This window comes from Nonomuraea sp. NPDC003709 (genome assembly GCF_040610775.1).
Classification (GTDB): Bacteria; Actinomycetota; Actinomycetes; order Streptosporangiales; family Streptosporangiaceae; genus Nonomuraea; species Nonomuraea angiospora_A.
Genome location: NZ_JBEXMW010000005.1, coordinates 1 through 55,923, shown reverse-complemented (window position 1 = coordinate 55,923; position 55,923 = coordinate 1). Strand labels below are relative to the sequence as shown.

Here is a 55,923-nt window from a genome sequence, read left to right as displayed (position 1 = left end):
AGGGCCTCGACCGGGAACGAGCCCGGCTGGATCATGCGGGTGAAGTCCGCGTACCTCGACGCGATGGCGGCCGCCGGCGAGCCGCCCACCGTCATCACCGTGGAGGGCACGTCGGCCGGAGGGCGGAAGGCGGCGCGCCGGCTCAGCGAGGACTTCCCGGAGGTGACGGGCGTCGTCGTGGTGAACGAGGGCGCCTCGGCGGGGCTGGTCAAGGAGACGCGGGCGCTCGGCCGCAGCGTGCCGGACGACCTGTCGATCATCTCCGCGGCCACCACCGCCGAGCTCGGCGAGATGATCGAGCCGTCCCTGACCGTCATGACGGCGCCGGCCACCGAGCTGGGCCGCCTCGGCGTGAATGCGCTCATCGACCAGCTCGAAGGGGTGCCGGACGCCCCTCCGAACATCCTCATCCCCTGCACGCTGGTGCCGGGCCAATCGGTCGGCCCCGCCCCGGCTCAATGATGATTTCGCCGACCACGTGTGCGTCATGTTCGGGCCGGGCGGGCTGAACCGGGTGTGCGGGCACGCCGGGATCGAGGTCGCGCTCGTGGAGCTGTTCCGCACCACCGGGGAGCGTCGCTACCTCGACCAGGCGGCGCTGTTCGTCGAGCGGCGCGGCACGGGCACATTGCCGCTGATCGAGTTCGGGCGGGCCTTCGCGCAGGACGACCTCCCCGTCCGCAAGGCCGACGTGCTGCGCGGGCACGCCGTACGCGCGCTCTACCTGGCCGCCGGGGCGGTCGACGTCGCGGTGGAGACCGGCGACCTGGAGCTGCTGGACGCGCTGAGGACCCAGTGGGACAACACCGTCGAGCGCAGGACGTACATCACCGGCGGGATGGGCTCGCACCACATGGACGAGGCCTTCGGCGAGGACTTCGTGCTGCCGCCGGACCGCTCGTACTGCGAGACCTGCGCGGGCGTCGCGTCGATCATGTTCAGCTGGCGGCTGCTGCTGGCCACCGGCGACCCGCGCCACGCCGACCTGATCGAGCGCACCCTCTACAACATCGTCGCGACCTCGCTCGGCGAGGACGGCCGCTCGTTCTTCTACGCCAACACCCTGCACCAGCGCCACCCGAGCGGCGACGTCCCGCTCAACGACGACGGCGTGTGCATCCGCGGCGGGGCCGGCCGTCGCCAGGCCTGGTACGAGGTCTCCTGCTGCCCGCCCAACCTCGCCCGCACCCTCGCGAGCCTGGGCGGCTGTCTCGCCACGACCACGTCCGACGGCATCCAGATCCACCAGTACGCCTCGTCCACCCTCGACGCCGTCGTGGCCGGCGAGCCGTTCGAGCTGGACGTCACGACGGACTACCCGCACGGCGGCGTGGTGACGATCACCGTACGGCAGGCGCCGGCCCGGCCGGCGTCGATCACCCTGCGCGACCCGGAGTGGTCCCAGGACACCCGCCTCAGCCTCAACGGCGCACCCGCCGAGCCCGCCGGCATGACGCTGACCAGGACCTGGCAGCCGGGCGACCGGCTGGAGCTGACCCTCGACCTGCGGCCCCGGGTCGTCCGCCCGGACCACCGCGTCGACGCGATCCGCGGCTGCGTGGCCGTCCGGCGCGGGCCGGAGGTGCTCGCCATGGAGTCGATCGACCTGCCGCCGTCGTGGGCGCTGGAGGACGCGACGCTGCTGCCGGACACCGTCACCGCGGAGCACGGATCCGTCGTGGCCACCGCCCGGCACCACCGGTCCGGCGAGGACCGCACCGTGCCCCTGATCCCCTACCGCTCGTGGGCCCGCCGCGGCTCGTCGGCCATGCGCGTCTGGATCCCGGAGGCTCGCGACTGATCGGACCGCGTCCGGCGCGCAAATATCTTCAAGACCGCCCGGACGCGCGCGGCCGATACTCGGCCGCATGACCGCCCTCGTTCCTCCCGCCGTGACCGTCGCCCGCCGTGGCCCGATGCTGGCCGTGCTGCTCGCCGGCCAGGCCATGGCGTCCATGGACGGATCGATCGTGTCGGTGGCGGCGCAGACCATCCGTGACGGGCTGCACGCCGGCAGCACCGCGATCCAGCTGGTCGTGTCGGGCTACCTGCTGACCACCGGCGTGCTCCTGGTCACCTGCGCGCGGATCGGCGACATCGTCGGGCACCGGCGCGCGTTCCTCGTCGGGCTGGGCTGGTTCACGGTGGCGTCGCTGCTGTGCGGGCTGGCCCCGAACGCGCCCCTGCTGGTGGTGACCCGCGTCGCCCAGGCCGCTGGGGCGGCGCTGCTGATGCCGCAGGTCTTCTCGCTCATCCAGCGGCACTGGGACGGGCCGGCCCGCCGCCGGGCGATCGGCCTGTACAGTCTGGTGCTCGCCCTGGGAGTCGCGCTGGGGCAGGTGATCGGCGGGCTGGTCGCGGGCGCCGACCTGTTCGGCCTCTCCTGGCGCCCGGTGTTCCTGATCAACGTCCCGATCGGCGCGGTGCTGCTGGCGGTCGGACCGCGCGTCCTGCTGGGCTCCGGCCCGGACGAGCGGGTACGCCTCGACCCGGCCGGAACCGCTCTCCTGACCGTCGCCATGGCCGCGTTCACGATGCCGCTCATCTTCGGCCGGGACCAGGGCTGGCCCGCCTGGGCATGGGTCTCGCTCGCCTGCGGAGCCGCCCTGCTGGTGGCGTTCGTCCGCTACGAGACCCGGGCGCGGCACCCGCTGCTGGACCTGGCGGCGCTGCGGCCGCGCGGGGTGAAGCCGGGGCTGGTGGCCTGCTGGATCGTCATGGGCTGCTACACCGTCTTCCTGCTGACCCTGACCCTGCATCTGCAGTCCACGCTGCGCTTCTCCCCGCTCCAGGCGGGGCTCGCGTTCGTCCCGTACGCCGTCGGCTTCGGCGCGCTCAGCCTGACCTGGAACCGCTATCCCCGGTGGCTGCGGAACGCGCTGCCGGTGGCCGGGCCGATCGCGTTCGCGGCCGGGGCCGGCCTGCTGGTGCTCCTCCATCGCGACCAGTGGCATCCGTACGGCGCCGTACCGCTGCTGCTGCTCGCGGGGGCCGGGCACGCCGCCGGCTACAGCCCGCTCATCGCGCGGATCACGTACCTGGTGGAGCCGCGGCTCTCCTCGGCGATCTCGGCGCTCAACTCCACCGGCCCGACGCTGACCGGGGTGACGGCCGTCGCCGGGCTCGGCACCGTCTACTTCGCGGCCCCCTCCTCCGCCGAAGGTCTCCTGCGGGTCGTCGCCGCCGTCGCCGCCCTCCTCGTGGTCGGGGCGGCCTGCGCGCTGCGGGTCACGCGGGCCCGCCGGGGGTCGTGATGCCGGAGGCCGCCTTGGCCCGGACGGCGTCGAGCGAGTCGGCCACCGCCGTGACCTGCTCCGAAGCCGCCGCGATCACCGGGTCCGTGGCGGCGTGGGACGCGCAGCGCTCGGCGATCTGGCGCAGCCGTTCGATCAGCACCGTCCAGGCGGCCTCGCGCCAGGGGACCACGTTGTCCATCAGGTAGTACATCTCGAAGGCCGCCCCGGCCGTGCGTCCCGGATGGGCGGGGCCGGCGGGCCGCCGGCTCAGCTCGGTGCCGAGCGGCCGCAGCACAGCGGCCATCGTCGTGATCGCCGCGCCGATCAGGACCTCGAGCTCTTCCTCGCTCTCGTCGGTGTGCGTGAAGTAGCGGGTGAGCAGCCACAGGATCGCCTCGTAGGCGAGGTTGCACAGCTCGGCCAGCGCCAGGGTCCGCGCGTCGCCGATGAGCGGCTGCGGCTCCCGCACGTCGAAGGGCTGGCGGGTGAAGGCGCCGAGCGCGGGGTGGGCGGGTTCGAAGGCCGGGTCGGCGGCGCGCAGCGCGTGGTACTCCTCCCAGATCTTCAGGAAGCGGCCGTAATGGGCGTCCTGCCAGGCGCCCTGCGCTCCCTCGCCCTGCTCGATGATCTCCTCGATGGCGGCGCACGCCGACGCGAGGTCGGTCACCGCCACCATCTCGGGCCAGCGGAACAGCTCCGGGGTGGCCTGGGCCCGGGGCGAACCGCAGAACACCTGCTCCTCGCCGTACTTGGCGACCAGCGTGGTCAGGCCGTCCTTGATGCCGCGGTAGAGATGGCCGACCGTGGCGAACTCCTGCGCGCGGGGGAAGATCTCGCCGGACGCGATGGGCTCGGGCGGCGGATCGCAGGAGATGAACTCGGCGGCGTCGCGCCGCTCCATGCCCTCGGGCCGTTCGAGGTAGAGGAAGTGGGCCAGGGCGGCCTCGCCGAAGGGCAGCAGCCGCATCTGGATCGAGGGCGGGAACGCGCCGCAGGACTGCGGGAAGTTCGGCCTGCCGAAGGTGGGCGCGGCGCCGATGGACGACATGAGGTTGGCCACCAGGGCGAGATGGAGCATCTCCTGTACGGCGATGCCGTGGAGCTCCTGGCGCCAGCGATCGACCGCGGCCTGCTGCTCGCCGGTGAGCCCATCGGTCTTGAGGCTGAACTCGGCGAAGAGGTACTGGCACATGATCATGTGCTCGAGCTGCGAGGCCTGGACGAGCAGGTACCACACGTGCTCGCGGTGCTCGATGACGATGGGGGGCTCGGTCATGCTTACAGACTTACACAGCGGCCGCGCCTGCGGCAGGGCTTCGCCGCAAGGCCCGCGCCCGCTGACGGGCGGCGAGTACGAGCTCGCGCAGGCCGGTCAGGCACTGGCGGACCTGGCCGCCCGCCGTACCGTCGGAAAGATCATCCTGCGAAACTAGATAACGATGCGATAACGACGCGCCGGCGTGCGCACTAGGTTCGAGCGTGTGAGAGACCGTCTCGTCGTCAAGGGCGCCCGCCAGCACAACCTCCGCGACATCTCCGTGGACCTGCCCAGGGATGCGCTGATCGTTTTCACCGGGGTGTCCGGCTCCGGAAAGTCGAGCCTGGCGTTCGACACCATCTTCGCCGAAGGGCAGCGGCGTTACGTCGAGTCGTTGTCGGCGTACGCCCGCCAGTTCCTTGGCCGGTTGGACAAGCCGGACGTGGACGTCATCGAGGGCCTGTTACCGGCCATCGCCATCGACCAGAGGACGACGAGCCACAACCCGCGTTCCACGGTCGGCACGGTCAGCGAGGTCTACGACTACCTGCGCCTGCTGTACGCCCGCGTCGGCCGCCCCCACTGCCCGGAGTGCGGCGAGCCGGTCCACCGCCGCACTCCCCAGCAGATCGTGGACCGGCTGCTCACCATGGGGAACGGCACCCGCTTCCAGGTGCTGGCGCCCGTCGTACGCGACCGTGCGGGCACGCACGCCGAGGTCCTGCGGCAACTGGCGGGCGACGGCTTCAGCCGCGTCCGGGTGGACGGCGCGATCCACCCGGTGACCAGGCCGCCGGTGCTGGACGGGCGCAAGAAGCACTCCATCGACGTCGTCGTGGACCGGCTCGCGGTGAAGCCGGGCATCAGGCAGCGGCTGACCGACTCCGTCGAGACGGCGCTGGGGCTCGCGGGCGGTGTCGTCGGCGTGGAGTTCGTCGACCTGGAGGCCACCGACCCGGGGCGCGAGCTGAGGTTCTCGGAGCGGATGGCGTGCCCGCGCGGGCACGACCTCGACCTGGAGGAGCTGGAGCCGCGGCTGTTCTCCTTCAACGCGCCGTGGGGCGCCTGCCCCGAGTGCGCCGGGCTCGGCTCGCGGACGGAGGTCGATCCCGGCCTCGTCATCCCCGACGAGGACAAGACGCTGGCCGGAGGCGCCATCGCCCCGTGGACGAACACCAGCGGCGCGGACTACTTCGCCCGGCTGGTCGACGCCCTGGCCGCCGAGATCGGCTTCAGCACCACCACACCCTGGCGTAGCCTGCCCGAAGCCGTCCGGACGATCGTCCTGCACGGGACTCCGCGACGGATCCACCTCGACTACCAGAACCGCTACGGCCGCGAGCGCTCCTACGTCACCCGGTACGAAGGCGTCATCCCGCACATCGAGCGCCGTCACGCCGAGGCCGGCGGCTCCGACGACCGGTTCGGCGGCTACCTGCGCGAGGCGCCCTGCCCGGCCTGCGGCGGCGCCCGGCTCAAGCCGGGCGTGCTGGCGGTCACCGTGGGCGGGCGCGGCATCGCCGAGGTGAGCGCGCTGCCGATCGGCGAGACGGCACGGTTCCTCGCCGGGCTGGAGCTGACCGGCTGGGAGCGCCGGGTCGCCCAGGCGGTGCTCACCGAGATCGACGAGCGGCTGCGGTTCCTGCTCGACGTGGGCCTGGACTACCTCTCGCTGGGCCGCCCGGCCGCGAGCCTGTCCGGCGGCGAGGCGCAGCGGATCCGGCTGGCCACCCAGATCGGCTCGGGGCTGGCGGGGGTGCTCTACGTGCTGGACGAGCCGAGCATCGGCCTGCACCAGCGCGACAACCGGCGGCTCATCGAGACCCTGCTGCGGCTGCGCGACCGGGGCAACACCGTCATCGTGGTCGAGCACGACGAGGACACCATGAAGGCGGCCGACTGGGTCGTGGACATCGGGCCGGGAGCCGGCGCCGACGGCGGGCACGTGGTGCATTCGGGCACCGTGCGGGAGCTCGCCGAGCACCCGACGTCCCGCACCGGGGCGTACCTGTCCGGGCGCCAACAGATCCCGCTCCCTGACCGGCGTCGCCCCAGGACGGCCGGTCACGAGATCACGGTGCACGGCGCGACCGAGCACAATCTGCGCGACGTCACGGTGTCGTTCCCGCTGGGCCTGCTCGTGGCGGTCACGGGTGTCTCCGGGTCGGGCAAGTCGACGCTGGTCAACGACATCCTGTACGCCGCCCTGGCCAGGCGCGTGCACCGTGCGCACAGAGTGCTCGGCCGGCACCGCGACATCACCGGGGCCGAGGCCGTCGAGAAGGTCGTGCAGATCGACCAGGCGCCGATCGGCCGCAGCCCCCGCTCCAACCCCGCCACGTACACCGGCCTCTTCGACCACCTGCGCCGCCTCTTCGCCCAGACGCCCGAGGCCAAGGTACGCGGCTACCAGCCGGGCCGGTTCTCCTTCAACCTCAAGGGCGGCCGCTGCGAGCCCTGCTACGGCGAGGGCACCATCAGGGTCGAGATGAACTTCCTCCCGGACGTCTACGTGCCGTGCGAGGTCTGCCACGGCGCCCAGTACAACCGGGAGACCCTGGAGGTCCGCTACAAGGGCAGGTCCATCGCCGACGTCCTCGCCATGACCATCGACGAGGCCGCGGCCTTCTTCGCCGAGCACGCGATCATCACGCGGCACCTGCGGGTCCTGGCCGACGTCGGGCTCGGCTACGTCAAGCTGGGGCAGCCCGCCACCACGCTGTCCGGCGGCGAGGCCCAGCGCGTCAAGCTCGCCGCCGAACTGCAGCGCCGCTCCCGGGGCCGCACCCTGTACGTGCTCGACGAGCCGACCACCGGGCTGCACGCCGACGACGTCCGCAAGCTGCTGGCCGTGCTCCACCGGCTCGTCGACTCCGGCAACACCGTCGTGGTGATCGAGCACGACCTCGACGTGATCAAGACGGCCGACTGGCTGATCGACCTGGGCCCCGAGGGCGGCTCAGGCGGCGGCCAGGTGGTCGGCCACGGCCCCCCGGAAGCCGTGGCCGCCGATCCGCACTCCCACACGGGCCGTTTCCTGCGCCCGCTCCTGGACGGCCGTCGGGAGCTCGCCGGCTGACCCGTCCCCCGTCAGCCCGCGGCGAGGTCGCGGCGGCGCAGCCCGTACAGGCCGAGGATCGCCAGCGCCGCGGCGAGCACGGTCAGCACGACCGTGGCCACCGGGGCGAAGGACCCCAGCGGGTGCCAGGGCAGGTGGGACAGCACCGACGTGTTCACCAGCCACCCCGGCAGGTTCATGTAGGACCCCAGTACCTGCATGAACCCGCTGTAGACGAGCACCGCCCAGGCCGCGTTCACGGCCCGCGGGGCGATCCCGAGCAGCGCCGCCGGGACGGCGAGCAGCACCAGCACCTCGGGGGCGCGGATCAGGCTCGCCCAGGTGACCTCTCCCACGAGGCCGGGCTCGCCGGTCGACAGGGCTGCCCCTACGCCGAGCGCGGCGCCGTACACCACCGGCAGGACGACCACGGCGAGCGCGGTGACCAGCAGGGACGACCAGTACCACGTCGATCTGCCGGTCGGCCCGGCCAGCACGGGAGCGATCCGGCCGCGCACCTCCTCCGCCCGCAGCCGGATGACCGACAGGACCGCGAAGACGCCGGTGTAGAGGGACCCGGTGAACACCATGAGGCTGATCCAGGCCCGCCCGAAGTCCGCGCCGGAGAAGATGGGGAGGTCGGTTTCGGCCATGCCCCCGGTCATGGCTCCCAGGACGAGGCCGACCGCGAGGAACGCGGCTCCCCACGCGAGGACGGCCGCCTGCTGGAGCCGCAGCGCGAGCGTGAACGGCGAGCGCAGCCAGGAGGGCGCCGACGCCCGGCCGGGACGCGGGGCCACCAAGGAGGCGCCGAGATCCCTGTGACTCGCCAGCGCGTAGGCGCCCGCGACCAGCAGCCCGGCGAGAACGACCGAGAGGCCGAGCGGCCACCAGCGCTCGTCGCCCAGCACCCGGGTCTGCTGCGACCAGCCGATCGGTGACAGCCAGAACAGCGGGCCGCCCTCCTCGCTCTGCAGCGCCCCCGCGCCGCGCAGCAACCACGCTGTGAAGAGCACGAGGCCCGCGAGCCCGTTCGCGCCCCGGGGGTGCTCGGTGACCTGGGCGGTGACCGCGGTGACCCCGGCGAACAGCAGCCCGGTCGCGGCGAGGGAGGCGCCGAACAGCAGGGCGCTGCCGGCGGGGAAGCCGATGCTGACCGTCGCGGCGGTGGTGAGTACCGCGAGCGCGGCGTTGCTGATCACGGCGACGATCAGCGCCGCGGTCAGCTGGGCGTGCCGGCCCACGACGGCCGCCCGGATGAGCTCGGCCCGGCCCGTCTGCTCCTCGGCCCGGGTGTGCCGGGTCATGAGCATCATGTTCATGATCGCGGCGGCCAGCAGGAACTCGACCCAGTAGGCGGCCAGGAAGTAGCTCTGCGTGCTGACCTCGCCGAACAGCGGCCCGCCGAGCACCCTCATGAAGGAGACGCGGATCATCTGCGAGGCCGAGGCCAGGGCCTCGGGCGTCGGGACGACCGCGTTGACGGCCGCGTAGTAGAAGCGCGGGACGAGCGCCGTGATCGCGACCAGCCAGAGGGTGAGCTTGATCCGGTCGCGGCGCAGCGCCAGCCGCACCATCGCGCCGGTGCCGGTCAGGTGGCTGCTCCCCACTCTCGATCCGGTACGGCCGCGCGCCCCCGCGACCGTCGTGGTCATGCCGCCTCCTTGTGCGCGTAGTGCCGGAGCATAAGCTCCTCGAGCGTCGGCGGATGGCTGACCAGCGCGTCGATGCCGAACGTGGTGAGGTGCCGGATGGCGGCGTCGAGGTGCTCGGCGTCCACGCCGAACCGCACGCTCCCACCCTCGGCCTTCGCGTCGTGCACGCCGGGCAGCCGGTCGAGGCCGGTCACCGGGGTGGCGGTCTCGGCCACGACCGTCGTCCGGGTCAGGTGCCGCAGCTGCGCCAGCGTCCCCGACTCCACGACCTTTCCGTCCCGGATGATGGTGACCCGGTCGGCGAGGGACTCGACCTGGGCGAGGATGTGGCTGGACAGCAGGATGGTCCGGCCGGCGGCCTTGGCCTCGGCGACGACCTGCTGGAACACCGCCTCCATCAGCGGGTCCAGCCCGCTCGTCGGCTCGTCGAGGATCAGCAGGTCCACGTCCGCGGAGAGGGCGGCGACGAGGGCGACCTTCTGGCGGTTGCCCTTGGAGTAGGTCCGCGCCTTCTTCTTCGGGTCGAGCTCGAACCGCTCGATCAGCTCGTTCTTGCGCCGGTCGTCCAGCCCGCCGCGCAGCCGGCCGAGCACGTCGATGGCCTCGCCTCCGGTGAGGTTGGGCCACAGCTCGACGTCGCCCGGCACGTACGCCAGCCGCCGGTGCAGCGCGACGGCGTCGGCCCAGGGGTCGCCACCCAGCAGCCTGGCGCTGCCGGAGGTGGCCCGGATCAGGCCCAGCAGGATGCGGATGGTGGTGCTCTTGCCCGCTCCGTTCGGGCCGAGATAGCCGTGCACCTCTCCGGGGTTCACGGTGAAGTCGAGCCCGTCGAGGGCGCGCGCGGGCCCGTAGGCCTTGACGAGCCCGGAAACGGCGATGGCAGGGGTCATGGGTTTCTCCGAATTGCGGTTCTCGTGGAGCCGGAGTTATCTGAGGGAGCCGGTGATGCGCGCGTCGAATTCGCGGTCCGGCAGGGACCTGTTGAGCTGGAGGAGCGCTTCGGCCTGCCAGCCCACGACGTAGCGGGTCTCCGGCCGGTCCGACTCGACGGCCTCCCGGATCGTCGCCCCGACGACAGCGGGGTCGGTGGCCTGGTCGCTCTGGTGGCCCGCCGGCGTCTCGGCGGCGCCGGCCATGGCCTCGGCCATCTGCCGGTAGGCCCCGTTCCCGGAGATCTCCCGCAGTTGCCGGGCGGTCCCGGCCTCGAAGTCGGTCTTGATGATGCCGGGCTGGATGACGACGACGTGGACGCCGAACTGCGCGGTCTCCATGCGCAGCGAGTCGGAGAAGACTTCCAGGGCGTGCTTGGAGGCGTAGTACCAGGCGCCGAGCGGGAAGGCGAGCTCGCCGCCGATCGAGGAGACGTTGACGATCGTGCCCGAGCCCTGCTGCCGCATCGGCGGCAGGACGAGCTGGGCCAGCCGGGCCGCGGCGAACACGTTGACCTCGAACAGGTCTCGCGCCATCGCCAGCGGCGTGTCCTCGACGGCGCCGTGGACGACGGCTCCCGCGTTGTTGACCAGGACGTCGATCCGTCCGTGTTCGTCCAGGACGGTGTCGACGGCGCGCTTGAGGTCTTCTTCCTTGGTCACGTCCACCGGCAGCGGGCGGCCGCCCGCGTCGCGCAGCGCCGCCATCCTGCCCACCCGCCGCGCCGCGCCGTACACGAAGTGGCCGGCGTGCAGGAGCTCGAGCGCGGTGGCGTGGCCGATGCCGGACGAGGCGCCGGTCACGAGGCATACTTTGGCAACCATGCCAGGCTGGGTCATGTCGGTTTCCCTCCGCGTGAACGGCGATCGTTCACGCATGGAGAAACGCTACGAATGCGTTCGCGGATTCGGCAAGTTGCGAACGTCGTTATCCCAGTTCAGAGCGGATTAACTGGCGCAACGACAGTGTCGGCAAATGCAACAATCCCCGATGCGGTGTCGCAATCAGGTCCGCCGGAGGCGATACTTGCGCCTGACGATGACGTGCCGGGAGGGCGCATGCCGGGAGGCCACCTGACGTACGACGACCGCCGCAAGATCTCGGAAGGGCTGGCGGAAGGGCTCACCTACGCGGAGATCGCCCGTCGCCTGGGCCGGCCGAGGTCGACCGTCGGCCGCGAGATCGCGCGCAACGGCGGCCCGCACGGCTACCACGCGGGCCGGGCGCAGCAGGCGACCGGCTGGCGCGCCCGCCGCCGGCCGGCCGCGCCGGCGAGCACGGCCGCGGGGGACGCGGGCAGGCGCGACCCCCAGGCGGTGCGGGAGTTCGAGGAGCGGCTCACGACGACGTTCGGGGGTGTGCCGACGATGGCGGCCAGGGTGATGGCCTGCCTGTTCACCAGCGACACCGGCAACCTGACCGTCACCGAGCTGACCGAGCGGCTGCGGGTCAGCCCCGCGTCGATCTCCAAAGGCGTCGGCTGGCTCGAACAGGTGGGGCTCGTCAGGCGCGAGCGGGACAACCGGCGCGAGCGCTACATCATCGACGCCGAGGTCTGGTACCGGGCGTGGCAGATGGGCACCCGGTCGATGATGTTGTGGACCGAGACGGTCCGGGAGGGTGTCGACATCCTCGGCGCCGACACGCCGGCGGGCGTCCGGCTCGCGACCGCCAGCCGGTTCTTCGAGCTCATCAGCGCCGACATGGCCCAGGCGGCCGAACACTACCGGCAGACCTTCGCGCCCACCGGGGACGTCCCGCGCTGACCGCCGTACGCGACCGACCGCCTCAGACCGCGGCTCGCCCGCCGTCCACCGAGAGGGTGGCGCCGTGGATGTTGGCGGCGTCGTCACCGGCCAGGAACACCACCGCCTTGGCCACCTCCTCCGGGGTGCTGGGCCTGCGCGAGGGGATGGCGGCGATCATCGGCGCCAGGTACTCCGCCATCGCGGCGACCTTCTCGGTGAACGTCGGGCCCGGCGCGACGGTGTTGACCCGCACGCCGGAGGGGCCGTATTCGTCCGCCCAGGACTTGGTCAGCGAGTGGACGGCGGCCTTCGTGGTGCTGTAGAGGGCGGAGCCGCTCGTGCCGAACAGCCCGGAGATGGACCCGAGGTTGATGATCGCGCCGCTGCCGCGGGCCGCCATGGCGGGGGCGATCAGGCCGGTGAGGAGGAAGGCGGCCTTGACGTTGACGGCCAGGGCCTGGTCGATGAGCTCCTCAGCCACCTCGGCCGTGGGGGCGGGGTTGATCAGCAGCGCCGCGTTGTTGACCAGGATGTCCAGCGGGCCGCCGGCCAGCCGGTGCGCGGCGTCGGCGAGCTCGCGGACGGCAGGCAGCCCTCCCGCGAGGTCGGCGCGGACGAACGAGGCCCGCCCGCCCTCCTCGGCGATGGACGCGACGACCTTCTCGCCCTTGGCCGTGTCCCGGCCGCTGACGATGACGTGGGCGCCCTCGGCGGCCAGCGCGCGGGCGATGGCCGTGCCGATGCCGTCGGTCGAGCCCGTGACCAGGGCGGTGCGCCCATGCAGACGTGCGGACATGGTGTTTCTCCCTTGCGAAAGTGCGGATTCGCGGTCCAGGATGCCGAGGCTAAAATGGACCAGCAAGTCCAATCTGGGAGGTCTCCATGCCCACGCTCACCCGCAAGGGGGCCGCGACGCGGCAGCGCATCCTCGAGGGCGCCGCCGCGCACATCCGCGAGTTCGGCGTGGCCGCCACGACCCTGGACGACGTGCTGGCCGCGACCGCCACGAGCAAGAGCCAGCTCTTCCACTACTTCCCCGGCGGGCGGGAGGAGCTGCTGCTGGCGGTGGCCCGCCTCGAGGCCGGCCGCGTGCTGGAGAACCAGCAGCCGGCGCTCGGCGAGCTGACCTCGTGGCCCGCCTGGCAGCGGTGGCGTGACACGGTCGTCGACCACTACCGCAGCCAGGGCCGCCGGTGCCCGCTCAACTCGGTCACCTCGCAGCTGGGCAACCGCACGCCCGCCGCCCAGGCCGTGGTCATCGAGCTCATGCGCCGCTGGCAGGCCGAGATCGCCACCGGCGTCCGGCACATGCAGGACGCCGGCGAGATCGACCCGGGCCTGGACCCCGACCACGCGGCGGCCGCCCTGCTCGCCGGTATCCAGGGCGGCGTCCTGATCCAGATGTCCACCGGCGAGGTCACGCATCTGGAGGCCGCCCTGGACATGGGCATCGCCCACCTCCGCGGCTCTCCCGCCTGAGGCCGCCGCACGGCTGGTGGCCACTGTAGCCGGCGCCGTCAGATCAGCAGCAGGGTCTTCCCCAGGGCGGTGCGGTGTTCGATCGCGGCGTGCGCGTCGGCGGCGCGCTCCAAGGGGAAGGTCTGCCCGATGACCGGCCGGACGAGCCCCGCGGCCGCCTGCGCCATCATCTGCTCCGCCCACCGCACCACGTTCGGGCCGAAGTCGAAGAGCTGCTCGATGCCGATCACATCCACGTCCTCGCGTCGCGCGGGATCGACGACGGTGACCTCGCCGCTGGAGGCGCCGTGCACCGAGAACCGGCCGCCAGGGGCCGTCACCTCGAACGCGGCCCGCCCGATCTCCCCGCCGACGCCGTCGAAGACCACATCCGGCCCGGCCCCGCCGGTCGCCTCCAGCACCCGCCCGGTCCAGCCCGGTTCGGAGTAGTCGACCGCGGCTTCGGCGCCCAGCTCCCGGATCAGGTCGAGCTTCCGCGATCCGCGGGCGGCCCCGACGACGCGCGCGCCCGCCGTACGGGCCAGCTGCACCAGCAGGCTGCCGACGCCGCCGGCCGCCGCCTCGACCAGCACCCACTCGCCGGGACGGACCTTGGCGCCCTCGATCAGTCCCTGCGCGGTGCTGCCGTCGCTGTGCAGGGCGACGGCCTCCGGCAACTCCAGCCCGTCCGGCACCGGGAACAGGTCCTCGGCCGTGGCCACGGCCCGCTCGGCGAAACCGCCGGTCTCCCCCGTCCCGGCGATGACCCGCCGGCCCACCCACGCCGGATCCACCCCTTCTCCGGCCGAGCTCACCCGGCCGGCCACCAGCCCGCCGGGCACGTACGGCAGCTCCGGCCGGGCATGCCACTGGTCGGTGCCGCGCCGGATCTGCGTCTCGACGAACGTCACGCCCGCGACCGCCACCTCGACCACGACCTGCCCCGGCCCGGCCACCGGATCCGGCGCCTCCCCGGGCACCAGCACCTCAGGCCCGCCGAACCCGGTCACCCGAACCACCCGCATCGCCGCTCACTCCTGCCCTCTTTCCGACATGACCCCCATAGCGTGCAACCTCAACCGGAATTGAGGTCAACCGGCGGGCGGCGGCGGTGACGGGCCGAATCAGACGGCGAAGACCTGGGAGTCGTCGGCGAACGCCTTGAACTCCAGCGCGTTCCCCGCGGGGTCGAGCAGGAACATCGTCCACTGCTCCCCCGCCTGCCCCTCGAAACGCACATAAGGCTCGATGACGAACTCGACGTCCGCCGCGCGCAGCCGGTCGGCGAGCCGGTGGAACTCGGGGATCGTCAGGATCAGGCCGAAGTGCGGCACCGGGACGTCATGGCCGTCGACCGGATTGTGGATCCGCTGCGCGCGGGCCGGCGCCAGGTGCGTCACGAACTGGTGGCCGTGCAGGCTCCAGTCCACCCAGGTGTCGGCGCTGCGGCCCTGTTCGAGGCCCAGCACCTCGCCGTAGAAGCGGCGCGCGAGGGCCAGGTCGTCGACGGGCATGGCCAGGTGGAACCGGGGGATCGAGGTCATGGGGACTTCCCTTCTGCCTAGAATGTCCGAATGTTAACATCACGACAAACGCTCGCGGTAGGGGCGCTCGTGAGAGGCTGGAGCCATGAGTGAACAGGGCAGGGTGGCGCCGGCCCGCCGCCGGGGGCTGGCCGACGAGGTCGCGGACCGCATCCGGGAGGCCATCTTCGCCGGGACCTACGCCCCCGGGGCGCAGCTGCGGGAGGTGGAGCTGTCCGGCGCGCTCGATGTCAGCCGCGGCCCCGTACGCGAGGCATTACTCCGGCTTGAGCGCGAAGGCCTGGTCCGCAGCGCATGGCACCGCGGCGCCACCGTCACCACGCTCTCCCCGGCGGACGTCGCCGAGCTCGACAGCCTGCGCGCCGCCCTGGAACAGCTCGCGGTCCGGCAGGTGGCCGCCCATGCCTCGGACGACGACCTCGCGGCCGTCGAGCAGGCGGCCGAGCGCATGAGGCGCGTCGAGGACGAGCACGAGATGGTGCGCTGCGACATCGCCTTCCACGACGCCGTCTACGCCGCGGCCCGGCACCGGCGCCTGGAGGAGGCGTGGCAGGCCATCCGCTCGCAGGTCCACCTGTTCCTGCTGACCCGGATCGGCGTCCGCTCCGCGGACTACCTGGCGCACATCCCCGAGGAGCACCGGGAGCTGGCCGCCGCCCTGCGCGCCCGTGACACCGAGCACGCCCTGACGCTCTTCGCCGCCCACCGCCTCCACGCCTTCGACGTGCTCACCGGCCCGGACCCGAGGACCTGACCCCTGCCCGGGGTCGTCAGCGGGTGGACTCGCGGACCACCAGTTCGAAGGGCGCGGTGTGCTCGCCGGCCGGGCGTGACGGGTCCTGGATGCGGGCGGTCACCAGCTCGACCGCCTTCGCGGCCATCCACCGGTGGTCGGGGGCCACGGTGGACAGCGAGGGCACCATGTACGCAGCTTCCGGGATGTCGTCGTACCCGACGAGGCGGATGTCGTCGGGCACCCGGACGCCGCGGTCGGCGAGGCCCCGGAAGACCCCCTGGGCGACGGTGTCGCTCACCGCGACCACGCCGTCGACCTCGAGACCTGAGTCGACGAGCCGGTGGGCCGCCTCGCGGCCCCCTTCCAGCGTCATCCCGCTGACGGCGAACCGCAGCGCCGGATCGGGAGCCAGCCCCCGTTCGGAGAGCCCGGCGAGGTAGCCCCGGTAGCGGCGCGTCACCACGTTCACGCCGTCGAGGGACTCGCCGGTGACCATCGCGATCCGGCGGCAGCCGCGGTCGATCAGATGCGTGGTCGCCGCTTTCGCGCCTTCCTCGTTGGGCATGGCGACGTGGTCGAACCGCGCGGCGAAGTCCTGCTCGCCGAGCATCACGATCGGATAGTCGCCGCCGGTCAGCCGCGAGTCCTGGGGATCGATCCCGACCGCGCTGAGGATCAACCCGTCGAACTGCAGGGTGGACGAATGGGAGATCGCGTCGATCTCCCCGGCCGCGGCCGCGCCGGTCTGCTCGATCGCGACGTGGAAACCGCGTCCCCGCGCCTCGTCGATCACGTGGGCGGCGAGCTGGCCGAAGTAGGGCCGGTCGATCTCGGGAACGGCCAGCCCGATGACGCCGGTCCGCCCGGACCTGAGGGTCCGGGCGGAGACGTTGACGCGGTAGCCCGACTCGCGGATTGCTTCGAGAACGCGGCGGCGGACCTCGTCGCTGACCCCGGCGCGGTCGTTGATGACGTTGGAGACCGTCATCTTCGACACCCCGGACAACTTGGCGACGTCGCCCATGGTGACCATGCCGCTCCTCAGGTCCTGCCCCATCGGCCGGATCCGATCCGGCCGCTTCCGACTGTGGACGCCGCTGCTTCGAGCCTACTGCGCCCCGCAAGGGTGCCGGTTATGCGACTATGCGACGTCGACCTGCACGGTGACGAAGGAGTGGGCGGGCAGGTGCACCCGCACGCGCGTACCGGTGACCGTGACCTGCTCGTGGGAGCGCGGGGCGACGGCGGCGGGCGCGTCGGGCGTGTTGTGGGTCTGCGGCGCCCCGGCGGTGAGGATCCGCGAGACGACCCCGCCGACGTCACCCCCGCGCAGGTCCAGCTCGACGTCGGCCGCGTCGGCCGTGTCCAGGTTGGACAGCGAGATGAGCACCTTGTCGTCCTTGCGGCTCGCCGACAGCGAGACGGTCGCCAGCGTGTCCGGCCCCACCTCGCGGGTGGGCACGTCCGAGAGGAGATCGACCCGCAGTGACGTGGCGTCCTGGTGCCCCTTGTTCATCTCGAACACGTGGTACGTCGGGGTGAGCACGAGCGCCCCGGAGTCGGGATCGGTCAGGATCATCGCCTGGAGCACGTTCACCGTCTGGGCGATGTTGGCCATCACCAGCCGGTCGGCGTGGCGGTGGAAGATGTCGAAGTGCAGGCTCGCGACCAGCGCGTCGCGCAGCGTGTTCTGCTGGTAGAGGAAGCCGGGGTTGGTGCCCGGCTCGACGTTCCACCACGTGCCCCACTCGTCCAGCACCAGGCCCACCTGACGGCCCGGGTCGTAGCAGTCCATGACGTTGGAGTGGCCGGTGAGGAGCTCGTCGGTGTGGACGGCCTTGACCAGGGTCCGGTAGTACTCGTCCGTGTCGAACACCGTGGCGGCGCCCTTGTCCTGCCAGGTGCCCGGGATCGTGTAGTAGTGCAGCGACAGCGCCTGGTAGAACGGCTGGGGCCGGTAGGCACAGCCCAGGTCGCCCAGCTGCTTCATGAGCGTCTCGGTCCAGGCGTAGTCGTCGCTGTTGGCGCCGGCAGCGATGCGGTACAGCCGGTTGTCGCCGTGGTTGCGGCAGTAGGTGCCGTACCGGCGCGCCTCGGCGGCGTACTGCTCGGCGCTCATGTGCCCGCCGCACCCCCACGCCTCGTTGCCCAGCCCCCAGAAGCGCACCTGCCACGGCTCCTCACGCCCGTTGGCCTTGCGCAGGCGGACCATCGGGGAGTCGCCGTCCCGGGTGAGGTACTCGACCCAGTCGCTCATCTCCTTCACCGTGCCCGACCCGACGTTGCCGCTGATGTACGGCTCGGCGCCGAGCAGCTCGCACAGGGCCATGAACTCGTGGGTGCCGAAGTGGTTGTTCTCCTCGACGTTGCCCCAGTGGGTGTTCACCATCGCCGGGCGCTGGTCCTTCGGGCCGATGCCGTCCATCCAGTGGTACTCGTCGGCGAAGCAGCCGCCGGGCCAGCGCAGGTTGGGGATGTTCAAGGCGCGCAGCGCTTCGACGACGTCCAGCCGGATCCCGCCGGCGTTCGGGATGTCACTGTCCTCGCCCACGTAGAAGCCGCCGTAGATGCACCGGCCCAGGTGTTCGGCGAAGTGGCCGTACACATGTCTGCTGATCACGGGGCCCTTGACGTCGACATTGAGCACGGCGGACACGACAGAGTCACTCATGGTTAGCACCTTTTCTCGGTAAGCGGCGGCGGCTACTTTATCGATAAAGCATCGCGTGGGAAAGAGCCTTTTCCTTGCCTGCCGGCTCGGGAATCCTCGCCCGCTCGCCTATGTGCGACCGGCCACGCGATGCGTACGGTGAGGCCATGTGCGATCTGAACGCTGCGGAGACCCGCGAAATCATCGCATCACTCAGCGCGGTGACCGGCCTGTCCGGCCAGGTGACCACTCACATCGACGACATCGGCAAGACGTCGTACATGGACCACGAGAACCTGGCCGAGCTCCTCGCCGCACTGCGCGATCGCGCCGAGGCGGCCAGGGAGTGGGTCGCCGCCAAGCCTCATCAGCACGCGGGCCACTGACCTGGGCGCCGGCCGGTCCAGAGACCGGCCGGCGCACGTTCACGGTGCGGGTGACGCCACGGCGATGTGCGGGCGGCCGGTTATCGGGTGCGGGCTGATGTGCGCGCGTACGCCGAAGACCTCCTCGATGAACGCCGGTGTCAGCACCTCCAGGGGCGGGCCGTGCCCGGCGACCCGGCCGTCGCGCAGGACGACGACCTGGTCGGCGTAGGCGGCGGCCTGGTCGAGGTCGTGCAGGGCGGCCAGCAGCGTCAGGCCGAGCGAGCGGATCAGGTCCAGCAGCAGGAGCTGGGAGCCGACGTCCAGATGGTTGGTGGGTTCGTCGAGCACCAGCAGCGGCGCCTGCTGGGCCAGCGCTCGGGCGAGCAGCACGCGTTGCCGCTCCCCGCCCGACAGCGTCGGCATCAGCCGGTCGGCCGCCCAGGCCATGCCGACCCGTTCCAGCGCGGTGGCGACCGCCGCGCGGTCGGCGGCGTTCTCCCGGTCGAGCAGCCGCTGGTGGCTGTGGCGGCCGGTGGCGACGACGTCGGCGGCGGACAGCCCATCGGCGACCTGGCTGTGCTGGGGCAGCACGGCGCGGTGCCGGGCGGCCTGGCGGGGTCGCATCCCCCACAGGTCTTGGCCGTCGAGCCGGACCACGCCGCCGGACGGGCGCAGCGACCGGTAGACGGTGCGCAGCAGGGTGGACTTGCCGCTGCCGTTCGGTCCGATGAGCGCGACGAACTCGCCCGGCCCGGCCGTCAGGCTCACGTCCTCGACGATGGGGCGAGCGTCGATGCGGGCGCTGACGCCGGCCAGGTCAAGCCGCATCGGTGCCTCCACTTGATCGGCGGCGCAGCAGCCACAGGAAGAACGGAACGCCGAGCCCGGTGGTGAAGATGCCCACCGGCAGCTCGTTGGGCCGGTCGGCGATCCGGGCCGCCAGGTCCACCAGCACCAGGAACAGCGCCCCGGCCAGCAGCGACACGGGCAGCACCCGGCGGTGGTCGGCCCCGACGACGAACCTGGCCATGTGCGGGATCATCAGCCCGATGAAGCCGATGCCGCCGACCACGCTGACCACGGTGGCGGTCAGCAGCGAGCCGGCCACGAGCAGCCCGATCCGCAGCACCGCCACCGGCACGCCGACGGCGATGGCGGCCTCCTCCCCGGCCAGCAGCGCGTTCAGCGCGCGGGCCTGCAGGGACAGCCAGGCCAGGCAGCAGACGACGATCAGGGCGGGCACGCCCAGGTCGGCCCAGGACGCACCGGCGACGCTGCCCATCAGCCAGAACATCATGCCCTGCAGCTCGGTCGGGTTGAGCTGGAGCTGCACGAACGTGGTGGCCGCCGCGCACAGGTAGCCGACGGCCACGCCGGTCAGCACCAGCCAGGAGTCCAGCAGCCGGCCCGCGCGCTGCGCCAGCACGTACACCAGCAGCGCCGACAGCAGGGCGGCGGCGAAGGCGGCCCCGGTGACGCCCAGCGTGCCGGCCAGCACGGCGCTCCCCAGCGCGGGGACCAGCACGGCCCCGAGCGAGGCGGCCGAGGACACGCCCAGCACGTACGGGTCGGCGAGCGGGTTGCGCACCAGGGACTGCAGCGCGACCCCGGCCACCGACAGGCCGGCCCCGGCGAGCGCGGCCAGCAATGCCCGCGGGGTGCGCAGGTCCCAGACGACCTGGCTGAGCAGCGGATCGGCCTGCGCGCCGCGCCCGGTCAGGTGGGCCCAGACGACGCCCCAGACCTGGCCGAGCGGAAGGTTGACCGAGCCGACGGAGATGCCTGCCACCAGGGCCGCGACCAGCGCGACGACCAGCGCGGCCAGCAGCAGCCCGGTGGCGGCCCCGGAGACGAGGTGCGGGCGCCGCGACGGCGCGGCCCTGGTCGCCGGTGCGGGTGTGAGGATGTCAGTCACCGGGGTGGACCACCTTGGAGAGCTTCTCCACGGCCACGGCGTTGAGCGGGCCGAGATACACCCCGTCGGAGACCACCGCGTACGTCCTGGACTTCGACGCGGCCCAGTGCGGGTAGGCGGCGAACAGCTTGGCCGCCTCCGCCTCGGGCTGCTCGTCCGGCGTGAACTGCCCGACCACGAGCACGTCCACCTGGGCGGTGGCGAGCTGCTCGGTGTTGAGGGTGCGGGTGGTGTCCGAGCTCTGCCCGGCGAAGGCGTTGACGCCGCCGGCCGCCTTGATCACGTCGTCGTAGATGCCGCCGGTCATCACGGCGGGCAGCCCGTTGGCGTTCATCATGGCCATGCCGGGATAGGCGATGAGGACCTTCTTGGCGGGCCGGCCCGCGACCCGCGCCCGTACGGCCTCGACACGGGCGCGCAGCTTGCCGATCAGGTCGGTGGCGCGGTCCTGGACGTCGAAGACGCGCCCCAGCAGCGCGATGAACTCCAGCGAGGAGTTGATCGACTGGTTGCGGTAGGCGCGCTTCTCCTCCTCCGTGGCCGCGGGCTTGCCCATCGCGCAGTTGACCGGGTTGACCAGCGAGGTGATCCCGGCGGCGGCGAGCTGCTCGCGGGTGGCGAAGCCGTTCTTGGCGTCGAACCCGCCGGACCAGGTGGACACCACCAGGTCGGGCTTGAGCTTGAGCACCTGCTCGGCGGGGACGTCGAAGTTCTTGTTCATCGTCAGCCCGCCGGTCGGCAGCGCCTTGATCCGGCCGATCATCGCGGGGTCGTCGGAGACGCCGTAGCTCTGGGCGTTGGCCAGGACGCTCTTGTCCAGGCCGAGCATGATGAAGCTCTCCACCTCGGCCACGCTGGTGCCGTTGAGGATCAGCACGCGCTGCGGCGGCCGCTGGAAGGTGACTTTCGTGCCGCAGTTGTCGAAGGTCAAGGGGAAGCCGGACGAGGTGGGGACGGCGGCGGATCCGCTCACGGAGCCGCCGGGGTCACCGCAACCGGTCAGGGCCATCAGCGCGCAGAGCGCGGCGGCCAGCGGACGGCGCACATGACAGGGATTCATCGATGTTGCTCTCTTCGAGGTCGAGTCTGGAGGCACGCGAGACCGGCGCGGGTCACGACGGTGACCGGCGCATCGCGGCAACGCGCGGCGCCCGGGCGGCGCTACGGCACGCCCGGCGTCAGGAAAGACATGGGGAAACTGCCCCGGGAATCGGCGCTGACGGCCGACGCCGGATCAGGCGGTCCCTGCGTGCGCTCCAGGAGGTGCCCGCCCTACGAGGGCATGTCGGAGGAAGGCGCGAATAGGCGGGGTTTCGTCCTCACCCGCGTACGCGATCGCCCTCGGACCGGTGGCCGTGCACCCGGCCACCGTGAAGACCAGGACCAGCAGCGGGCGCAGCACCCGTCCGGCCACCTGCCGGACCAGGGCGCACAGGCCCGACTCGACCCACCGCAACCAGGCGGAGGTCAGCAGCACGCCCAGCGCGTGCATGACCAGCATCCCGAAGCTCGGGGAGCCTCCGTGATGGAGTTGCGCCGCGCCCGGGACGGCCCCGAGGGAGGCCATCGCGTGGTGGGCGGCGCCCTGACTCAGCAGGACGTGCAGGACGACCTGCGACAGAGCCGTCGCGGGCAGGATGGCGGCCAGGCTGCGCTCACGCCCGGTCAGGGCCAGCGCGACCGGCAGCAGGAGCAGAAAGCCGCCCAGTGTCGACACCGCGTCGAAGTAGCCCCCACCCGCCAGGTGCCCGAGCATGGCCAGGGCGGCGCACGTGGCGGCGAAGCTCGCCGCGCGCACCCACCGCACCACCGACAACGGACCCATCGCGGACAGATCTTCGCACACCGGTGCCGCCGTCCTCAGTTCAGGCGCCTCTCGCCGCGGACGATCAGGAGGCCACCCTGTATCCCGCCTCGACGATCGCCGCGCGCACCTGCGACTCCTCGAGCAGCGGGCCTCCGCTCACGGTGACGCGGCCCCCCAGCACGTCCACCTCCACCCGCTCGACGCCCCGCAGTGGCAGGACCTGTGCCCGGATCGTCGAGGCACTGCAGCCACAGCTCATTCCCTTAACCGCGACGGACAGGGTCATTGGCGCGAACCTTTCCCGTAATACCATCAGGCGCGCTCACGGCTCGCCTTTAGGGGGGATACGCAGGTTCCTGAGGCTGGGTTCAAGCGACAGGCAATGTTTTTTAAGATCCAAATTCCGTATATACGAATTCTCGATCACATGGCACTATGACCGGGTGCATGTCGGCCGGCCCTTCTTGCGCGCAATACGCGCCGCGGTGTTCGCGGCGGTCTGCGTGCTGGTTTCGGCTGCGCTGCATGGACTGGCCGGCGGCGATCCGGTGCGCGCGGGCACGTTGCTCGGCGCGCTCGCACTGACCTGGACGGGCGCGTTCCTCCTCGCCGGTCGCCAGCGTGGCATGGAGGTGCTGCTCGCGGCCTGCTTCGCCGCCCAGTACGGCATGCATCTGCTGTTCGGCGCGGGCGCCGCCGACGTGCCGCCGCCTCATGAGCACGCAACGGGCGTGGGCATGTTCCTGGTGCACGCCATGACGGCGGTCATCTCGGCCTGGTGGCTGGCGCGGGGCGAGTGCGCGCTGGCCGCGCTGCTCCATCTCGCCGTCGCGTCCGTCGGCCGCTGGTGGAGCGCCCTTTCGGTCCTGACGGGCGGGCTGGTCGAGCCGAGCCCGTACGGTGGCCGGCCCGCGGCGTGGGACGACCACGACGCCTTCCTCCAGCGCCTGTTCGCGGCGGCGAACTTCCGGCGGGGCCCGCCGGCGCGTCTCTCCCTCATCTGACCCTTTCCGGGCCACCGGCCCGCGTTCCGCCACGCCCGGTGAACGGCGCGGCGGACCTCGAATCCTTGTCGAGAGCGCGCGCATCCGTGTGCGCTGTGAGTGGAGAAACGCCTGATGACCTCGACCGCCGACGTCGGCAATACCGTCGATCACGTCCCCCCGCCGTCCCGTGAGCGGACCGCCTGGGCCGCGCTGCGCCCGCTCGTGCTGCGGCTGCACTTCTACGCGGGCGTCCTCATCGCCCCTTTCCTGCTCGTCGCCGCGTGCACCGGCCTGATGTACGCCGCCTCGTACCAGATCGAGCAGGTCGTCTACCAGCACGAGCTCACCGCCCCCGCCGGCCGGACCAGCCTGCCCCTCAGCGCGCAGGTCGCGGCGGCCCGCGCGGCCCACCCCCAGGGCACCGTCGCCGCGGTACGGCCCGGCGCCGAGCCGGGCCAGACCACCCGCGTGCTGATCAACCAGCCGGGCCTGGCCGAGAGCACCCAGCTGGCGGTCTTCGTCGACCCCTCCACCGGCCAGGTGCGCGGCACGCTGGAAAGCTACGGCAGCTCCGGAGCTTTGCCCGTACGCGCCTGGATCTCCACCCTCCACCGCCAGCTCCACCTGGGCGAACCCGGACGGATCTACAGCGAGCTGGCCGCCAGCTGGCTGTGGGTGGTCGCGCTCGGCGGCCTGGTCCTCTGGGTCGCCCGGCGCCGCCGCAACCGGCGCCACCTGCTCGTCCCCGACCGCGCCGCGAGCGGGGTGCGCCGCACGCTGTCCTGGCACGGCTCGATCGGCCTGTGGGCGGTGCTCGGCCTGCTGTTCCTGTCCGCCACCGGCCTGACCTGGTCCAAGTACGCGGGAGCCAACGTCGACGAGCTGCGCGCGACGCTCGACTGGACGACCCCGTCGATCGACGTCTCGGGCGGCGACCACGCCGCGCACACCGCGACCGCAGGACACCACGCCGGTGGAGCCGACGTCGGTGTGGACCGCGTGGCCCAGGCGGCCGCCGCCAAGGGCCTGTCCGGCCCGCTGGAGATCACCTGGCCCGCCAAGGCCGGCGCGCCCTACCTGGTGAAGGAGATCGACAAGACCGCGCCCACCCGCCTTGACCAGGTCGCCGTCGACGCCACCTCCGGCCAGGTGAGCGCCGAGCTGCGCTTCGCCGACTACTCGCCGGCCGCCAAGCTCGCCCGGTGGGGCATCGACGGGCACATGGGGCTGCTGTTCGGTCTGGCCAACCAGATCCTTCTGGCGCTCCTGGCCGTCGGCCTGATCACGCTGATCGTGCTCGGCTACCGCATGTGGTGGCGCCGCCGGCCCACCCGCGGCTTCGGCAAGCCGTACCCCCGGGGTGGCTGGCGGAACGTGTCCTGGGCCCTGCTGGCGCCGCTCGCTCTGCTGGCCGTGGCCGTCGGGGTCTTCCTGCCGCTGATGGGCATCTCGCTGGCCGCGTTCCTGGTGGTCGACGTCCTGCTCGGGCTGCGCGCCCGGCTGGGGTCTCAGACGTGATCCTCCGAGCGCCGGGGCAGGAACAGGCCGGACACGCACATGAAGGCCGCGACCAGGAACAGGCCCGCCCGTGTGCCGAGCGTGCTCGCGACCAGGCCGCCGAAGGCGATGAAGAGCGGCTGGGTGACGTTCGTGGCGAAGATCCAGAGCGTCGACACCCTGGCCAGCAGGTGGTCCGGGGTGCCGAGCTGGCGGTAGGTGGTCATGGTGGAGTTCGCCAGGCCGGAGAAGAACAGCACGCCCGCGAAGCCGAACCCGCAAAGGAGCAGGCCCGCGGTGCCGGGTGAGGCCAGCGGGATGAGCGCGTACCAGGGGCCGCGCCAGAGGCTCACCCACCACAGGCCGCGGACCATGCCGAACCTCCTGCTCAGCCTCGGCGCGAGCCGCGCGCCGAGGAAGCCGCCGAGCGAAGGGAGCCCCATGAGCAGGCCGTACTGCCAGGGGGCGAAGCCCAGGTCGCGCAGGTAGAACAGCGAGCTCAGCGGCGTCGCCATCGCACTCGCGCCGGCGAAGACGAGCCAGCTCGCGAACATCCGCCGCAGCACCGGATGCCCGCGCACGAAGCCCCATCCGGCGAACAGCTCCGCCCGCCGGGAGGGGCTCGGCTCGCGCGCGGGCGGCGGTGGCTCGGGCGTGCGCAGCGACCGGATCGACCAGGCGCTCACGACGAACGACACGGCGTCGACGATCAGCGCGCCGACCGCCGACAGGACGCCGATGAGCGGACCGGCCAGGGACGGGCCGACCAGCACGCTCAACCAGCGGGTCGACTCCAGGCGGCTGTTGGCGCTCATGAGCCGCTCGGCGGGGACGAGAGCCTTCAGATGCGCCTGCGCCGCCCCGGACGAGGTGATCTGGCCGGCGGCGTTGCCCAGCGCGGCGACACAGAGGTGAGCGAATGTCAGCAGCCCGGAGAACGCCGCGACCGGAATGCTTAACAGCAAAATACATCTGGCGATATCTGACCAGATCATGACCGGGCGTTTGGCCCGGAATTCGATATACCGCCCCGCGGGAAATGCGACGACGACAATTGTGACCGCCTGAATCACCGACAACAAGGCGACCTGGAAAGCCGAGGCGTCCAGCACGGTGATGGCGACCACGGGCAGGGCGACCATGCTCACCGCCGAGCCCAGCTGGCTCACGGTCGTGCCCGCCCACAGGCGCCGGAAGTCTCTTTCGTCGGCGAGATCCCCGCCTGCACGGGTCATGTCACGGCGCAAGGTACCTCCTTCAGCGATCATCATCGCCGACGGATCGGTGTGCCGCCAACGGTGACGGCAGACCGATCCACGGCGATCCACGGCGATCAGCCGCGGCCGGGGCGGGGCTTGCGGCGCGCGGCGAGGACGACGGCCGCGCCGCCCGCGAGGACCACCGCCAGCGCCGCCCACAACCATCCGGGCAGCCCCGACGTGCCGTCGGCCCGGGTGGCCGCCACCGGTGAGGAGGAGGGCGGCTGGGCGGAGGCGGGTTGCGGCTCGGGAGAGCTCTCCGAAGTGTCGGGAGAACTCGCCGGAGTGGGCGTCTCCTCCGGAGGGCTGGGCGAGGGGTCCGGGGTGGTGATGGTGAAGGCGAGTTCCCCTTGGATCGGGTGACCGTCCGAGGAGACCACGCGCCAGGCGATCCGGTAGCGGCCCTCCGGCAACGTGCCGGTGGGCCGGGCGAAGACCTTGTTGCCCTGAACGCGTGGCTTGTCGAGCGGGACCGGCTTGCCGCCGGGGCCGTCGAGCACGATGGTGGGGAGCTGCATGTGCGAGGTGAATTCGAGCTCGATCGTCTCCAGGCTCTTCAGCTTGGCGCGGTCGGCCGGGTTGCTGGCCTTGAGACGGTCGTGGGCCAGGGCGGCGGGCGAGGTCAGGAGCAGCACGAGTACGGCGCCGACGGCCGGAACGAGGGCACGCCGAAGAAAGGTCATGGGTGAACTCCGAAGTCATGGGGCCCCGGCGGCATGCCGGAGAAGGTCATGGCGCCTGTCGGGGAGGCGCCGGATCAGGCGTTCGCGGACCCGCGGGTCAGCGGCGGGCCGCCGGGAAGGCAGGCGGTCCGCGACGTGGCACGACGACGGCCAGCAGGGCGGGGACGCGAAGGGCCGGCTCCCGCCGTACCGGCGCGGAAGGGGGACGCCCGATGATCGCGAGGGGCGCCAGGACGATGATCACGGCCGCGAGCAGGGTTCGCACGCCTGCCACGCACACGGCGTTCAGATGCAGCAGCATCACCAGGGCCAGCTCGCCGCGAGCCAGCCACCAGCTCGAACACATCGCCGCGGCCAGGTGGATCATCGGCATCGCGAGCCCGGGGCCGTGCTCGTGGCCGGAGGAGAAGACGGGGCTCACCGGGGAGGAGCCGGAGAAGAGCTGGTGCAGGCCGTACTGGGACACCGCGCACAGGGCCAGCAGCTCCGGCCATTCCCGCCGGCGACCGGCCAGCAGGTAGGCGCCGGCCCAGATCGCCGCCATCGCCGCCGCGAGCCCGCCCGGCCGCATCCCGCCTCCGCCCACCAGCACGTGCAGGGCGGCGGAGGCCAGCACGCAGACGGCCGTGAACACCGCGGCGCGCAGCGCGCGGATCACGGGATGGCCGACATGCACGCCGCCATGCTGCCAGAGCACACCGCCACCGTCAGGACATTCGGCGCATCGCCTCACAAAGGCCATCGTTTTTTGTCCAAACGATCGATAGAATAATTCCGTGACAATACTTCCGGGTCGCCGCGTGCGCACCGTCCTCGGAGACGTCGAACCGTCCGAACTCGGCCACACGCAGCCGCACGAGCACGTGCTGTCCGACATGTCGGCCATCGTGCGGCCCTGGGGCCTGGAGCCGGTGGCGGGCGACGGGTCGCCGGCGTCGTCCATCCGGCAGGAGTTCCCCGCGTCGGTCCGCGCCCGCGTCGCCGAGCCCGTTCGTCTCGACAACCACGACTGGATCAAGCGCGCGGTCCTGAACATCGACAACCTGCGACTGCTGTCCGAGCAGGACGCCACCGAGGAGTTGGCCCTCTACCGCGCGGCCGGCGGGGGCGCCGTGGTGGACTCCACGCCGGTCGGGCTGGGCCGGGACCCGCTCGGGCTCGCCCGCGTCTCGCGCGGCAGCGGGGTCCACATCGTGATGGGCAGCGGCTACTACTGCCGCGACTACCATCCGGCCGGGCTCGCCGAAGCGCCACTCGAGGCCGTCCATGAGGAGATCGTCGCGGACGTGCGGGACGGCGTCGGCGACACCGGCGTGCGCGCGGGGCTCATCGGCGAGATCGGTCTGAGCCGGCCCGTGCATCCCGTCGAGGAGAAAGTGCTGCGCGCCGCCTGTCGCGCACAGCAGGTCACGGGCGCGCCCCTGCAGATCCACCCCGGCCGCCACCCGCAGGCGCCTCTCGAAGCCGTGCGCACGGTCCTGGACGCGGGCGGCGACCCCACTCGGGTGATCATGTCCCATCTCGACCGCACCCTGTGGCGGTCCGAGGACCTGCTGGAGCTCGCCCGTACGGGTTGCTACCTGGAGCTGGACCTGTTCGGGCAGGAGTCCAGCTACTACGCCTTCAACCCCGAGGCCCGCCGGCCCAACGACCGCACGCGCGTCGAGTGGCTCCAGATGCTGATCGAGGCGGGCTTCGGAGACCGGCTGCTGATCGCCCAGGACATCTGCCAGAAGGTCTACCTGCGCCGCTACGGCGGCCCCGGCTACCCGCACATCCTGGAGAACGTCATCCCGCTGATGCGCCGCATGGGTCTGACCGAGGCGGAGATCACGGCGCTGACGGTGACGAACCCGGCGACCGCCCTGGCTATGGAATAGTTCAGGATCATGGCGACCACCAACCAGCCCGGAGGCCAGCGGACCAGCGGTGGCCGGATGAAGGCGAAGTCCTCCCGGCGCGCGCGCTCGGTGCGCACGGAGTTCCAGCTGCTCCGCGCCGCCTGCTGGCTCTTCTCCGAGCGGGGGTTCCACGGCACGGGCATCCGCGACATCGCCGAGACCGCGGGAGTCGCCGTCTCCGGGATGTACTACTACGCCTCCTCCAAGGACGAGATGCTGGAGGCGGTCACCCGCCGCGTCATGGACGTGCTGGTCTCCGGCAGCGAGGAGACGCTGCGCGACATCGACGACCCTGCCGAGCGTCTGGCGGCGCTGATGGCCGTGCACGTCGCCTTCCACGCGCGCAACCCGCGCGCTGCCAAGGTCGCCGACCACGAGTTCCAGGCGCTGACAGGCGAGGCCCGCGAGGACATCCTGCGGCTGCGGGACGCCTACGAGGCGGTGTGGGCCGACACGTTGCGGGCCGGCGTGCGCGACGGCGTCTTCCAGGACCGCGGCAGCGTCGCGCGCCTGGCGCTGCTGCAGATGGCCACCGGGATCGCGCACTGGTACCGGCCGGACGGCGAGCTCGGTATCCCGCAGCTGTGCGAGCGGTTCGCCGACATGGCGCTGTCGCTGATGGGCGCGCAACGCGAGGGGCACCTCCTCCAGGTCCAGGACCTCGCCATGCCTGACCCGGACCTGCTGCTGGAGCGGGTCGAGCTGGCCATCGAGCCGCGCGAGGAGCCCTCCGGCGACTGAGTCCGGCGCGGGTCCGGGTCTTGACATCGCGTGTTTTTTGAGCGATCGTTCGATCACATTCGGGAGGGGAGACGCCGTGACAGAGCTGGACCGCGCCGCCGAGATCGCCCACCGGCATTACGGGCTGGAGGGCCGCGTACGGCCGCTCCCCGGGGAGAGCGACCGCAACTTCCGGCTGAGCACGGCCGGCGGGCGGTACGTCGTCAAGCTGCACGCGCCCGGCACCGACCCCGCCGAGCTGGACCTGCAGGACGCGGCGCTGCTGCACCTGGCCGGACGGGCGGATCCGCCGCCCGCGCCACGGGTGGTGCCGGCCGTGGACGGGCGGTGCTCCGTCACCGTCTCCTGGCCGGGCGGCCCGCGCATCGCCAGGGTCCTCACCTGGATGGACGGCCGCCCCTGGGCGGAGGTCGAGCCGACCGGGGAGCTGCTGCGCGACCTCGGCCGCCGGGTCGCCGGCGTCGACCTGGCCCTGCGGGACTTCACCCATCCCGCGATGCGCCGCGAGCTGCTGTGGAACCTGACCAGCGCACCGCAGGTGGCGGAGCTGGCGCCCCTCGTCGCCGACGACCTGCGGCCGCTGGTGCGCGAGGCGTTCGACCGCTACGGCGAGCACGTCGCCCCACGGTTGGCCGCGCTCCCCCACCAGGTCGTCCACAACGACGCGAACGAGCTCAACATCCTGGTGGACGACAGCGGCGTCGCGGGGCTCATCGACTTCGGCGACGTGGTGTGGAGCCCGCGCGTGTGCGGGGCGGCCGTGGCCGGGGCCTACGCGATGCAGGGGCACGACGACCCCCTGCGGGCGGTGCTGCCGCTGGTGAGCGGCTACGACGAGGTGACGCCGCTGCTCCCGGCCGAGCTGGAGGTGCTGTTCGACCTGATGCGGACGCGGCTGGCGATGAGCGTCTGCCTGTCGGCGTACCGGCATCGCCAGGATCCCGGCAACGACTACCTGCTCGTCAGCCAGGGCGGGGTGGCGCGGGCGCTGCGGCGGCTGGCGGGGACGAGCCCCGACCTGGCGCACTTCCTGCTGCGCGACGCGGTCGGGTTCGAGGCCAACCCGCTGGCGCGGGCCGTGCGCCAGCACTTCGAGTCGGGCGCCGCCCGCCCCGTGCCCGTGCTGGAGCCCCGCTCCGACGCCGCGCCGACCCGCCACGGTGAGGAGTCGGACAAGGGCGTTCGCCTGGGCTGCGACCTGCACGCCGGCGAGGCGGCCACCGTGCGCTGCCCGCTGCCCGCCGTCGTCCGCGCCTCGGGGCGGGACTCGTACGTGCTGCTGGAGCATCGGACGGACGGCGGTGTGCCGTTCTGGACGCTCTACCGGCACGTGGACGCGGCCTCGATCACTCCGGGCGACGAGCTGGCGCCCGGCGATCGGCTGGGGACGGTCACCGGCTCGCACCTGAACCTCCGGCTGCTGACCCATCTCGCCGGGGTAGACGTCGGCCTCGCTTCCCACGCCGAGGCCGACGTGTGGACCAGCGTGAGTATCGACCCCAACCTGCTGCTCGGCCGGCCGGACGGCGGCGCGGCCCGGCCGCGGAAGGACGCGCCCGCCCTGCGCGCCCGCCGCCGCGCCACCTTCAGCGGCGCGCTGGGCCTGGCCTACCGCGAGCCCCTGCACATCGTCCGCGGCGAGGGCGCCTACCTGTACGACGCCTCCGGCCGTCCCTACCTGGACCTGGTCAACAACGTCTGCCACGTGGGCCACGCCCACCCCCGGGTGGTCGGAGCGGCGCACCGGCAGGCGGCCCGGCTCAACACCAACACCAGGTACCTGCACGAGTCCGTCGTCGAGTACGCCCGCCGGCTGGGCGAGCTGCTGCCCGACCCGCTGCGGGTCTGCTTCTTCGTCAACTCCGGCTCCGAGGCCAACGACCTGGCGCTCAGGCTGGCCATGGCCCACACGGGCGCCGAGGACGTGCTGGTCCTCGACCACGCCTATCACGGCCATCTGACCTCGCAGATCGCGCTGAGCCCGTACAAGTTCGACCGGCGGGGAGGGCGCGGCAGACCGCGCACGACGCACGTCTGCGAGCTCCCCGACCCCTACCGGGGCCGGCTCAGGGCCGGGCGGGACGACGACCTCGGCAGGCGGTACGCCGCCTCAGTCGCGGAGCGGATCGCCGCCCTGGCGGCCCGCGGACGAAGACCCGCGGCGTACTTCGCCGAGTCGCTGCAGAGCTGCGGCGGCCAGATCGTCTACCCGGACGGCTACCTGCGCGAGGCCTTCGAGCACGTGCGGCGCGCGGGCGGGGTCTGCGTCGCCGACGAGGTGCAGGTGGGCCTGGGCCGGGTGGGACGGCACTTCTGGGGCTTCGAGCTCCAGGGCGTCGTGCCGGACATCGTCACGCTGGGCAAGCCGCTGGGCAATGGCCATCCGCTGGCCGCCGTGGTGACGACCCCGGAGGTCGCGCGCTCCTTCGAGACCGGGATGGAGTACTTCAACACCTTCGGCGGCAACCCGGTCTCCGCCGAGGCCGGGCTGGCCGTGCTCGACGTCATCCGCGACGAGCGCCTCCAGGCCCGCGCGCGCGACCGCGGTGACCGGCTGCTGCGCGGCCTGCGCCGCCTCCGCGAGCGCCATCCCCTGATCGGGGACGTGCGCGGGGAGGGGCTGTTCATCGGCGTAGAGCTGAGCCTGGACGGCCGCGCGCCCGCCACCGCGCCCGCCGCGGCCGTCAAGGAGGCGGTGAAGGCGCGCGGTGTCCTCATCTCCACGGACGGACCGGACGACAACGTGCTCAAGATCAAGCCCCCGCTCGTGCTGGCGGAGGCCGACTGTGACCTGTTCCTGGACGCCCTCGACGAGACCTTGACGTCGGCATTTATTTGAGCGATCGTTCGACTACTTATCTTCACCTGAGGGGCCATCGCAGATGCAAGGCGTGCGAAAAAGGACCATCGCCACCACAGCGGCCGCACTGACGCTGATCACCTCCGGCTGCTACCGGGATACCGGAGGAGCCGCGGGCACGGCGGCGCCGAGCGGCCCGCCGCAGCGGGAGCTCGTCACGACCACCCCGCCGGGATCCGGGAAGGTGGACCGGATCACCTGGGCGCTCTACCGCGGCACCACCTCCATCGACCCGATCACCGCGGGCGACTACCCCGAGATCACCGTGACGAGCCTCATGTGCGAGTCGCTGTTCCGGCAGGCCCCGGACGGATCGGTGGGACCGGGCCTGGCGACGGCGCTGGACTTCCCCGACCCGAAGACGGCCGTCCTGACGCTGCGCGAGGGCGTCAGGTTCTGGGACGGATCCCCGATGACCGCGGACGACGTCGCCTTCAGCATCGAGCGCAACCGCGACCCGAAGGGCGGCGGCTACTGGGTGCCCACGCTGAACCGGGTGGCCTCCGTCGAGGCCACCGGCCCGCTGCGGGTCACCCTGAAGCTCAAGCGGCCGGACTACTGGCTGCGCGACGTCCTGTCGTACATGCCGGGCATGGTGATCTCCAAGCGCTACGCCGAGGCGAAGGGCAAGGACTACGGCACCGTCAAAGGCGGCGCGATGTGCACCGGTTCCTTCAAGCTCGGCCAGTGGCGCACCGGCGACGTCCTCTCGGTGGTCCGCAACGACGCCTACTGGAACCGCGCGGCGGCGCCGCCGGCGCGGCAGATCGACTTCAAGGGCATCCCCGACGAGGCCACGCTGACCGCGGCGCTGCTCACCGGGGAGGTGGACGGCGCCTACCTCGAACTGCCGCTGTCCACCATGGACCAGGTCCGCGCCAGTGACGCCGTGAAGGTCTACCGCGGCCCGTCGTACCTCATCGACGCCCTGATCGTCGCCGACATGGGCAGAGGCCCGCTCTCCGACGCGCGGGTGCGTCGCGCGCTGTCGCTGGCCGTCGACCGCGAGGCCTATATCCAGACTCTCTACAAAGGGAGCGCTCAGCCTGCCCGCGCGCTCGGCACCCCCGGGACGTGGGGATACGAGCGGGAGGCCTTCCAGGCGGCGTGGAACGCCTTGCCCGCGCCCGAAGTCGACCTGGAGGCCGCGCGCAAGCTCGTCCAGGAGGCCGGAGCGACGGGCAAGACCGTGACGTTCGGCATGAGCAACGAGCTCAACAAGCTCGTCACCGAGGCCAACCTCTTCAAGACGGCGGCCGAGAAGATCGGGCTGAAGGCCCAGCTGAAGGCTGTCTCCGCCGACGCCTACAGCGGGTTCTTCCTGGACCCCAAGGCCCGAGCCGAGGTGGACGGATTCTTCACCACCAACTACCCCAACTGGGCCGACCCAGGAGCCCTCTACGCGACCCTCTCCATCCCCGGCGGGCCGCAGGACTACGGCCGCTATCGCAATCCAGAGGTGGCCGACCTGCTCGAACGCGCCCGCGGTACCGAGGACGCGCGGCAGCGGGCCGAGTACACCGTCCAGGCGCAGAAGGCCGTGACCCAGGACCTGCCCTGGATCCCGATCGTAGCCCCGGACACGGTCCTGGTGCTCAACGCCAGGCTCACCGGGGCCACGGTCTCCTCGCAGCACCTGTTCGCCCCCTGGGCGGACCGGCTCGGAGCGGTGGGCTGACCGCATGGCCGCCTACCTCCTCCGACGGGCGATCATGCTGGTGGCGACGCTGCTGGTGTCCAGTTTCGTCGTCTTCGCCGGGCTCTCGGTCGCCCCGGGCAATCCCCTGGCGACGCTCGCCGGCGGCCGGTCGCTGCCGCCCGAGAGCGTTCGGGTCCTGGTGGAGCGCTACCACCTGGACGAGCCGTTCCTCGTCCAGTACGCGAACTGGCTCGGCAACGCGGTCCGCGGCGACCTGGGTGTGTCCATCGTCCTGCGGCAGGACGTGTCCGACCTCATCGCCGCGCGCGCCGGGACGACCGTCGCCCTGATCCTCTACGCCGCCGTGATCGTGCTGATCGCCGGCGTCGCGTTCGGGCTGCTGGCGGCCCTGCGGCCGGGGATCGTGGACTCGCTGGTGGTGGTCTCGACGGCGGTGGCGGTCGCGGTCCCGCCCTTCGTCGCCGCGATCGTCCTCATCGGGGTCTTCGCGGTCGGCCTGCGCTGGCTGCCCGCGCTCGGCGACGGCTCGGGCCTGTGGGACGGCCTCCGCCACCTCACGCTGCCCGCCCTCGCCCTCGCGGGCTCCGCCACCGCCGCCGTCACCCGCGTCACCCGGACCTCGGTCCGTGAGCAACTGGAGCGCGAACACGTGCAGACCGCGATCAGCCGCGGCATCCCCCACGCGACCGTCGTACGCCGGCACGCCCTGCGCAACGCCGCCATCCCGATCAGCACCCTGGCGGGTATGACCGTGGCGTCCATGATCGCCCTGGCGGCCGTCGTCGAGCGGGCCTTCGGCCTCAACGGGCTGGGGGCGTACCTGGTGAGCGCCGCGCTGTCGAAGGACTTCGCCGTCGTGCAGGGCATCTCGCTCGTGCTCGTCACGTCCTTCGTGCTGGTCAACACTCTGGTCGACGTCGGGGCGTCGGTTCTCGACCCGCGGATCAAGCTGGGGAGGCGGCCATGACCGCGCTCACCGCGACGTACCGGACGCCGCGGACAGGCCCGCTGGGCGCGGTGGCCGCGACCGTGATCGTCGCGGCGGTCGTCCTCGCGGCGATCGGCCCGGCGCTCTCCCCGGTCGACCCGAACGCCAGCGACTTCGCCCAGGCCTACGGCGCTCCCGGGCCTGGCCACCCGCTCGGGTACGACGGCCAGGGCCGCGACCTGCTCGCCCGCCTGCTGACGGGCGCGCGGACCTCGCTGCTCGGGCCGCTCTGGGTCGTCGCGCTGAGCGTGACGGCGGGCACGGCCGTCGCGATCGCCGCAGCCTGGCTCGGCGGGTGGCTGGACTCCGTGGTATCGGCCGTGCTGGAGGTGGTGTTCGCCTTCCCCGGGGTGCTGCTCGCGATGCTCGTCGCCGCCGTCTTCGGCCCCGGGCTGACGTCGGCGGTCCTCGCGCTGGCCGTGGCGTACGTCCCGTACATCGCCCGGCTGGTACGCGGCGCCGCCCTCGTCGAGCGCCGCAAACCGTACATCCAGGCTCTGGAGGTCCAGGGGCTGGGGGCCGTGGCGATCTGCCTGCGGCATCTGGTGCCCAACCTGATGCCGCTCATCGCGGCCCAGGCGACGCTCTTCTTCGGCTACGCCATGGTGGACCTCGCCATCGTGTCCTTCTTCGGGCTCGGCGTACAGCCGCCCGGCGCCGACTGGGGCGTCATGGTGGCGGGCGGGCAGTCCGGCGTGCTGCAGGGCTATCCCGCCGAGTCGCTGCTGGCGGGCGGCTGCATCGTGTTGCTGGTCGTGGCCTTCAACGTGCTCGGCGAACGGCTGTCCGGCGGCCGCCCTCGCCCGTGGCGGCTCTTCCGGCGGGGAGGCACGGCATGAGCGACGTTCTCGACATCGACCACCTGACCGTGACGCTGCCGGGCGGGAACCGCCCCAAACCGGTGCTCAACGGCGTGTCACTCTCCATCGCCGAGGGCGAGGCGGTCGGTCTGGTGGGCGAGTCCGGATCGGGCAAGTCGATGACGGTCCGCGCGATCGTCCGGCTGCTCCCGCCCGGAGCACGCGTGGCGGGCGGCATCCGGGTCCGGGGCGTGGACGCCGGGGCGTTGCGCGGGGCGGCGCTGCGCGAGTTGCGCGCGAGCGTGCCCGTGATCTTCCAGGATCCGCGTGCCCACATCAACCCGGTGCGCACGGTGGGCGATTTCCTCACCGAGGCGCTCCGCGTCCACCGGCGGTTGAGCCGGCGGGCGGCCGAGGAACGCGCCGTCCGCGTGCTCGACGAGGTGGGTGTGGCGGACGCGCGGCGGCGGCTGCGCCAGTACCCCCACGAGCTGTCGGGCGGGCTGCTGCAACGCGCCATGATCGCGGCCGCGCTGCTCGCCGAGCCCCGGCTGCTGCTGGCCGACGAGCCCACCACCGCGCTCGACGTCACCACGCAGGCCGAGGTGATGGCGGTCCTCGACGAGCTGCGCCGCGAGCGGGGGCTGGCCATGCTGTTCATCACCCACGACCTGGAGCTGGCGGCGGCCGTCTGCGACCGCACCGCGGTCATGTACGCGGGCAGGATCATGGAGGTCCAGGCATCGGCGTCGCTGCACGAGCAGCCGCTACACCCGTACACGGCCGCGCTCGCCGCCGCCCGCCCCTCCCTGGAACGGCGGGCCGAGCGGCTGGCCACCGTTCCCGGGCGCCCGCTGTCGGCGTTCGAGGCGCCGGACGGCTGCGCGTTCGGCCCGCGCTGCGCGCACGTGCGGGAGAGCTGCCGCGAACGGCGCCCCGAGCTGCGCGCCGTGGTGGACGGCCAGGTGGCCTGTGTCCGCGCCGAAGAGCTGCGGGCGGTGTCGCATGACTGAGGCGATCCTGGAGGTGAACCGGCTCCGCAAGACCTTCGGCGCGGCCGTCGCCGTGGCGGACGTCAGCTTCTCCCTGCGCCCGGCGGGCGCGCTGGCCGTCGTCGGGGAGTCGGGATCGGGCAAGACCACCGTGGCCCGCATGATCGTCGGTCTCGAACGGCCGACGTCGGGCCGCATCACCGCCTGCGGGCACGACCGCTCCCAGCCGGCCGGATCGGCACGGGAGCGGCGCAGGCGCGGCGGCGAGGTCCAGATCGTCTTCCAGGACCCCTACTCCAGCCTCGACCCCCGGCAGAGCCCGGCCGCCGCCGTGGCGGAGATCCTGCGCCTGCACACCTCCCTCGACACGGCCGGGCGGCACCGCAGGGTGAGCGAGCTCGCCGGCCTGGTGGGCCTCGACGAGCGCCAGATGAGCGCCCTGCCGGCCGGGCTGTCCGGCGGGCAGCGCCAGCGGGTCGCCATCGCCAGGGCGCTGGCCGCCGAGCCGCGCATCCTCATCCTCGACGAGTCCGTCGCCGCGCTCGACGTGTCCATCCAGGCCCAGGTACTGAACGTGCTGGCCGACGTACGCGCGCGCACGGGGGTCGCGTACCTGTTCATCAGCCACGACCTCGCCGTGGTCCGCCAGGTCGCCGACGAGGTCGTGGTCATGCGGCACGGCTCGATCGTCGAACGCGGGCCCGCCGGACAAGTGCTCGACGAGCCCCGGCACCCCTACACCCGCCTGCTGCGCGCGAGCGTCCCAGGCCCCGGCTGGCGCCCCGGCCGCCGGGCGATCCCCAAGAAACAGGAGGAACGATGACGGATCCCGTCGGCACCGGCCCCGAGGGCTGGCCGACCGCCACCGAGCTGGCCGAGCACGTCGCGACCGGCAAGGCGAGCTCCCGGGAGATCGTGGAGGGCTACCTCGCGCGCATCGACGTGATCGATCCCGCGCTGAACGCCTTCTGCCACGTCGCCCCGGACGAGGCCCGCCGGGCCGCCGACGCCGCCGACGAGCTGGCGCGGCGGGGCGGGCCGCTGCCGCCCTTCCTTGGCGTCCCGATCGCGATCAAGGACCTGCACCCCGTACGCGGCTGGCCGCTGTGCAGCGCCTCCAACGGCGTCGGCCACAACGTCATGGAGCACGACGCCCCGGCGGTGCGGGCCCTGCGCGAGGCGGGTTTCGTCTTCGTCGGCGCGACGACCTCGCCGGAGTTCGGCACCGTCTCGGTCACCGAGTCGGCCCGCCACGGCGCCACCCGCAACCCCTGGGACCTGGAGTGCAGCCCGGGGGGATCCAGCGGCGGCTCGGCGGCGGCCGTGGCGGCGGGCCTGCTGCCTGTCGGGCACGCCTCCGACGGGGCCGGATCCATCCGGGAGCCGGCCAGCTACTGCGGGCTGGTGGGCATGAAGCCGAGCCGCGGTCTGGTGCCGTCCGACGCCCACTACATGGAGGGCTTCGCGACGGAGGGCGTGCTCACCCGCACCGTGCTCGACACCGCCGCGATCCTGGACGTGCTCGCCGCCGCGCCCCGGCCCACCTGGTACGCCCCTCCGCGCCCCGGCGTGCCGTTCCGGCAGCGGGCGGAGCGCGACCCCGGCCGGCTGCGCATCGGGCTCAACCTCCAGCCGGCCTTCCCCGCGCAGGTGCACCCCACGGCCGCCGCCGTGGCCCGCCGCGCCGCCGACCTGCTCGCCGACCTCGGGCACGAGGTGGTCGAACAGGACGTCCCTGGCCTCGACCCCGACTGGTTCACCCCCCGGTTCGACATCCTGTACGCCACCGGCTCGGCCGACTGCGCGGTGATCGACGAGTCCGCCGTCGAACCGCTCAACCGGACGCTCCGTCAGGCCGCCCGCGACACCGACTCGCTGACGTACGTGACCACCATCCTGGAGTTCCAGCTACGCTCGGCCGAGATGTACCAGGCCTGGGACGCCGTTGACGTCCTGCTCACCCCTACCAACCCCGTCCTCGCTCCCCGTGTGGGCTCGCTCTGGGAGGGGCAGGAGGCGGACCCGTGGGCTCCGCTGCGGCGCGCGGAGGAGACCGCCTCCCTCACCGTGCTGGCCAACATGCTCGGCCTGCCGGCGATCTCCGTCCCGCTCGTGGAGCGGGCCGGTGACCTGCCGCTCGGCGTCCAGCTCATCGGCGGCAGATGGCAGGACGGTACGGTCCTCGCCCTGGCGGGACAGCTCGAACGCGCCCACCCCTGGCGGCACCGCCGACCGGCCGCTCTCCCCCTGTGACCTGGAGGAACATTCCATGAATTCGACGATCATCGACTTCCGCGTACGGGTGCCCAGCGTCGCCCGTCCCCCGATCTCCGCGGGAGGCGACGTCTACACGCAGTACGAAGCGGTGCTCGACATCGGCGACGGCTGGCACAAGGACATGGACGAGCTGCTGGCCGAGATGGACGAGTCCGGCATCGGGCACGCCGTGCTGCACGCCGAGTACGAGCACGGCGACTACGCCGACGCGCTCAACGAGGAGGTCGCCGAGCAGGTCCGGCTGCGGCCCGAGCGGTTCTCCGGCTTCGGGACGGTGACGCTGGAGCCCTTCTCCGTCATGCGCGCGGTGCGCCAGATCGAGCGGGTGGCCGCGCTGGGGCTGAAGGGGATCAACGTGCAGCCGTCGTTCTTTGGCCACACGATCGACGACCGCCTGCTCTACCCGATCTACGCCAAGGCCACCGAGCTGGGCCTGGCCGTCGCCATCCACACGGGCGTCAACTACTCGCGGCGCCACCCCATCGAGGCCGAACGCCCCGTCCGCCTGGACCAGGTGGCCTGCGACTTCCCCGAGGCCACGCTCATCGCCTGCCACGCGGCCTGGCCGTGGGTGCCGGAGATCGTCGCGGTCGCGCGGCGGCACCCCAACGTGCTCATCGACTTCGGCGGCCTGGCACCCAAGTATCTGGGCGTGCCGGGGTCGGGCTGGGAGATGATGTTGCGTTTCATGGACCGGCTGCTGCGCCACCAGGTGCTGTTCGCCACGGACTGGCCGGTCTTCCCGCACGGGCGGGCGCTGGAGGAGTGGCACGGTCTCGGCCTGCGGGCGGAGACGCTGGACGCGCTGCTGCACGGCAACGCCGCCCGGTTGTTGTCGGCTCGCGAGCAGGCGGTGCTGGTATGAGCCTCCCCCGGCTGCCGCGGATCACCGACTATGTAGAGCATTGGGCCGCCCACCGTCCCACCGGGGTGGCCCTCGTCGGTGAGAACGGGCGCTGGACGTACGAGCGGCTGCGGGACGACGTCGACCGCTGCGCGGCGGCGCTGCTGGCCGCCGGCGTCAGGCGTGGCGACCGGGTCGCGGTGCTCGGCCATCCGCAGCCGGAGTGCTTCGTGCTCTTCCTGGCGACGGCGAGCATCGGCGCCGTCTGGGTCGGGCTGAACCCGAAGTACACCACCGCCGAGCTGGCGCACGTGGTCGCCGACAGCGAGCCGGCGCTGCTGTTCGGCATGCTCGGCCCGGACGACCCCACACAGCGCGCGCTGTCCCCGGGCCGGGCACGCGTGGTGATCCACCAGTCGCCCTCCTACAAGGAGTTCGTGGAGGCGGCACGGCCCGACGATCGCCTCCTGGCGGCCCGGCGGGAGGTGGAATCGCTGGACCCGGCGGCGATGATCTACACCTCGGGCAGCACGGGCAAGCCGAAGGGCGCGCTCGTCCCGCACCGAGGGCTGGCGTACTGCGGGGTCGTGCAGGCGGGCCACTGGTACGGCGACGCGCCCCGCAAGCTCTGCGACCTGCCGCTCAACCACATCGGCGGGCTCGGCGACATCAGCGCCTCGGTCCTGGTCGCGGGCGGCACGGTGGTCTACATGCCCCGCTTCGACCCGGCGGGAGCCCTGCGCACGGTGGAGCGGGAGCGCCTGACCCACCTCTACTGCATCCCCACGCAGCTGCTGGCGATGGTCTCCACGCCGGAATGGCGGGAATGCGACCTCGGCTCCCTGGAGTACATCCTCTGGGGCGGGGCCGCCGCGCCGCGGAGCCTGCTGGAGACGCTGTCGCGGACAGGGGCCCGGCTCGCCACCAGCTACAGCCTCACCGAGTCGACCGGCTCGGTGACCTACACCGATCCCGGCGACTCCCTCGACGTGCTGTCCTGGAGCGTGGGCCGGGTGGACCCGCACTACGAGGTGACGCTGCGCGCCCCGGACGGCGCTTCGGGAAAGGCGGCCGAGCTGCTCATCCGGGGCGATTTCATCACCCGCGGCTACTTCCGCGACCCGGCGGCGACGCGCGCCGCCATCGACGCCGACGGCTGGCTGCACACCGGCGACCTGGCGGTGGAGGAGCCCGGCGGCCACATCCGTCTCGTCGGGCGGCTCAAGGAGATGTTCAAGTCCGGCGGCTACAACGTCTACCCCCGGGAGATCGAGGCCGCGCTGGAGGAGCATCCGGCGGTGGCGCTCGCGGCCGTGGTGGGCGTGCCCGACGAGCGCTGGGGCGAGGTGGGCCACGCGTTCGTGGTGCCGAGAGCGCCGGTGACCGAGGCCGAGCTGCGCGAGCACGCCCGGTCGCGGCTGGCCAACTACAAGGTGCCGAAGGTGTTCCGGCTGGAGGGCGAGCTGCCCAAGCTGGCCGTCGGCAAGGTCGACAAGGTGAGACTGCGCCTGCTGGCGGCGTCCTGACATGTGGGAGACAGACATGCCCGACCTCCGCGTGCTGCGGAACTTCATCGACGGCGAGTCCATGGACCCGCTGGAGGGGCGCTCGGCGCCCGTGCTGGACCCGGCGACCGGCGAGACCATCGCCACCGCGCCGCGCTCCGGCCCCGAGGACGTCGAGCTGGCGGTGGCCGCCGCCACGGCGGCCTTCCCCCGCTGGTCGGCCACGACGCCGGGCGAGCGGGCGCACGCGCTGCTGCGGCTGGCGGACGCGATCGAGGAGCACGGCGACGAGCTGGCCGAGCTGGAGTCGGCCGACGCCGGCAAGCCGCTGCACGTGGTCAAGAGCGACGAGATCGGCACGATGGCCGACAACCTGCGCTTCTTCGCCGGCGCGGCCCGCTGCCTGGAAGGCAGGTCGGCGGGAGAGTACGTGGCGGGCTACACCTCCATGATCCGCCGCGAGCCCGTGGGCGTGGTCGGGCAGATCACGCCATGGAACTACCCGATGATGATGGCGGTGTGGAAGATCGGCCCGGCGCTCGCCGCCGGGTGCACGACCGTGCTCAAGCCCGCGCCGACGACGCCGGTGACCACGGTCAGGCTCGCCGAGCTGGCGGCCGGCCTGCTGCCGCCGGGGGTGCTCAACGTCGTCGTCGGCGGGAACGAGCCGGGCGCCGCGCTGGTCGAGCACCCGGACGTCGAGCTGGTCTCGCTCACCGGCTCCGTGGAGACGGGCAAGTGGGTGGCCGAGCACGCCGCCCGCACGCTCAAGCGCGTCCACCTGGAGCTCGGCGGCAAGGCCCCGGTCGTGATCTTCGACGACGCCGACCTGGAGACGGCCCTGGAGGTGGTCGCGGGCGCCGGCTTCTACAACGCGGGCCAGGACTGCACGGCGGCGACCCGCGTGCTCGCCTCCTCCCGCCTGTACGACGACGTCGTGGCCGGGCTGGCGGACCAGGCGGGCAAGCTGGTGCTGGGCGACACCCGCGACCCCGGCACCACGCTGGGCCCGCTCAACAGCCTGCGCCAGCGCGAGCGGGTGGCGGGCTTCCTCGACCGCCGCCCCGCGCACGCCGAGGTCGTCGCCGGTGGCCGCGCCGCCGACCGGCCGGGCTTCTTCCACGAGCCCACGGTCGTCGCGGGGCTGCGCCAGGACGACGAGCTGGTCCAGAAGGAGATCTTCGGCCCGGTCATCACGGTCCAGCGCTTCGAGACCGAGGAGGAGGCCGTCGCGCTGGCCAACGGCACACCGTACGGGCTGGCTTCCTCCGTCTGGACCCGCAACGTCGGCCGCGCCCTGCGCATGTCGAAGGCACTGCGGTTCGGCTGCGTCTGGATCAACGACCACGTGCCGCTGGCGTCGGAGATGCCGCACGGCGGATACAAGCAGTCGGGGTACGGCAAGGACCTGTCGATGTACGCCCTCGAGGACTACACGCACGTCAAGCACGTGATGGCCAGCCTGCGCTGACCTCCCGTCACGCCCCCCGGAACCGGAGCGGCGCGTCCAGAAGATTTATCGAACGTTCGAACTGGTGATGAACACGATGCGGATGAAAACCACGGCATGCCTCCTGCTCGCGATGGCATTGCTGGTCACCGGCTGCGGGGGCGGCACGGCGAGCGACTCTCCCACTGACGGCTCGGCGAGGCGCGGTGGCAACCTCACCATCCTGCGGGCCGCCGACATCGACGGCTGGGACCCCGACAAGGCGATCCAGCTCGCGACCTTCCAGACCCTGCCACAGGTGATGGAGGGGCTGGTGCGGCCCTCGGCGGACGGCACCTCCATCCAGCCCGGCCTGGCCGAGAAGTGGAAGCTCGACGCCAAGGCGAAGACCATCACCTTCACGCTGCGCCCGGGGCTGACCTTCAGCGACGGGCGGCCCCTGACGTCCGCGGACGCCGCGTTCTCCGTCGAACTGTGGCGCAAAGAGCTGTCCATGGGCTCGCTCTACGCCGCCATCACCGGCACCGCCACCCCGGACGACCGGACCCTGGTCATCAAGATGAAGAAGGCGAGCACCTTCACGCTCACCTGGCTCAGCAACGGCTCGGCCGTCGTCGTGCCGAAGGACTTCGGCGGGATGGGCCGCAAGGACTTCTTCGCCAAGCCGATCGGCGCCGGGCCGTTCGTGGTGGCCGCGTACCAGCCCGGGCAGCGGCTCGTCCTCGAACGTAACCGCCACTACTACGACCCCGCGCGGCCGAAACTGGACCGCCTCGTCTACGAGGTGGTCGCGGATCCCAACCAGCAGATGCTCCGCTACCAGAGCCGCCAGGCCGACGCCATCGAGGCCGTCCCGCTGGACCTGGCCGGCCAGATCCCCGAAGCCGAACGGGTGCTCGTGCACCCCTCGGCCACGATCCACGGCATCTTCGTCAACGCCGCCAAGCAACCGGGGAACGACATCCACTTCCGGCGCGCCGTTAGCCTGGCCATCGACCGCAGCCGGTACGCCCAGGCGGTCTTCGGCGGCCTGGCCGCACCGGCGACCGGCGGGCTGCCCCCGGGCGTGCAAGGGTCCGTCGGCTGCGGCTGCACGTACGAGACCGGGGTCGAGAAGGCGAAGGCCGAGCTGGCGAAGTCGTCCTACCGGCCGGGGACGAGGGTCGAGCTGGTGGTCGACGCGACGACCCCGTCCTCCACCCGCGCCGGCGAGACCGCGGCCGCACAGCTACGCGCCATCGGCGTCGACGTCGACCTGCAGAAACTGGAGGTCCAGGTGCTCGTCGACCGGCAGGCGAAGGGCGCCTACGACCTCTCCCTGGGCGAGGTGGGGAGCGTGTCGCCGACCGTGGGCGACATCTTCGGCCTGATCGTCGCCACCGGCGGGCTCTACTCCGGCCTGCCGATGAAGACCATCTCCGACGCCTTCGACCGGCTGGAGGTCGCGCAGACCGACCAGGAACGGGCCGCCGCCGTACGGACCGCCGAAACGTGGATCCATGAGAACCTGCCCTACATCCCGACGGCCTTCCCCGACCGGCTCTTCGCCGTGTCGCCGAAGGTCAAGGGCCTCCAGATCACGCCCTTCCTGTTCTATCCCGCCGACCTGCTGTGGGTGGGCTGAGCATGTCCGCCGGACGATTGCGTTTCGTGGCCGGTCGGTTGATCCAGGTGATCCCGGTGCTGGCGGCGCTCCTGCTCATCGTCGTCCTGCTCCAGCAGCTGATGCCCGGGGATCCGGCGCGGGTCATCGCGGGGCCGCGGGCGACCGCCGAGCAGGTGGCGCAGGTCCGCCGGGACTCGGGCCTCGATCAGCCGATGTTCGTGCAGTTCTGGAGATACGTGATGAATCTCGCCGACGGGGATCTCGGCCGGTCCAATCGAACCGGAACCCCCATCGCCACCATCGTCGCCGATCGCGCCGGCGCGACGGTTTGGCTGCTGGCCGGCGGGCTGCTCGTCAGCACGGCGCTGGCGGCGCCCGCCGCGCTGCTCATGGCGCTCCGCCCGCGATCGAGGGCCGCCAGGCTCTGCGCGCGCTCGCTCACGGTCCTCGTCAACTGCCCGCCGTTCTGGATCGGCCTGATGCTGGCCTCGCTGCTGGCGCTGCGGACAGGCTGGCTGCCCGTGGGCGGCTTCGGCGAGACCTTCGGGGAACGGCTGCGTTCGATGGTGCTGCCTTCGCTGACCATCGGCCTGGCCGCGATGCCGCTCCTGGCCCGCAGCGGCGCCGCGAGCCTGCGCCAGGTGCTGGCCGCCGACCACGTGACGACTGCGCGGTCCCTGGGGCTGTCCGGGTGGCCGCTCATCCGGCGGCACCTGCTGCGCAACGCCCTGCCGCCCGCCGTCACGCTGCTGGCCGTCCAGGCAGCCGCGCTGCTGTTCGGGGCGGTGGTCGTCGAGCAGACCTTCGGACTGCCCGGCCTGGGCGCCGAGATGGTGAACGCGGCCGGCCAGCGGGACTTCCCGGTGGTCCAGGCTCTCACGCTGATCTTCGGCACGGCCATCATCGCGATCAACCTGCTCGCCGACCTGGTGGTCGCGCTGCTCGACCCGAGGACGACCTGGTGACGGCCGCCGTCGTGGCGCATCCCCGGCGCGGGTTCGCCTGGCTGCGCCGGCCGGCCGCCGGGGTGCTGGCGCTGGTGATCCTCGCCGCCGTCCTCGCGCCGCTGCTGGCCCCGGCCGATCCGGATCTGCAGACGCTCGACCAGCTCCGGCCGCCTAGTGCCGCCCACCCGCTCGGCACGGACGCGCTCGGCCGGGACGTGCTGTCCCGGCTGCTGTTCGCGCTGCGTACCGACCTGCTGCTGATGCTGTTCGCCGCCGGGCTGCCGATGCTGCTCGGGACGCTGATCGGCGCCGTGGCCGGCTATTACGGCGGCTTGCTGGACGCGGCGGTGCGGTGGGTGGCCGACATCTTCCAGGCGCTGCCCGTGTACGTGCTGCTGATCGCGTTCGTGTTCGTGCTCGGCCCTGGAACCCCGTCCCTGCTCGTCGCGTTCGGCGTGCTGGGCTGGGTCGTGTACGCGCGGCTCATCCGCACCGAGGTGCGCCGCGTCCGCGAGCGCGAGTTCGTCTCCGCGAGCTACCTGCTCGGCCTGTCGCACGTCGCGGTCCTGGTCAAGCACGTGCTGCCGAATTCGCTGCGGCAGTCGCTGGTCTACCTGGCCACCGACATGGGCATGGCGCTCCAGGGCATCGCGGTCCTGTCGTTCTTCGGGCTGGGCGTGGCCGCGGGCACCCCCGAACTCGGCGCCATGGTGTCGGAGGCTCAGTTGTTCCTGCGCAGCCATTGGTGGCTGGCTGCCTTCCCGGGGCTGACCATCGTGATCCTCGGATCGAGCGTCGCCGCCCTCGGCGACCGGTGGAGCGAGCGGGGTGAGGCGGGATGACGCTGCTGGAGGTCGACGGGCTGCGCGTGGCGGTCCGCCGCCGGGGGAAGGCGCTGACGGTGCTCGACGACGTCTCGTTCGCGGTTGGGGCGGGGCAGTGTCTGGGCATCGTCGGTGAGTCGGGCTGCGGGAAGTCGCTCACCCTACGCGCCGCGATGGGCCTGCTGCCGCCGGGCGCCGTCCGCACCGCCGGTGACGTCCGGGCCGGGAGCGGGCTCGCGATGGTGTTCCAGGACTCCCACGCCTCCCTCGATCCCACGATGCGGATCGGAGCCTTCGTCGCCGACGTCGTACGCCGCCGGCAGGGGGCCTCGCGGGCCGCCGCCCGGCGGCAGGCCGTCGAGCTGCTGGCCGCCGTCGGCGTACCGGATCCCGAGCTGCGCTCCCGCGCCTATCCGCACGAGCTCAGCGGCGGCATGCGCCAGCGGGTCGCGATCGCGCTGGCCCTCGCCACGGATCCGGGCGTGCTGCTGTGCGACGAGCCGACCACGGCGCTGGACGTCACGCTGCAGGCCGAGATCCTGCGGCTCCTCGACGCGGCGCGGAGGGAGCGAGGGCTCGGCGTGGTCCTCGTCAGCCACGACGTGGCGGTGGTCCGGCAGGTGGCCGACACGGTGGCCGTCATGTACGCCGGGCAGATCGTCGAAGCCGGCCCGGCGTCCGAGGTGCTCGACCGGCCGCGGCACCCGTACACCCGGGCGCTGATCGACGCCGTGCCCACGCTCGACGGGCCGCCGGGTCCCTTCAGGCCGATCCCCGGCGCGCCACCCGGCCCGGCGGCCTACTCCCCTGCCTGCCGGTTCCTGGCGCGCTGCGCCCATCGGGAGCCGGCCTGCCAGGAGGTCGTCCTCGGGATCCAGGCACTCGACGGGCTGCACCGGTCGGCGTGCGTCCATCAGGAGGGCATATGAGCGTACGAGTCGAGCGGCTCACCGTCACCTACCCCGTACGGGACGGGCTGTTCCGCAGGCGGGTGCACGCCGTGGACGGGGTCGACCTCGACCTCGCCCACGGCGAGATCCTGGGCCTGGTCGGCGAGAGCGGTTGCGGCAAGTCGACACTCGGGCGGGCGATCGTCGGCCTCGCCCGACCATCCACTGGCAGCGTGCTGCTCGACGGCGTGCCCGTCCCGCGGCGGCGCCCGCCGGACATGCGCCGCCGCGTCCAGATGATCTACCAGGATCCGGGCGCCTCCCTCGATCCGCTGCGCACGGTCGCGCAGACGCTGGCCGAGCCGCTGCGACAGCGGCCAGCCGATCAGGTCGCACGCCGGACCCGCGAGCTGCTGGAGATGGTCGGGCTGGGCGTGGAGCACGTGCGGGCCCGCCCACGCGAACTGTCCGGGGGCCAGCGGCAGCGCGTCGCGATCGCCCGCGCGCTGGCCGCGGAGCCCGACGTGCTGGTCGCCGACGAGGCGGTGGCCGCGCTGGACGCCTCCGTGGCGGGCGCCGTGCTCAACCTGCTGGGCGAGCTCCGCGAACGGCTTGGGCTGGCGGTGCTGTTCATCTCCCACGACCTGGCCGTGGTGCGAGGGCTGTGCGACCGGGTCGCGGTGATGTATCTGGGGCGCGTCGTGGAGGAGGGGCCGGCCGCGGAGGTCTTCGCACGTCCCGGGCACCCGTACACCCGCGTGCTCCTCGACGCGGTCCCCTCCGCCGACCGGCGCCGTCCCGTCGTGGCCGTGGGCGAACCGCCCAGCCCGCTCCGCCTGCCGGCCGGCTGCCGCTTCCATCCGCGCTGTCCGGTCGCGGTGGCCGGGTGCGCCACCGCCGAGCCCGAGGAGGCTCGGCGGGGCGGGCATCGGGTGGCCTGCCACCTCGCCTGGCAGGCTCAGGAGATCTGAGCGGTCCTGCGCGCCCATGAGGGGCCGTACGAGCGCTCCAGGTTGTCGCGCATGAACCGCACCACCTCCGCCGGAGCCTTCGCCACCGAGCCCGCGTCGTGCGGCGGCTGGGGGTCGTACTCGATCCCCAGCTGCACCGCCTGCGCGTAGGCGGCTCCCTGGAGCCGGTCGCAGACCACCAGCGCCATGTCGATGCCGGACGAGACGCCGGCCGCCGTGATGATCTTCCCGTCCTCGACCACGCGCTGGGACACCGGCTCGGCGCCGAAACAGCTCAGGCTCTCCAGCTCGTACCAGAACGTCGTGGCCCGGCGGCCCTCCAGCAGCCCCGCGGCGCCGAGCAGGAGCGAGCCCGTGCACACGGACGTCGTCCAGAGGCTGGTCCCGTGCGCCTGACGCAGCCAGGACAGGACGGGTTCGTCGTCGAGGAACCGTGTGGTCGTGCTGCCGCCGGAGACCACGACCACGCCCGGCCGCTCCATGCTCTCCAGCGGCTCGGCCACGAGGCCGAAGCCGGGCTGGTCGGCGGCGCACATCCCCGGTGTGGCGGCCACGAACCGCACTTTGGCCTCCGGCAGGCGGCTCAGCACCTCGAACGGCCCGGTGACGTCCAGGGCGGTGAACCCTTCGTAGATGAGGATCGCGACGTCCATGCGCCGTACCTGCCTCTCTAGTTCTTTTATCGTTCGATCGATTAAACTTTGTCCATGGTAAACGACTCAGACCCGCGGGTGCGAGCGGACGTCGCGGTACTCGGCGGCGGCACGGCCGGCGCGGTCGTCGCCGGGCGCCTGCTCGAGAACACGTCCCTGTCCGTAGTGGTCGTCGAGGCCGGACCCGACTACGGCGCCTTCGACTCGGGACGGTGGCCTCACGAGCTTCTCGACAGCTCGACGCTGCCGGACACGCACGACTGGGGATACCGCGGCCCCGGTGCTGTCTCCACCCGGGAGCTGGCCTTCGAGCGGGCGCGGGTCATCGGCGGCTGTTCTTCCCACAACGGCTGCTCCCAGACTGTGGGCCATGCTTCCGACTACCGCTCATGGGGCCTCTCCTGGACCGACGCATCGCTCACCGGTCTGCTGAAGGAAGGCGCGGCCAAGCTGCGCGTCAGGCACTACACGGATGAGGAGCTCACCCCCTTCCAGGCAGCGGCGATGGACGCCATGGTCGACTGTGGGATCCCGCGTACGGACGATCTGGACGACCTCTCCGGCGGTGCCGGCTGCGGGCCCTCACCCGTGAACAACCCCGGCGGCGTGCGCTGGAACAGCGGCTTCGCGTATCTCGACCCGGTTCGGGGCGACGGCCGCCTGCGCATCGTCGACCGGGCGCTGGTCGACCGGCTGGAGTTCCGCGGCTCGGCCGTCCTTCGCGCCCACGTCCTGCGGGGACGGGAGCGGCTGGTCGTCGAGGCCGACAGATTCGTGCTCTGCGGCGGCGCCTACGGCAGCCCCGAGGTGCTGCTGCGCAGCGGGGTCGGCCCGGCCGGCGAGCTCCGCGCCCTCGGCGTGCGACCGTGCCTCGATCTCCCCGGCGTCGGTCGCAACCTGCACGACCACCCGACCCTGGAGCTGCGCTTCGCGGCGAGCGACGAGCTGGCGCGCCGGCTCACCGCGTACGAACGGCTGCGGCCGGTGCCGGACGAGCAGGTCATCGGCAAGGCCCGCTCGACAGGCGGCCATGCCCCGTACGACCTGCACCTCCTCCCGTGGACCACCCGCACCACCGACGGCTGGGCCTGCGTGCTCCCCGCCGCCTGCCTCACCCCGCGCTCCCGGGGCACCCTCCGGCTCTCCTCCCCCGCCCCCGGCGCCAGGCCCGTCATCGAGCACGCCTACCTGGCGGACGGCGACGATCTGGCGGTGCTGCGCGACGGCATCGAGCTGTGGCGGAGCATGGCCGCCTCCTCGGCGCTGGCGCCCCTGCTCGGGGCGCCGCTGGACGAGTTCAGCGCGGACCCGCGAGCCGGTGAGGCTTCGCTGCGCGCTTCCGCCGCCCATTACTGGCACCCGGTGGGCACCTGCGCGATCGGCGCCGATCCGGCGGAGGGCGCCGTCGTGGACGGCACCGGGCGGGTGCACGGCAGCGACAACCTGTGGGTCGTCGACGCCTCGATCATGCCGGTGATCCCGCGGGCCACCACGAACCTGCCGGTCGTCGCGCTCGCCGAGCACCTCGTCCGCACCCTGAGGTGAGGGCCGGCCCTGACCGATGACCCCGCATCGGTGCTCATAATCACCACCGACACACACCACACTCACCGTCACCACCGACGCGGGCATCGCGCGAGGCGGCCCCCGTGTCAACGCCTCGGCGAGTCGTCGCCTCCAGCCACCGCAGCCGCCGATCAGGCGAATGCGCAAGAGACGGCCGCGCAGCCGGCGTACGACGGCCTCGCCTTGGGCGTGGCGCCGTCGGATGCGGGCCCGCGGTCTATATAGTGACCGGCACATCGAACGGCGCGGCGTTCGGCGCTGTGACCAGGCATTACGCCCCGAATCGGGGCACGTCCGGCGGTCGCATGGCAAGGTGGCCGGCCGCGGACGTGATGGGCCGATCGTCAGGGGATGTCGATGCTCGACCAGATAGCCGCCGGCACGTCGCGGGCAAGCGCGGACGACCTCGATCTGGCCGAGGCGGGTGTCGTCGGAGTCACGATCGTCTGGGCCGACAACAACGGGATCCCCCGGTCGCGCACGGTGCCCGTCGGTCAGTTCGGCGCGGCGGTCGAGCGTGGGGTGGGTGTCACGCCGCTGTTCGCGGTGTTCGACTCCCACGACGGCATCACCTTCGGGCATCCCCCGCTGGGCACTCCCTCGGGCGACATCCGGCTGATGCCGGTCGCCGACCGGCTGGTCCGGCTCGCCGGTCAGCCCGGGTTCGCGTGGGTGCCGGGCCGGCAGGTCGCGGCGGATGGTTCGGCGTGGCCGTACGACCAGCGCGGCGTGCTGGAGCGCCAAGTCGCCCGGGCCGCGGCTCTCGGGCTGGACTTCCTGGCCGGTTACGAGATGGAGTTCCACCTCAGCCGGGCGGACGGGGGCGACGGCGACGACGTACGGCCCATCTACGAGGGGCCTTCCTACGGGCCGGCCAAGATGCTGGCCGTCGACGCCTTCGCCGAGCAGCTGCTGCGCGACCTCGACCGCAACGGCGTGCCCGTCGGCCAGTTCCACGGCGAGTACGGCCCGGGGCAGTTCGAGTTCAACATCGCCCCCGCCGACCCGGTCACCGCCGCCGACCGGCAGTTGCTGGCCCGGCAGACCGTTCACGCGGCCGCCCGAGCGCACGGCCTGCGGGCGAGCTTCGCCCCGTTGGTCACCCTCGGGCAGGTGGGCAACGGCTGGCATCTGCACACCTCGCTGTACCGCGCCGGGACGAACCTGCTGTCCGGCGGCAACGGGCCCGCGGGCATGACCGCCGAGGGCGGCGCCTACCTGGCCGGCCTGCTCCGCGACCTGCCCGCCGTCGTGGCCGTCACCGCGCCCAGCCTGTCCTCGCTGCAACGGCTGCGGCCCGGTTACTGGTCCGGCGCGTACACGTTCTGGGGCGTGGAGAACCGGGAGGCGGCGCTGCGGCTCGTACCGGCCACTCCCCTGCTCGGCGCCGCGCACGCCAACGTCGAGCTCAAGCCGTCGGACGCCTCGGCCAACCCCTACCTCGCGCTCGCCACCGTGATCGCCGCGGGCCTCGCCGGCATCGAGGACGGCCTCACGCCCCCCGACCCGGTGCAGGAGGACCCCGGCACCTGGACCGACGAGCGGCGGGCCGAACGCGGCATCCGCCGGCTGCCCACCACCGTCGAGGAGCAGCTCGGCGCGCTGCTGACCAACGAGCGCATCCGTTCCGCCCTGGGCGAGGAGCTGGCCGACGCCTTCCGGGCGGTACGCGTCTCCGACGCCGCCTGGGCGGCCGACCGCGACGCGGCTGCCGTGGTCCGCTCCCACCGCTGGCTGTACTGAGCCGCCGCGTGGCCGGACGCTTGGGGCTGAGCAGGGGGCGACAGGTCCGTGTGCCGTCGGTGTTAAATGATCACGTCGTCGCAGAGGACCGCGATGAGATCCACTTCCCGTACGGCGCCGAACCGGCGGGAGATGAGCAGGCTCGCACGTCCGGCCTGGATCTCCCGCTCACGACCGTGAGCGGCCCGGCGTCGAAGCCGACACACGAACCCGGTTCCCCCCGCTCATCACCATGACCGGCCCGACCCCGAAGCCGAATCCCCCGCTCATCACCGCGAGCGGCCCGACCCCGAAGCCGGATCCCTGCTCGTTACCGTGAGGGGGCCGCCCCCGAAGCCGGCGCACAAACCCGAATCCCCCTCATCATCGCGAGCGGCCCGAACACGGAGCCAGATCCCCTGCCCATCACCGTGAGGGGGCCGATCCCGAAGACGACAGACGAACCTGAATCCCCCTATTCGCAGCCGTTTTCACTCGTCGCCCAGCGACAGTTCGTCCAGTGACAGTTCGTCCAGCGGGAGGGACCGCAGGAAGTCCTCGGCGTCGAAGAGCTCCCCGGCGGTGACGACCCCGGTGGCCCGGCCGCGGCCGGTCAGGATCCGCTCGGTGGCCTCCACCACGATCGGCGCGGTGATGGCGTAGATGTCACGGCCGCGCGCAGCCACCCGCCGCCGCTCGTCCCCCCTGCGGACGACGACCTCGACCAGGAAGACCTGGGCCGATCGCCCGTCGGCGTCGGCCGCCTGCGGTCCCTTGGTCTCCGGGTCGCCGAGGTCCTTCAGCGGGGCGACGTTCAGGAAGGCGTCGATCCGCGGGGTGTCCAGGTGACGGGAGACGGTGACCACGTCGGCGTTGGAGAACTGCCCCACGACGTCCTGGGTCCCGAACGGTTCGGCGAACGTCCACGTCCCCTTCGGCGGCGGCTCGTCGCCCGCGACCACCTTCAGATGGTGGTCCGAGAAGACCACCCGCCGCCCGGCCCGGCGCTGGCCGGCCAGCACGGTGCCCCGGGTCGGGTGCCAGCTGTCCAGGGCCACCGCGATCGAGATGTCATCGGCCGCCGGCCAGTCACCCATCGCGACGGTCGCGAGCAGGTCGCCCAGCGCACCGTAGAACGCCATCACCGGTGCCACCACGATGCCCGCCTCCTTCACCCGCGGGTCGTCCCGGTAGGTGTCGAAAGTGTTCATCGCGACCAGGGTCTCGCCGGTGACGTCCAGGTAGTGGATCCCGGCACGCAACGCGGCCTCGATCAGCGGCGGCGCGGTGTCGCCGAACGGCCCGGCACAGTTGATCACCGCTGCCGTGCCCGCGATCGCGCGGTCGAGCGAGGCCGGGTCGTCGACCGAGGCGATCCGCCACTCCACGCCGGGGTGGGCGGCGGCCGCCGCCTCCAGCTTCACCGCGTCCCGCCCGGACAATACCGGCGTCCAACCGCGCTCCAGCAGCTCCGCCGTCACGAACCGGGCGGTGTGCCCGTAGGCGCCGAACACCGCCACCACCGGCTTCGCGCTCCCGCGACCGGGCCGGCCGTCGATCTCCGTCATCAGGTCTCCTTCAGCTGTTCAGGCTCCCTCCGATCTTGCTGAACGGTGCCGCCGGGAGCCACCGTCGCGTACGTCAACGTGCGCTAGATTCGCGACATGCGCGCCCATCGCGTCGTCATGGCCGTCACCGACGACATGCCGATCTTCGAAGCAGCCGTCCCGTGTCAGGTCTTCGGCGTCGACCGGCCGCACCTGGCCGATCCGTGGTACCAGTTCTCGGCGGTCCCGGTCGGTGACACGCCGGTGCGGCTGAGCCCGGGATTCACCCTCGCCCCGGTGAGCGGCGGGTGGGATCTGGACTCGGCGGACACCCTCGTCATCCCGGCCTGTACGAATGTGCACGACGACCCACCGGCCGAGTTGGTGGACGTCGTCCGGGAGGCGTACCGGCGCGGGATCCGGATCCTGTCCATCTGTTCCGGCGCCTTCGTCCTGGCCGCCGCCGGGGTGCTCGACGGTCGCCGGGCCACCACGCACTGGCTGCACGCGGAGGAGCTGAGCCGCCGCTACCCCGCCGTCCGGGTCGACCCGTCCGTGCTCTACGTGGAGGACGCCAACGTGATCACCTCCGCGGGGACGGTGGCCGGGATCGACGCCTGCCTGCACGTCGTACGGGTCGACCACGGTGCCGCGGTGGCCGCCGAACTGGCCCGCCGCCTGGTCACCCCGCCGCACCGGGACGGCGGGCAGGCCCAGTACCACCGCCCCGCCTCGCCGGTGGTCCGCGACGACTGGCTGGCCGCCCTGCTGGACTGGGCCACCGAGCAACTGCATCTGCCGCTGTCCATCGCCGACCTGGCCGCCCAGGCCAATGTCAGCGTGCGCACCGTCGAACGCCGGTTCGCCGAGGCGCTCGGGATGTCGCCGCTGCGCTGGCTGCTGCAGCAGCGGGTACGCCGGGCCCAGCAGTTCCTGGAGACCAGCGACCGGCCGATCGGATGGATCGCCGACAGCTGCGGATTCGGCGGACCGGCCAGCCTACGAACACACTTCGCCCGAATCGTCGGGGTATCCCCCACCACCTACCGCCGAACATTCCACGAACGGACGGGCACGACCCGCATCGCCAGCTAACCGCCCCAACGGCACAACCCACACCGCCAATCGACCAGGCCCGACAACACCACCCCCACCCAACCAGGCCCGACAGCACCATCCCCGCCCGGATTGACCCGGCCCGACACCACCCACCACCCGCTCATGCCCCACAGCACCACCCGCCGCGCCCGCCAGCATCACCCCGACCACCACCCGATCGACCCACAGACCCGACCACGCCCCACCAACAAACCGACCTCACAGCGCCGCCACCACCAGCCGACCGACGCACCGGCGCAACCCAGATCGTCAACTGATGCGCCCGACAGGGGCGCATCTCGCCGTTGCGTTACCGTCGCCGATCGGCCAGAGGTCCGGGTATTGACATCCACTCCGCCCTAAAGGATGGAGACTCCCGTCTGCCGCGCGTGTGGCTCCGGGTGGGTTACTGCTTCTTCGCGCGGTGCCGGAACAAGTCCCGGTCTTACCTGCGCTCCACAGTCGTTTAGTCTCTCCGCCTGTCCGGCGGCGAGAATGTTGATCGCTGCGTTGACGTCCCGATCGTGAGCCGCCCCGCACGGGCAGGTCCACTCCCGGATGTTCAGCGGCATCGACTCGGCGATGGTCCCGCACGCCGAGCACGTCTTCGACGACGGGAACCAGCGGTCGATCTTGCCGAAGTGGCGGCCGTACCTGACGGCCTTGTACTCCAGCATGGCGACGAACTGCGACCAGCCCGCGTCGTGCACCGACTTCGCCAAGCGTGTGCGCGCCAGGCCGGACACCGCAAGATTCTCCACGTACACCGCTTGGTTGTCGCGGATGATCGTGGTGGAGAGCTTGTGTGCCCAGTCTCGGCGCGTGTTGGCTACTTTGGCGTACGCCTTGGCGGCCTTCACCTTGGCCTTGATGCGGTTCGCCGAGCCTTTCTCCTTACGGCTCAGCGCCTTCTGCGCCTTGCGGAGCTTCTTGGCTGCCCGGCGCAGGATACGCGGGTTAACCACCTTCTGGCCGTTCGACATCACCGCGAAGTGCGTCAGACCCAGGTCGATGCCGATCTCGGAGCCCGTCTCGGCCAGCGGCTCGGGCAGCGGCTCGTCCGACGTCTCGACCACGAACGACGCGAAATACCGGCCTGCCGAATCCTTGATCACCGTCACCGATGATGGATCGGAGGGCAGCGAACGCGACCAGCGGACCGGCACGTCTCCGATCTTCGGCAACCGCAGGCGACCCGACTCGGTGACCTTGAACCGGGCGTTCTTGGTGAACCGGATGCTCTGCCGGGAGTCCTTGCGCGACCGGAACCGGGGCGGGGCGACCTTTCGGCCC

At 72.3% G+C, this 55,923-nt stretch carries 51 protein-coding genes (1 of these 51 only partly in view); 31 read left to right on the top strand and 20 right to left on the bottom strand.

Annotated features, from left to right (window positions below; genetic code table 11):
- The 3 genes from ABZX61_RS16655 to ABZX61_RS16645 form a co-directional block, all read left to right on the top strand.
- Positions 1-462 carry the final stretch of a LacI family DNA-binding transcriptional regulator gene (locus ABZX61_RS16655; RefSeq protein WP_355195290.1) on the top strand. 552 nt of this gene lie to the left of the window's left edge, so 462 of the gene's 1,014 nt are visible here — the last part of the coding sequence; its start codon lies beyond the left edge, outside the window; its stop codon occupies positions 460-462.
- Positions 463-487: 25 nt separating this feature from the next.
- On the top strand, positions 488-1,801 hold the full coding sequence (locus ABZX61_RS16650) for a beta-L-arabinofuranosidase domain-containing protein (RefSeq protein WP_355195288.1): 1,314 nt from the start codon (positions 488-490) through the stop codon (positions 1,799-1,801).
- Positions 1,802-1,868: 67 nt separating this feature from the next.
- Entirely contained in the window at positions 1,869-3,254 is a 1,386-nt protein-coding gene (locus ABZX61_RS16645) for an MFS transporter (RefSeq protein WP_355195286.1), read from the top strand.
- On the opposite strand, the gene ABZX61_RS16640 is transcribed toward ABZX61_RS16645, so the two are convergent.
- The gene (locus ABZX61_RS16640) at positions 3,229-4,512 is read right to left on the bottom strand and encodes a ferritin-like protein (RefSeq protein ID WP_355195284.1); all 1,284 of its coding nucleotides are present in this window, start codon (positions 4,510-4,512) and stop codon (positions 3,229-3,231) included. The two genes, ABZX61_RS16645 and ABZX61_RS16640, sit on opposite strands and share 26 nt — an antisense overlap.
- Between ABZX61_RS16640 and ABZX61_RS16635 the strand changes: the two genes are divergently transcribed.
- Positions 4,511-4,669, top strand: coding sequence for a hypothetical protein (locus ABZX61_RS16635; RefSeq protein ID WP_350735102.1), 159 nt, complete (start codon positions 4,511-4,513; stop codon positions 4,667-4,669). The genes ABZX61_RS16640 and ABZX61_RS16635 overlap by 2 nt on opposite strands.
- Positions 4,670-4,717: 48 nt before the next feature.
- Positions 4,718-7,573, top strand: coding sequence for an excinuclease ABC subunit UvrA (uvrA, locus tag ABZX61_RS16630; RefSeq protein ID WP_355195282.1), 2,856 nt, complete (start codon positions 4,718-4,720; stop codon positions 7,571-7,573).
- An 11-nt stretch (positions 7,574-7,584) separates the two neighbouring features.
- Here uvrA and ABZX61_RS16625 read toward each other — a convergent pair whose 3' ends face one another.
- From ABZX61_RS16625 to ABZX61_RS16615, 3 genes are read right to left on the bottom strand one after another with little or no spacing between them, the layout of a single operon-like run.
- A complete protein-coding gene (locus ABZX61_RS16625; protein WP_355195280.1) occupies positions 7,585-9,207 on the bottom strand; it encodes a hypothetical protein in 1,623 nt (540 codons plus the stop codon).
- Complete coding sequence (locus tag ABZX61_RS16620; protein ID WP_355195278.1) at positions 9,204-10,097, bottom strand: ABC transporter ATP-binding protein; 894 nt, start codon at positions 10,095-10,097, stop codon at positions 9,204-9,206. The genes ABZX61_RS16625 and ABZX61_RS16620 overlap by 4 nt, the downstream gene beginning before the upstream one ends.
- A gap of 36 nt (positions 10,098-10,133) precedes the next feature.
- Positions 10,134-10,961: an oxidoreductase gene (locus ABZX61_RS16615; RefSeq protein ID WP_355195277.1), complete on the bottom strand. Its 828-nt coding sequence runs from the start codon at positions 10,959-10,961 to the stop codon at positions 10,134-10,136.
- A gap of 234 nt (positions 10,962-11,195) precedes the next feature.
- On the opposite strand from ABZX61_RS16615, the gene ABZX61_RS16610 reads away from it, so the two are divergent.
- Complete coding sequence (locus ABZX61_RS16610; protein WP_355195275.1) at positions 11,196-11,903, top strand: helix-turn-helix domain-containing protein; 708 nt, start codon at positions 11,196-11,198, stop codon at positions 11,901-11,903.
- A 22-nt stretch (positions 11,904-11,925) separates the two neighbouring features.
- Here ABZX61_RS16610 and ABZX61_RS16605 read toward each other — a convergent pair whose 3' ends face one another.
- Positions 11,926-12,681 (bottom strand): glucose 1-dehydrogenase, encoded by a 756-nt coding sequence (locus tag ABZX61_RS16605; protein ID WP_355195273.1) that lies wholly within the window; start codon positions 12,679-12,681, stop codon positions 11,926-11,928.
- Positions 12,682-12,767: 86 nt separating this feature from the next.
- Between ABZX61_RS16605 and ABZX61_RS16600 the strand changes: the two genes are divergently transcribed.
- Positions 12,768-13,364, top strand: coding sequence for a TetR/AcrR family transcriptional regulator (locus tag ABZX61_RS16600; protein ID WP_350735090.1), 597 nt, complete (start codon positions 12,768-12,770; stop codon positions 13,362-13,364).
- Positions 13,365-13,402: 38 nt separating this feature from the next.
- Here ABZX61_RS16600 and ABZX61_RS16595 read toward each other — a convergent pair whose 3' ends face one another.
- Both ABZX61_RS16595 and ABZX61_RS16590 read right to left on the bottom strand, forming a co-directional pair.
- Positions 13,403-14,368: a zinc-binding dehydrogenase gene (locus ABZX61_RS16595; RefSeq protein ID WP_355195271.1), complete on the bottom strand. Its 966-nt coding sequence runs from the start codon at positions 14,366-14,368 to the stop codon at positions 13,403-13,405.
- Between the two features lie 99 nt (positions 14,369-14,467).
- Positions 14,468-14,887, bottom strand: a complete 420-nt coding sequence (locus ABZX61_RS16590; RefSeq protein WP_355195269.1) for a VOC family protein — start codon at positions 14,885-14,887, stop codon at positions 14,468-14,470.
- Positions 14,888-14,972: 85 nt separating this feature from the next.
- Between ABZX61_RS16590 and ABZX61_RS16585 the strand changes: the two genes are divergently transcribed.
- Positions 14,973-15,641, top strand: coding sequence for a GntR family transcriptional regulator (locus tag ABZX61_RS16585; RefSeq protein ID WP_355195267.1), 669 nt, complete (start codon positions 14,973-14,975; stop codon positions 15,639-15,641).
- A 16-nt stretch (positions 15,642-15,657) separates the two neighbouring features.
- On the opposite strand, the gene ABZX61_RS16580 is transcribed toward ABZX61_RS16585, so the two are convergent.
- Both ABZX61_RS16580 and ABZX61_RS16575 read right to left on the bottom strand, forming a co-directional pair.
- Positions 15,658-16,680 (bottom strand): LacI family DNA-binding transcriptional regulator, encoded by a 1,023-nt coding sequence (locus ABZX61_RS16580; protein WP_355195265.1) that lies wholly within the window; start codon positions 16,678-16,680, stop codon positions 15,658-15,660.
- An 84-nt stretch (positions 16,681-16,764) separates the two neighbouring features.
- Entirely contained in the window at positions 16,765-18,294 is a 1,530-nt protein-coding gene (locus ABZX61_RS16575; protein ID WP_355195263.1) for an alpha-L-arabinofuranosidase C-terminal domain-containing protein, read from the bottom strand.
- A gap of 146 nt (positions 18,295-18,440) precedes the next feature.
- Between ABZX61_RS16575 and ABZX61_RS16570 the strand changes: the two genes are divergently transcribed.
- Positions 18,441-18,659, top strand: a complete 219-nt coding sequence (locus ABZX61_RS16570) for a hypothetical protein (RefSeq protein ID WP_355195261.1) — start codon at positions 18,441-18,443, stop codon at positions 18,657-18,659.
- A gap of 39 nt (positions 18,660-18,698) precedes the next feature.
- Here the strand turns inward: ABZX61_RS16570 and ABZX61_RS16565 are convergent, their stop codons facing one another.
- The 5 genes from ABZX61_RS16565 to ABZX61_RS16545 form a co-directional block, all read right to left on the bottom strand.
- The gene (locus tag ABZX61_RS16565; protein WP_355195260.1) at positions 18,699-19,469 is read right to left on the bottom strand and encodes an ABC transporter ATP-binding protein; all 771 of its coding nucleotides are present in this window, start codon (positions 19,467-19,469) and stop codon (positions 18,699-18,701) included.
- Positions 19,459-20,556, bottom strand: a complete 1,098-nt coding sequence (locus ABZX61_RS16560) for an iron ABC transporter permease (RefSeq protein ID WP_355195258.1) — start codon at positions 20,554-20,556, stop codon at positions 19,459-19,461. Before ABZX61_RS16560 ends, ABZX61_RS16565 begins: the two co-directional genes overlap by 11 nt.
- Positions 20,549-21,616, bottom strand: coding sequence for an ABC transporter substrate-binding protein (locus ABZX61_RS16555; protein ID WP_350735073.1), 1,068 nt, complete (start codon positions 21,614-21,616; stop codon positions 20,549-20,551). Before ABZX61_RS16555 ends, ABZX61_RS16560 begins: the two co-directional genes overlap by 8 nt.
- Before the next feature lie 174 nt (positions 21,617-21,790).
- Positions 21,791-22,402 (bottom strand): hypothetical protein, encoded by a 612-nt coding sequence (locus ABZX61_RS16550; protein ID WP_350735071.1) that lies wholly within the window; start codon positions 22,400-22,402, stop codon positions 21,791-21,793.
- A 43-nt stretch (positions 22,403-22,445) separates the two neighbouring features.
- Positions 22,446-22,649, bottom strand: coding sequence for a heavy metal-associated domain-containing protein (locus tag ABZX61_RS16545; RefSeq protein ID WP_350735069.1), 204 nt, complete (start codon positions 22,647-22,649; stop codon positions 22,446-22,448).
- A 178-nt stretch (positions 22,650-22,827) separates the two neighbouring features.
- Here ABZX61_RS16545 and ABZX61_RS16540 point away from each other — a divergent pair, with 178 nt between their 5' ends.
- Both ABZX61_RS16540 and ABZX61_RS16535 read left to right on the top strand, forming a co-directional pair.
- The gene (locus tag ABZX61_RS16540; RefSeq protein ID WP_355195255.1) at positions 22,828-23,367 is read left to right on the top strand and encodes a hypothetical protein; all 540 of its coding nucleotides are present in this window, start codon (positions 22,828-22,830) and stop codon (positions 23,365-23,367) included.
- A 114-nt stretch (positions 23,368-23,481) separates the two neighbouring features.
- Positions 23,482-24,867, top strand: coding sequence for a PepSY-associated TM helix domain-containing protein (locus ABZX61_RS16535; protein WP_355195253.1), 1,386 nt, complete (start codon positions 23,482-23,484; stop codon positions 24,865-24,867).
- Here ABZX61_RS16535 and ABZX61_RS16530 read toward each other — a convergent pair.
- The 3 genes from ABZX61_RS16530 to ABZX61_RS16520 all read right to left on the bottom strand — a co-directional run bounded on the left by ABZX61_RS16530 (position 24,858) and on the right by ABZX61_RS16520 (position 27,485).
- Entirely contained in the window at positions 24,858-26,081 is a 1,224-nt protein-coding gene (locus ABZX61_RS16530) for an MFS transporter (protein WP_355195251.1), read from the bottom strand. The genes ABZX61_RS16535 and ABZX61_RS16530 overlap by 10 nt on opposite strands.
- Positions 26,082-26,179: 98 nt before the next feature.
- Positions 26,180-26,788, bottom strand: a complete 609-nt coding sequence (locus ABZX61_RS16525) for a copper resistance protein CopC (RefSeq protein WP_355195249.1) — start codon at positions 26,786-26,788, stop codon at positions 26,180-26,182.
- A gap of 97 nt (positions 26,789-26,885) precedes the next feature.
- On the bottom strand, positions 26,886-27,485 hold the full coding sequence (locus tag ABZX61_RS16520) for a hypothetical protein (RefSeq protein WP_355195247.1): 600 nt from the start codon (positions 27,483-27,485) through the stop codon (positions 26,886-26,888).
- A gap of 79 nt (positions 27,486-27,564) precedes the next feature.
- Here ABZX61_RS16520 and ABZX61_RS16515 point away from each other — a divergent pair, with 79 nt between their 5' ends.
- The 17 genes from ABZX61_RS16515 (at position 27,565) to ABZX61_RS16435 (ending at position 48,044) form a co-directional block, all read left to right on the top strand.
- Complete coding sequence (locus tag ABZX61_RS16515; RefSeq protein WP_355195245.1) at positions 27,565-28,668, top strand: phosphotriesterase-related protein; 1,104 nt, start codon at positions 27,565-27,567, stop codon at positions 28,666-28,668.
- Between the two features lie 9 nt (positions 28,669-28,677).
- On the top strand, positions 28,678-29,430 hold the full coding sequence (locus tag ABZX61_RS16510; protein WP_355195243.1) for a TetR/AcrR family transcriptional regulator: 753 nt from the start codon (positions 28,678-28,680) through the stop codon (positions 29,428-29,430).
- Positions 29,431-29,506: 76 nt separating this feature from the next.
- Positions 29,507-32,269 (top strand): aminotransferase class III-fold pyridoxal phosphate-dependent enzyme, encoded by a 2,763-nt coding sequence (locus tag ABZX61_RS16505; RefSeq protein WP_355195241.1) that lies wholly within the window; start codon positions 29,507-29,509, stop codon positions 32,267-32,269.
- Between the two features lie 52 nt (positions 32,270-32,321).
- On the top strand, positions 32,322-33,968 hold the full coding sequence (locus ABZX61_RS16500; RefSeq protein ID WP_355195239.1) for an ABC transporter substrate-binding protein: 1,647 nt from the start codon (positions 32,322-32,324) through the stop codon (positions 33,966-33,968).
- Positions 33,969-33,972: 4 nt separating this feature from the next.
- Positions 33,973-34,917: an ABC transporter permease gene (locus ABZX61_RS16495; protein ID WP_355195237.1), complete on the top strand. Its 945-nt coding sequence runs from the start codon at positions 33,973-33,975 to the stop codon at positions 34,915-34,917.
- A complete protein-coding gene (locus ABZX61_RS16490) occupies positions 34,914-35,777 on the top strand; it encodes an ABC transporter permease (RefSeq protein WP_355195235.1) in 864 nt (287 codons plus the stop codon). Before ABZX61_RS16495 ends, ABZX61_RS16490 begins: the two co-directional genes overlap by 4 nt.
- Positions 35,774-36,751: an ABC transporter ATP-binding protein gene (locus ABZX61_RS16485; protein ID WP_355195233.1), complete on the top strand. Its 978-nt coding sequence runs from the start codon at positions 35,774-35,776 to the stop codon at positions 36,749-36,751. Before ABZX61_RS16490 ends, ABZX61_RS16485 begins: the two co-directional genes overlap by 4 nt.
- Entirely contained in the window at positions 36,744-37,553 is an 810-nt protein-coding gene (locus tag ABZX61_RS16480; RefSeq protein WP_355195231.1) for an ATP-binding cassette domain-containing protein, read from the top strand. Before ABZX61_RS16485 ends, ABZX61_RS16480 begins: the two co-directional genes overlap by 8 nt.
- Entirely contained in the window at positions 37,550-38,983 is a 1,434-nt protein-coding gene (locus ABZX61_RS16475) for an amidase (RefSeq protein ID WP_355195229.1), read from the top strand. Before ABZX61_RS16480 ends, ABZX61_RS16475 begins: the two co-directional genes overlap by 4 nt.
- Positions 38,984-38,999: 16 nt before the next feature.
- Entirely contained in the window at positions 39,000-39,872 is an 873-nt protein-coding gene (locus ABZX61_RS16470; RefSeq protein ID WP_355195227.1) for an amidohydrolase family protein, read from the top strand.
- Positions 39,869-41,377, top strand: coding sequence for a class I adenylate-forming enzyme family protein (locus ABZX61_RS16465; protein WP_355195225.1), 1,509 nt, complete (start codon positions 39,869-39,871; stop codon positions 41,375-41,377). Before ABZX61_RS16470 ends, ABZX61_RS16465 begins: the two co-directional genes overlap by 4 nt.
- A gap of 16 nt (positions 41,378-41,393) precedes the next feature.
- The gene (locus ABZX61_RS16460; protein WP_355195223.1) at positions 41,394-42,827 is read left to right on the top strand and encodes a gamma-aminobutyraldehyde dehydrogenase; all 1,434 of its coding nucleotides are present in this window, start codon (positions 41,394-41,396) and stop codon (positions 42,825-42,827) included.
- 82 nt (positions 42,828-42,909) lie between these two features.
- Positions 42,910-44,430: an ABC transporter substrate-binding protein gene (locus tag ABZX61_RS16455; protein WP_355195221.1), complete on the top strand. Its 1,521-nt coding sequence runs from the start codon at positions 42,910-42,912 to the stop codon at positions 44,428-44,430.
- A gap of 26 nt (positions 44,431-44,456) precedes the next feature.
- Positions 44,457-45,377 carry an ABC transporter permease gene (locus ABZX61_RS16450; RefSeq protein ID WP_355195219.1) on the top strand — a complete coding sequence of 307 codons (921 nt, stop codon included), beginning with the start codon at positions 44,457-44,459 and terminating at the stop codon, positions 45,375-45,377.
- Positions 45,374-46,201 carry an ABC transporter permease gene (locus ABZX61_RS16445; RefSeq protein ID WP_355195217.1) on the top strand — a complete coding sequence of 276 codons (828 nt, stop codon included), beginning with the start codon at positions 45,374-45,376 and terminating at the stop codon, positions 46,199-46,201. The genes ABZX61_RS16450 and ABZX61_RS16445 overlap by 4 nt, the downstream gene beginning before the upstream one ends.
- On the top strand, positions 46,198-47,112 hold the full coding sequence (locus ABZX61_RS16440; protein ID WP_355195215.1) for an ABC transporter ATP-binding protein: 915 nt from the start codon (positions 46,198-46,200) through the stop codon (positions 47,110-47,112). Before ABZX61_RS16445 ends, ABZX61_RS16440 begins: the two co-directional genes overlap by 4 nt.
- Positions 47,109-48,044 (top strand): ABC transporter ATP-binding protein, encoded by a 936-nt coding sequence (locus ABZX61_RS16435; protein ID WP_355195213.1) that lies wholly within the window; start codon positions 47,109-47,111, stop codon positions 48,042-48,044. The genes ABZX61_RS16440 and ABZX61_RS16435 overlap by 4 nt, the downstream gene beginning before the upstream one ends.
- Here ABZX61_RS16435 and ABZX61_RS16430 read toward each other — a convergent pair.
- Entirely contained in the window at positions 48,032-48,697 is a 666-nt protein-coding gene (locus ABZX61_RS16430) for a DJ-1/PfpI family protein (RefSeq protein ID WP_355195211.1), read from the bottom strand. The two genes, ABZX61_RS16435 and ABZX61_RS16430, sit on opposite strands and share 13 nt — an antisense overlap.
- A 54-nt stretch (positions 48,698-48,751) precedes the next feature.
- On the opposite strand from ABZX61_RS16430, the gene ABZX61_RS16425 reads away from it, so the two are divergent.
- On the top strand, positions 48,752-50,242 hold the full coding sequence (locus tag ABZX61_RS16425; protein WP_355195209.1) for a GMC oxidoreductase: 1,491 nt from the start codon (positions 48,752-48,754) through the stop codon (positions 50,240-50,242).
- 372 nt (positions 50,243-50,614) lie between these two features.
- Positions 50,615-52,006, top strand: a complete 1,392-nt coding sequence (locus tag ABZX61_RS16420; RefSeq protein ID WP_355195207.1) for a glutamine synthetase family protein — start codon at positions 50,615-50,617, stop codon at positions 52,004-52,006.
- A gap of 470 nt (positions 52,007-52,476) precedes the next feature.
- Here the strand turns inward: ABZX61_RS16420 and ABZX61_RS16415 are convergent, their stop codons facing one another.
- Complete coding sequence (locus ABZX61_RS16415; RefSeq protein WP_355195205.1) at positions 52,477-53,553, bottom strand: saccharopine dehydrogenase NADP-binding domain-containing protein; 1,077 nt, start codon at positions 53,551-53,553, stop codon at positions 52,477-52,479.
- A gap of 96 nt (positions 53,554-53,649) precedes the next feature.
- Between ABZX61_RS16415 and ABZX61_RS16410 the strand changes: the two genes are divergently transcribed.
- Positions 53,650-54,627: a helix-turn-helix domain-containing protein gene (locus ABZX61_RS16410; RefSeq protein WP_355195203.1), complete on the top strand. Its 978-nt coding sequence runs from the start codon at positions 53,650-53,652 to the stop codon at positions 54,625-54,627.
- A gap of 362 nt (positions 54,628-54,989) precedes the next feature.
- Here ABZX61_RS16410 and ABZX61_RS16405 read toward each other — a convergent pair.
- A partial coding sequence (locus ABZX61_RS16405) for an RNA-guided endonuclease TnpB family protein (RefSeq protein ID WP_355195201.1) occupies positions 54,990-55,923 on the bottom strand: 934 nt, incomplete at its 5' end.

Excerpts from the sequence above, each read along its gene's own strand:
- ABZX61_RS16615 (WP_355195277.1), bottom strand. The coding sequence starts at position 10,961 with ATGGTTGCCAAAGTATGCCTCGTGACCGGCGCCTCGTCCGGCATCGGC.
- ABZX61_RS16510 (WP_355195243.1), top strand. The coding sequence starts at position 28,678 with ATGGCGACCACCAACCAGCCCGGAGGCCAGCGGACCAGCGGTGGCCGG.
- ABZX61_RS16475 (WP_355195229.1), top strand. The coding sequence starts at position 37,550 with ATGACGGATCCCGTCGGCACCGGCCCCGAGGGCTGGCCGACCGCCACC.
- ABZX61_RS16430 (WP_355195211.1), bottom strand. The coding sequence starts at position 48,697 with ATGGACGTCGCGATCCTCATCTACGAAGGGTTCACCGCCCTGGACGTC.
- ABZX61_RS16580 (WP_355195265.1), bottom strand. The coding sequence starts at position 16,680 with ATGGGGCAGGACCTGAGGAGCGGCATGGTCACCATGGGCGACGTCGCC.
- ABZX61_RS16625 (WP_355195280.1), bottom strand. The coding sequence starts at position 9,207 with ATGACCACGACGGTCGCGGGGGCGCGCGGCCGTACCGGATCGAGAGTG.
- ABZX61_RS16650 (WP_355195288.1), top strand. The coding sequence starts at position 488 with ATGTTCGGGCCGGGCGGGCTGAACCGGGTGTGCGGGCACGCCGGGATC.
- ABZX61_RS16470 (WP_355195227.1), top strand. The coding sequence starts at position 39,000 with ATGAATTCGACGATCATCGACTTCCGCGTACGGGTGCCCAGCGTCGCC.
- ABZX61_RS16415 (WP_355195205.1), bottom strand. The coding sequence starts at position 53,553 with ATGACGGAGATCGACGGCCGGCCCGGTCGCGGGAGCGCGAAGCCGGTG.
- ABZX61_RS16490 (WP_355195235.1), top strand. The coding sequence starts at position 34,914 with ATGACCGCGCTCACCGCGACGTACCGGACGCCGCGGACAGGCCCGCTG.
- ABZX61_RS16620 (WP_355195278.1), bottom strand. The coding sequence starts at position 10,097 with ATGACCCCTGCCATCGCCGTTTCCGGGCTCGTCAAGGCCTACGGGCCC.
- ABZX61_RS16420 (WP_355195207.1), top strand. The coding sequence starts at position 50,615 with ATGTCGATGCTCGACCAGATAGCCGCCGGCACGTCGCGGGCAAGCGCG.
- ABZX61_RS16525 (WP_355195249.1), bottom strand. The coding sequence starts at position 26,788 with ATGACCTTTCTTCGGCGTGCCCTCGTTCCGGCCGTCGGCGCCGTACTC.
- ABZX61_RS16455 (WP_355195221.1), top strand. The coding sequence starts at position 42,910 with ATGAAAACCACGGCATGCCTCCTGCTCGCGATGGCATTGCTGGTCACC.
- ABZX61_RS16460 (WP_355195223.1), top strand. The coding sequence starts at position 41,394 with ATGCCCGACCTCCGCGTGCTGCGGAACTTCATCGACGGCGAGTCCATG.
- ABZX61_RS16645 (WP_355195286.1), top strand. The coding sequence starts at position 1,869 with ATGACCGCCCTCGTTCCTCCCGCCGTGACCGTCGCCCGCCGTGGCCCG.
- ABZX61_RS16575 (WP_355195263.1), bottom strand. The coding sequence starts at position 18,294 with ATGAGTGACTCTGTCGTGTCCGCCGTGCTCAATGTCGACGTCAAGGGC.
- ABZX61_RS16425 (WP_355195209.1), top strand. The coding sequence starts at position 48,752 with ATGGTAAACGACTCAGACCCGCGGGTGCGAGCGGACGTCGCGGTACTC.
- ABZX61_RS16440 (WP_355195215.1), top strand. The coding sequence starts at position 46,198 with ATGACGCTGCTGGAGGTCGACGGGCTGCGCGTGGCGGTCCGCCGCCGG.
- ABZX61_RS16530 (WP_355195251.1), bottom strand. The coding sequence starts at position 26,081 with ATGACCCGTGCAGGCGGGGATCTCGCCGACGAAAGAGACTTCCGGCGC.
- ABZX61_RS16545 (WP_350735069.1), bottom strand. The coding sequence starts at position 22,649 with ATGACCCTGTCCGTCGCGGTTAAGGGAATGAGCTGTGGCTGCAGTGCC.
- ABZX61_RS16605 (WP_355195273.1), bottom strand. The coding sequence starts at position 12,681 with ATGTCCGCACGTCTGCATGGGCGCACCGCCCTGGTCACGGGCTCGACC.
- ABZX61_RS16590 (WP_355195269.1), bottom strand. The coding sequence starts at position 14,887 with ATGACCTCGATCCCCCGGTTCCACCTGGCCATGCCCGTCGACGACCTG.
- ABZX61_RS16610 (WP_355195275.1), top strand. The coding sequence starts at position 11,196 with ATGCCGGGAGGCCACCTGACGTACGACGACCGCCGCAAGATCTCGGAA.
- ABZX61_RS16570 (WP_355195261.1), top strand. The coding sequence starts at position 18,441 with ATGTGCGATCTGAACGCTGCGGAGACCCGCGAAATCATCGCATCACTC.
- ABZX61_RS16495 (WP_355195237.1), top strand. The coding sequence starts at position 33,973 with ATGGCCGCCTACCTCCTCCGACGGGCGATCATGCTGGTGGCGACGCTG.
- ABZX61_RS16640 (WP_355195284.1), bottom strand. The coding sequence starts at position 4,512 with ATGACCGAGCCCCCCATCGTCATCGAGCACCGCGAGCACGTGTGGTAC.
- ABZX61_RS16600 (WP_350735090.1), top strand. The coding sequence starts at position 12,768 with ATGCCCACGCTCACCCGCAAGGGGGCCGCGACGCGGCAGCGCATCCTC.
- ABZX61_RS16485 (WP_355195233.1), top strand. The coding sequence starts at position 35,774 with ATGAGCGACGTTCTCGACATCGACCACCTGACCGTGACGCTGCCGGGC.
- ABZX61_RS16480 (WP_355195231.1), top strand. The coding sequence starts at position 36,744 with ATGACTGAGGCGATCCTGGAGGTGAACCGGCTCCGCAAGACCTTCGGC.
- ABZX61_RS16635 (WP_350735102.1), top strand. The coding sequence starts at position 4,511 with ATGCTTACAGACTTACACAGCGGCCGCGCCTGCGGCAGGGCTTCGCCG.
- ABZX61_RS16465 (WP_355195225.1), top strand. The coding sequence starts at position 39,869 with ATGAGCCTCCCCCGGCTGCCGCGGATCACCGACTATGTAGAGCATTGG.
- ABZX61_RS16435 (WP_355195213.1), top strand. The coding sequence starts at position 47,109 with ATGAGCGTACGAGTCGAGCGGCTCACCGTCACCTACCCCGTACGGGAC.
- ABZX61_RS16565 (WP_355195260.1), bottom strand. The coding sequence starts at position 19,469 with ATGCGGCTTGACCTGGCCGGCGTCAGCGCCCGCATCGACGCTCGCCCC.
- ABZX61_RS16555 (WP_350735073.1), bottom strand. The coding sequence starts at position 21,616 with ATGAATCCCTGTCATGTGCGCCGTCCGCTGGCCGCCGCGCTCTGCGCG.
- ABZX61_RS16535 (WP_355195253.1), top strand. The coding sequence starts at position 23,482 with ATGACCTCGACCGCCGACGTCGGCAATACCGTCGATCACGTCCCCCCG.
- ABZX61_RS16410 (WP_355195203.1), top strand. The coding sequence starts at position 53,650 with ATGCGCGCCCATCGCGTCGTCATGGCCGTCACCGACGACATGCCGATC.
- ABZX61_RS16585 (WP_355195267.1), top strand. The coding sequence starts at position 14,973 with ATGAGTGAACAGGGCAGGGTGGCGCCGGCCCGCCGCCGGGGGCTGGCC.
- ABZX61_RS16595 (WP_355195271.1), bottom strand. The coding sequence starts at position 14,368 with ATGCGGGTGGTTCGGGTGACCGGGTTCGGCGGGCCTGAGGTGCTGGTG.